This window comes from Actinomadura napierensis, assembly GCF_039529375.1.
In the GTDB taxonomy this organism is placed as follows: Bacteria; Actinomycetota; Actinomycetes; order Streptosporangiales; family Streptosporangiaceae; genus Spirillospora; species Spirillospora napierensis.
Genome location: NZ_BAAAMR010000081.1, coordinates 1 through 44385, shown reverse-complemented (window position 1 = coordinate 44385; position 44385 = coordinate 1). Strand labels below are relative to the sequence as shown.

Here is a 44385-nt window from a genome sequence, read left to right as displayed (position 1 = left end):
ACTGTGTGGGAGAGTAGGACACCGCCGGACATTTTTTAGGAAGGCCCCGCCGTTTCGGCGGGGCCTTCCGCATTTCCGGGCCTTTGGTGGCGGCTACGACCGGGCCTGCTACCAGGCCTGGCGGACGTCCTGAGGTGGCTCGCGGTCACGGGGTGTCCAGTGCCAAGAGGCCGGCGAGGTCGGGGTGGGTGCGGCCGGGGACGATCGTCGTGATGGTGTAGCGGCCGACGTCTGCGTGCACGAACGGGTCCTCGGCGGCGATCTTCTCGGCGGTGGCGCGGTCGACGCCCGCGGCGATGATGAGGCCGCCCTGCTCGGACGGGACCGTCTGCCCGGAGACCAGGAAGGTGCCGGCGGCGTGATGCCGGTCGAGAAATGCCACGTGATCCTTGATGTGGGGCTCGGCCGCCTGCTCCGACTTCGTGTACTCCAACCTCAGCAGATGCAGCATTCCCGTCCTTTCGGTGGCCGTCCGGCGTAGGGGCCAGTCTTTCAGCGAGTTGACCGCGGGGAGGAGGGCGCGAGCCGTGGTGGCCAGCGGCAGGCTGTGCGGCGGACCGCTGCTGTGCTGGCGCCGGGAGGTCGGGTCTTCGTCGACGGAGGGGACCCGTTGCGGGAGCTGGCCTTGTGATCTCGGATCAGCGGGCGGCCAGGGCCATGTCGAGGGTCGTCGCCCACTGGCGGAGCAGGCGGGTGCGTCGGGCGGAGTCGTCGGTGAGCAGGTCGGCGAGGCCGAGGCCGCGGACGAGGTCGAGGGTGGCCTGGACGGTCTCGCGGACGCCGGGGACTGACTCGTCCGCGCCGAGCGCCTCGACGGTGAGGCGGTGGGCCTCGCGGCCGACGCGGGCCTCGAGCGGGAGGACCTGGGCGCGCAGCTGCTCGTCGGAGCTGGCGGCGACCCAGAGCTGGAGGGCGGCCCGGAACAGCGGGGTGGTGTACATCTCGCCGAGCAGCGTCACGACCTCCAGGGTGGACGGGCGGTGGTCGGCGAGCGCGTCCAGCCGGTCGCGCATCTGGTCCATGCGCACCTCGGCGCCGTACTCGACGGCGGCCGTGACGAGTTCTTCCCGGGTCCTGAAGTGGTGCTGCGCGGCGCCGCGGGAGACGCCGGCGCGCTCGGCGACGACGGCGACGGTGGTGCGGGCCCATCCCATGGACGCCAGGCAGTCGACGGCCGCCTCCAGGAGCCGCCGCCGGGTCGCCCGGCTGCGGTCCTGCTGCGGTTCGCGGGGAACGGCCTGCGTCGTCATCGTGTCCTCGGGTCGGGTGAGACGTCCAGTCAACCAAACCGGCTCAGGAACAATCAAGCACGATTGATTTTTTCAGGACGGGCTGGCAGGGTTCAGCCATGAGCCAACCGCTGCGGGTCGGCAACGCCTCCGGCTTCTACGGCGACCGCTTCTCGGCCGTCCGCGAGATGCTGGAGGGCGGGCCGCTCGACGTCCTCACCGGTGACTATCTCGCCGAGCTGACGATGCTGATCCTGGGCCGGAGCAGGCTGAAGGACCCCGGCGCCGGGTACGCCGCCACGTTCCTGCGGCAGATGGAGGAGTCCCTGGGACTCGCCGCCGAGCGGGGCGTCAAGATCGTCACCAATGCCGGCGGGCTGAACCCGCGCGGGCTGGCCGAGCGGCTGCGCGAGCTGGCCGGAAGGCTCGGCGTCGAGGTGCGGATCGCCCATGTCGAGGGCGACGACCTGCTGTCCCGGGCCGGTGAGCTGGGGCTCTCGGATGCGCGGTACGGCGACCCGCTGACCGCGAACGCCTATCTGGGCGCGTGGGGCATCGCCGAGTGCCTGCGGGCCGGCGCGGACGTCGTGGTCACCGGCCGGGTGACGGACGCATCGCTGGTCGTCGGCCCGGCGGCGGCGCACTTCGGCTGGGCGCGCGACGACTGGGACGCGCTGGCCGGCGCGACGGCCGCCGGGCACGTCCTGGAGTGCGGTGCGCAGGCGACCGGCGGCAACTACGCCTTCTTCGAAGAAATCTACAATGTAAAGCCGCTGGGCTTTCCGCTCGCCGAGATCCATCCCGACGGCTCGAGCGTGATCACCAAGCATCCCGGGACGGGCGGTGCCGTGACCGTCGAGACCGTCACCGCGCAGCTGCTCTACGAGATCGGCGGGCCCGCCTACGCCGGCCCGGACGTGATCACCCGCTTCGACACCGTCCACCTGACGGAGGAGGGGCCCGACCGGGTGCGGATCAGCGGGGTCGAGGGCTCGCCGCCGCCCGCCACGACGAAGGTGTGCCTGAACCACCTCGGCGGCCACCGCAACGAGATGACGTTCGTCCTCACCGGGCTCGGGATCGAGGCCAAGGCCGCGTTCGCGCGTGCCCAGATGGAGGCGGCGTTCGGCGACGCGCCGCCCGCCCGCGTCGAATGGACGCTCGTCGGCGGCGCCAAGCCCGATCCCGCTACGCAGGGCGAGGCGACGGCGCTGCTGCGGTGCGCCGTGCTCGACCCGGACCCGGAGAAGGTCGGCCGCGCCTTCAGCGGTGCGGTCGTGGAGCTGGCGCTGGCCGGATACCCCGGGTTCACGATGACGTCGCCGCCCGGCAAGGGCAGCCCGTACGGGGTGTACAAGCCGGCGTTCGTACCCAACGGGGAAGTCGAACACGTCGCCGTTCTGCCGGATGGGAAGCGGGTGCCGATCCCCGCCGTTTCGGTCCCCGCCGCGCCGGGCGTCGATGTTCCATCGCCTGCGCGGCAGCCCTCGCCCGCCGGCGAGGTCGGGGAGACGGTGCGGGTTCCGTTGGGGAGCGTCGCGGGGGCGCGGAGCGGGGACAAGGGCGGGGACGCCAACATCGGCGTCTGGGCCCGGACGGACGCGCAATGGCGGTGGTTGGAGCCCTTCCTCACCGTCGAGCGGCTGAACGAGCTGCTGCCCGAGACCCGCGATCATCGCGTCCACCGCCATCCCCTGCCGAACCTGAGGGCCGTCAACTTCGTCATCGAAGGGCTGCTGCAGGAGGGCGTGTCCGCGTCGACCCGGTTCGACCCGCAGGGCAAGGCGCTGGGGGAGTGGCTGCGGTCCCGCCTCGTCGACGTCCCCGCGTCCGTTCTCGGCCCGCAAGACCAGGCCCAAGCCCAGGACCAGGAGAGCACCCAGAAACCGGAGGGAGTCCGTTGACGCTCAAGAGCACGCTCGATACCGGCGGCCCGGAGTACCGGGAGCGGCGCGCGGCCATGCTGGAGAAGCTGGCGGGGCTGGACGCCGAGCACGCCAGGGCGCTGGAGGGAGGCGGCGAGAAGTACGTCACCCGGCACCGCAAGCGCGGCAAGCTGCTCGCCCGTGAACGCATCGAGCTGCTGCTCGACCCCGACTCGCCGTTCCTGGAGCTGAGTCCCCTCGCCGCCTGGGGCAGCGACTTCCCGGTCGGCGCGAGCGTCGTCACCGGCATCGGCGTCGTCGAGGGCGTCGAATGCATGATCGTCGCGAACGACCCCACGGTGCGCGGCGGGTCCAGCAACCCGTGGACGGTGAAGAAGAGCTTCCGCGCGTCCGACATCGCGCTGGAGAACCGGCTGCCCGTCATCAACCTGGTCGAGTCGGGCGGCGCGGACCTGCCGACGCAGAAGGAGATCTTCATTCCGGGCGGCCGGATGTTCCGCGACCTCACCCGGCTGTCGGCCGCGGGCATCCCGACGATCGCGCTGGTGTTCGGCAACTCCACCGCCGGCGGCGCGTACATCCCGGGGATGTGCGACCACGTCGTCATGGTCAAGGAGCGCGCGAAGGTGTTCCTGGGCGGTCCGCCGCTGGTGAAGATGGCGACGGGCGAGGAGGCCGACGACGAGGAGCTCGGCGGCGCGGAGATGCACGCCCGCACCTCCGGCCTCGCCGACTACATGGCGGCGGACGAGGTGGACGCGCTGCGCATCGGCCGTCAGATCGTCAAGAACCTCAACCACCGCAAGCTCGGCCCGGCGCCCGGCCCGGTCCGCGAGCCGCTGTTCGACGCGGAGGAGCTGGCCGGGATCGTCCCCGAGGATCTGAAGGTCCCGTTCGACCCCCGCGAGGTCATCGCCCGGATCGCCGACGGTTCGGAGTTCGACGAGTTCAAGCCGCTGTACGGGACGAGCCTGGTGACCGGCTGGACCCGTGTCCACGGCTACCCGATCGGGATCCTCGCCAACGCGCAGGGCGTGCTGTTCGGCGCGGAGGCGCAGAAGGCCGCGCAGTTCATCCAGCTCGCGAACCAGGCGGACACGCCGCTGCTGTTCCTGCACAACACCACCGGCTACATGGTCGGCAAGGAGTACGAGCAGGCCGGCATCATCAAGCACGGCGCCCTGATGATCAACGCGGTGGCGAACAGCAGGGTCCCGCACATCACCATCGTGATGGGCGCCTCGTACGGGGCGGGCAACTATGGCATGTGCGGCCGCGCGTACGACCCGCGGTTCCTGTTCACCTGGCCGAGCGCGAAGTCGGCGGTGATGGGGCCGCAGCAGCTCGCGGGCGTGCTGTCGATCGTGGCGAGGCAGGCCGCCGAAGCCCGCGGCCAGGCCTACGACGAGGAGCAGGACCGCGCGATGCGCGAGCTGGTCGAGGCGCAGATCGAGGCGGAGTCGCTGCCGTTCTTCCTGTCCGGACGGCTCTACGACGACGGGGTGATCGACCCGCGCGACACCCGCACCGTCCTCGGCCTGTGCCTGTCCGTTGTCCACAACGCGCCCGTGCGCGGAGCCGACGGCTTCGGCGTCTTCCGGATGTGAGCTGATGATCAAGACAGTGCTGGTCGCCAATCGCGGCGAGATCGCCCGCCGGGTCTTCCGGGCCTGCCGGGACCTCGGCATCGGGACCGTGGCCGTCCACTCCGACCCCGACGCCGGCGCGCCCTACGTCCGGGAGGCGGACGCGGCGGTGCGGCTGCCCGGCGCGTCCCCCGCCGAGACCTACCTCGCGGCGGGGAAGGTGGTGGACGCGGCGCGCAGCGCCGGCGCCGACGCGATCCACCCCGGCTACGGGTTCCTGTCGGAGAACGCCGCGTTCGCGGAGGCCGTCATCGACGCGGGCCTGACCTGGATCGGGCCGCCGCCCGCCGTGATCGCCGCGATGGGCTCGAAGATCGAGGCGAAGAAGCTGATGGCGGCGGCCGGGGTCCCGGTCCTGCCCGAGCTGGACCCGGTGCGGGTCACGGCCGCGGACCTGCCGCTGCTGGTGAAGGCGTCCGCGGGCGGCGGCGGGCGCGGCATGCGGATCGTCCGGACCCTGGACGAGCTGCCGGACGCCGTCGCCGCCGCCCGCCGCGAGGCCGAGTCGGCGTTCGGCGACCCCACCGTGTTCTGCGAGCCGCTGCTGGAGCACGCCCGCCACATCGAGGTGCAGGTCATCGCGGACGCGCACGGCGCCGTACGGGCGCTCGGCGAACGCGAATGCTCCATCCAGCGCCGCCACCAGAAGATCGTCGAGGAGGCGCCCTCGCCCGCCGTCGACGACGAGCTGAGCGACGAGCTGTGCATGGCTGCGGAGCACGCGGCTCGCGCCATCGAGTACGTCGGCGCCGGAACGGTCGAGTTCATGCTCGCGCCGGACGGCCGGTTCTTCTTCCTGGAGGTCAACACCCGCCTCCAGGTCGAGCACCCGGTCACCGAGTGCGTGTACGGGATGGACCTCGTCCGCATGCAGATCGAGTGCGCCGAAGGCGCCCCGCTCGCCCGCAACGACCTGGTTCCGAACGGCCACGCCATCGAGGTCCGCCTGTACGCCGAGGACCCGGCCAACGACTGGCGTCCGGCGAGCGGCACCCTGCACACCTTCGAGGTGCCGGGTGTGGACGCGGAGTTCGCCGTCCCCGCCGCCTATGGGAGGTCGGACCAGGTCGTCCCCGCCCTCTACGGGCTGCGGCTCGACAGCGGTGTGGAGAGCGGAAGCGAGGTCGGCGTCCACTACGACCCGATGCTCGCCAAGGTGATCGCGTGGGGCCCGACCCGCGCGGCCACCGCCCGCCGCCTGGCGGCGGCGCTGCGCGGCGCCCGCGTCCACGGCCTGACCACCAACCGCGACCTGCTGGTGCGGATCCTGGAGGAGCCGGCGTTCCTGGCCGGCGACACCGACACCGGCTACCTCGACCGGATCGGCCTGGACGTGCTCGCCGCGCCGCTCGCCGGCGAGGAGGCCGTCGCGCTGTCCGCGCTGGCCGCCGCGCTCGCCGCCGCCACGCGGGAGCGGGCGTCCGCGGGGGTGCTCGGCGGGCTGCCGTCCGGGTGGCGCAACGTCCGCTCGCAGCCGCAGCGCCGGTCGTTCGACGGCCCGCACGGCACGATCGACGTCGACTACCGCCTGGGCCGCGACGGCCTGGTCAGCGAGCTCTGCCCGGGCACGGCGGTGGTGAGCGCCGAGCCGGGCCGGGTCGTCCTCGACCGGAACGGGCTGCGCGAGACGTTCACGGTCACGACCGCCGGAGACGCGGTGTTCGTCGACTCGCGGCTCGGTCCCGTCGCACTGCGGGCCGTGCCGCGCTTCACCGACCCGAGCGCGCAGGTCGCCCCCGGTTCGCTGCTCGCCCCCATGCCCGGGACGGTCGTGCGGGTCGAGACCGAGGCCGGCGCGGCCGTCGCCGAGGGGCAGACCCTCGTCGTCCTGGAGGCGATGAAGATGGAGCACCGCATCGCCGCCCCGGCCGCCGGGACCGTCGCCGAGCTGAACGTGGAGGCCGGGCGGCAGGTCGAGTCCGGCGCCGTCCTCGCCGTCATCTCCGTGGAAGGAACCCCCGAATGAGCTTCGTCGAGACCGAGGAACGGCAGGCCCTGCGCGCCGCCGTCGCCGAACTGGGCGCCAAGTACGGCGCCTCCTACTACGTCGAGAAGGCCAAGGCGGGCCAGAAGACCGACGAGCTGTGGGCCGAGGCCGGGCGGCTCGGCTACCTCGGCGTCAACGTGCCCGAGGAGTACGGCGGCGGAGGCGGCGGCATCGGCGACCTCGCCGCCGTGTGCGAGGAGCTGGCCGCGGCCGGCTGCCCGCTGCTGCTGATGGTGGTCTCCCCGGCGATCTGCGCGACGATCATCGCCCGGTCGGGCACCGAGGCGCAGAAGAAGCACTGGCTGCCGCGGTTCGCCGACGGCTCGGTGAAGATGGCGTTCGCGATCACCGAGCCGGACGCCGGGTCCAACGCGCACCGCATCACCACCACCGCGCGCCGCGACGGCGACGGCTGGGTCCTGAACGGGCAGAAGACGTTCATCTCCGGCGTGGACGAGGCCGACGCGGTCCTGTTCGTCAGCCGCACCGAGGACCAGAAGGGCAACCTGCGGCCGTCGCTGTTCATCGTCCCGACCGGCACCGACGGCTTCACCTTCACCCCCATCGACATGGAGATCGTGTCGCCGGAGAAGCAGTTCATCTGCCATCTCGACGACGTCCGGCTGCCCTACGACGCGCTCGTCGGCGACGAGGACGGCGGCCTGCTGCAACTGTTCGCCGGCCTCAATCCCGAGCGGATCATGGCGGCGGCGATGGGCGCCGGGATCGGCCGGCTCGCGCTCGGCAAGGCCACCTCCTACGCCAAGGACCGGCAGGTGTTCAAGACGCCGATCGGCGCGCACCAGGGCCTCGCGCACCCGCTCGCCGCCGCGAAGATCGAGCTGGAGCTGGCCCGGCTGATGGGGCAGAAGGCCGCCTGGCTGTACGACGAGGGCGACGACATGGGCGCCGGCGAGGCCGCGAACATGGCGAAGTACGCGACCGCCGAGGCCGCGATCCACTGCGTCGACCAGGCCATCCAGACCCACGGCGGCAACGGCCTCACCACCGAGTACGGCGTCGGGATGCTAGCCGGGGTCGTCCGGCTGATGCGGATCGCCCCGGTCAGCCGGGAGATGATCCTCAACTTCGTCGCGCAGCACTCGCTCGGCCTGCCCAAGTCGTACTGACCCGGCGGCAGGCCGCGCCACACTTTGCCCACTTATGGTGATAAGCAAGTTACAGGGTGTCACGATACGGGGACCAACGCGAGGCGACCGCCGCATAACGAACGAAAGGGATGATCATGCGGAAGCTTCTCTCGGCTCTGATCCTGACCGCCGCCGCGTTCCTCGCCGGCTTCTTCGGCCTCACCTCGGCCGCGTCGGCCACCACCGCGTCCGCCACGTCCGCCGCCGCGCCGATGACGGTCGCCGGGGGCTGCCACCACTGCTGCGGTGACAACGACAACACCAACATCAATATCAACGTGAACGACTGAGGCCGGGCCGCGTCCGCCCGCCCGCCCGTCCAGGGCGCGGCGGTCACGGCCGGACCTCCCGGCGGGGGCCGCGCGGTCCCCGCCGGACCGGCCCGTCAGGCGACCGGCCGGTCACGCGAGCAGCGCGTCAGGTGAGCAGCGCGTCCAGTTGCGACTCCAGGGGCCGCGGAGCCGTCAGGCGGTTGTCGACCTCCGTGTGCGGCACGGGCGGCGGCTCCTCCGGGCGCATCCGGGCGAGGAACGCCTCGAACCCGGCGAGCTTCCCGGTGTCGCGGGGCAGGCCGCGCTTCTCCAGGCGATGCCGGAGCGTGGCGGCGTCGGTGCGGATCCACAGCAGCCGCACCTGCGGGCCGCCGAGCGCGTCCACCCATTCCGCCCAGCGGGCGGGGGAGCGGATCTGCCCGGTGAACGGCGCGCTCAGCAGCACCGGGCAGCCGTGGCCGCGGACCTCCCGCGCCGCCGCGGTGAGCCCGGCGTACTCGTGCCGCTTGACGTGCTCGTCGTACCAGGGGCCCTCGCGTTCGCCCGGGTCGCGGCCGTGCGCCGCGAGCGTCGCCGCGACGAACGAGCCGAACAGCGTGTCCTTGTCCAGCAGTGCCGGGACGGGCCGCAGCCGCGCCAGCAGCAGGTCGCACACCGTCGACTTGCCGCCGCCCGGCGGGCCCGCCACGATCCAGACGGTCGCGGGCATCAGGCCGGCAGCCGCATCCGCCGGGTCGCCAGCCGCTCGATGCGCGCCTCGTCGATCTCGTGGCCGAGGCCCGGCTGGGTCAGCGGCACCCCGACGACCCCGCCGGACGAGCGGACCGGCGGCGTCACGAAGACCGGGCCGCCTGCCGGGTCCGACACGTCGCTCGGCAGCGTGCAGCCGGGCAGCGCCGCCAGCGCCACCGCCGCCGCCTGGCCGATGCCGAACGCGCCTGCGCCGCTGCACCACACGTCCCAGCCCGCCGCGTATGCCAGGTCGTGGGCGCTGCGCGCCGCCGTCAGCCCGCCGAGCGTGTCCAGCCGCAGGTGCAGGGCGCGGCCCGCCTCCAGCGTGATCGCCGCGTCCAGGGTCTCCAGGTCGCCGACCGCCGGCGCGACCGCCGCGCCGACCCGCAGCTGGAGCCGGGCGTGCGCGGCGAGGTCGGCCGCGGCGAACGGCCGCTCGATCGCCACCGGCCCGTAGGCGTCCAGCGCCGCCAGCACCGTCAGGTGCTCCGGTGAATCGGTGTAGGCGTGGCCGGCGTCCGCGACGAGCGCCAGCGCCGGGTAGGCCTCCCGCAGCGCCCGCACGGGCTCGATGTCCCAGCCCGGCCGGATCGGCAGGGTGACGCGGGTGTGGCCCGCGCCGACCGCCTGGTTGACGCGGCCCGGGACCGTGTCCAGGACCGGTTCGGGGGTGAGGCGCGCGCCGGTGACGATGGACGTCCGCGTCCCGCCGAGCGCGTGCGCCAGCGGCAGGCCCCTCTCCCGGCACCACAGATCCCAGCACGCGACGTCGATCGCCGCGGCCGCCTCGTTCGCGCCGAGGTCGGCGGCGGCGGACACGTCCTCGGGACGGTCCCAGTCCAGCCCGATCAGCGCCGGCGCCATCCGCGTCTCGATGTCGGCCCAGCCGGGGCCGGGGTTCGCGGTCCCGGTCGGGACGGCCATCTCGCCCCAGCCGGCCGCGCCGTCGCCGCCGTGCAGCCGGACGAGAATGCTCTCCGGCCGCCGCCCGCGCGGCATCGCGACACGGAAGGCGTCGCAGCCAAGGATCCGGGGCACCCGCATCCGCCCTCTCGTGGTCGGAAGTGTTCTCCCCTCAATGATCCCCCCTCCCGGGACCTGCCAGAACACCGGCGGGCCGGAAGGGTCATCGGCGGCCCCACCGGAACGGGTGCAGGGGACGGCGGTCGTAGCCGCCGTCCGCGAGGCCCGCGAGCCGCTCGAACGGGTTGAAGGACGCCCAGTCGCCGCACAACGCCATCGACACGCCGGCGCAGGCCAGGTACAGCGGGATCATGACGACGCCGAGGCACCACGCGTACTGCGTGGAATGCCGGGCCTCGTGCCGCAGCAGCCGCGGCCGGGCCGGTAGATCCGCCGCGTCGCCGCGGAGGATGATCACATTGCCCACCGTGAAGGCCGACGCCACCGGCACCGGCGGCCGGTAACCGCCCGCCACCAGCAGGCCGTCCCCGGCGCTGTGCAGCCGCGGGCCGCCGGAGCGGCGCGTCGCCGTCACCGCCAGCAGCAGGCCGAGTGCCGTCGACAGGTTCAGCGCGTTGACGACCAGGCGGACACGGTACGCGGGCTTCACCTCGCCAGTGTCCCGCCACGGGCCCCCGCCCCGCGACCCCCGCGCTATCGGAACCAGCAGGAGATCAGGACGGGCAGGTCGCCGCGAGGGACGTCGGCTTGCTCTCCGCCGACGGGGAGCTCGACGGGCTCGGCGAGTCGCCGGGAGACGCGCCGGGGCTCGGCGCCGCGGTCGCCGAGCCGTTCGCGGCGAGGCTGGACGAGCCGCTCGGGCTGGGCGAGGCGGACGGGTTCGGCGAGGTCGTCGCGTGCGCCTGCTCCGGGCTGACGGCCTTGGCCGCGAGCCTGCGGATCAGCGCGAAGTCCGGGTTCCCGCTGTTGATCAGCGGCGGGACGAACTGCAGGCTGTTGATCTGCGCGCCGTCCTTGACCTTGCCGGACAGTTTGATCAGCGCCGGCAGCAGCTCCTGCGGCAGGTCGGTGGACAGCGTCCGCTTCGCCGCCGCGGCGAGCTTGTCGAAGCTGGTGAGCACGGTCTGCGGGTCGGCCTGCTGCGCGATCGCCCGCATCAGGCACTTCTGCCGGCCCATCCGCACGTAGTCGTCGCTGTCGGTGCGCGAGCGCCCGTACCAGAGCGCCTCCTTGCCCTTCAGCGTCCGGTAGCCGGGCTGCAGCACCTGGCCCTCCAGCCCGTACGGGATGGGCTGGGTGACCTTGATCTTCACGCCGCCCATCGCGTCCACGATGTCGGCGAAGCCGAACATGTCGACCAGGATGTAGTAGTCGACGCGCAGCCCGAGGATCCCGGCGATGGTGGCCTTCAGCAGCTCGGGGCCGCGGCGGTTCTTGGGCACGCCCGGGACCACGTCCGGGTGGTTCTCGGCGTACTCGTACACCTCGTTCAGCAGCCCGGGGTTCTCCGGGCCGTCGCCGGTGAAGCCGTAGGGGAAGCGGTCGCGGGCCGGGCCGGGCGGCATCTGGAACCTCTCCAGGTTGCGCGGCAGGCTGAGCAGCACCGTGTCGCCGGTCTTGGTGTCGACGCTGGCGAGGGTCATGCTGTCGGTGCGCACGCCGGTCCGGTCGGCGGCCGCGTCGCCGCCGAGCAGCAGGACGTTCACCCGGGGCTGCCCGTCCCACGGGTCCGAGGTGTCGATGTGCCGGCCGTTCTGGCTGCCGGTGCGGAAGATGCTCGTCAGCGCGTCGCGGTACACGTAGGTACTGTGCGCGCCCCACGCGACGGGCACGGCGACGGCGAAGCACATCACCGCGACCGCGGCGGCGCCGACCGTCCGCGCGCTGATCGACTGGCGGACGGGGCGCAGCACCAGGTAGGAGCGGATCACCACGGCGACCCACACGACGCCCAGCACGATGATGCCGCCCGCCAGGCCCTGCAGCTCGTCCGGCCGGACGGCGAGGTGGACGAGGCTGGAGCGGTACACGGTGACGGTGACCAGCACGGTCGCCGCGACCACGACCCACAGGCCGAGCAGCAGCCCGCCGGCCAGCCGGCGGCCCGCGGCCAGGTGCGCGACGCCCCAGACGAGCGCCGACGCCAGCGTCAGCGCGAGCGTGCGGAGCAGGCCCCCCGCGCCGCCCGGGGAACGGTCCGCTTCCGGGGCGCGCCGGCCCGCCGATGGACTCGACATGTAACGCTCCGTCCCCCACCCATGGTGAATTAAGCCCGTGGCTCACATTATGGACGCGCAGAACCGGGCAAAGGTTGCGTGGGAGTCGACCGCATGCGAGCTGGAGTCGATCAGTTGCAGCTCACGCTCAGGATAGGCAATCCGGCCGGGGCGCGTGCGGCCGGGACCGGGCGGCCGGGCGCGACGGCGGCCAGGGCGCGCAGCGCGGGGTGGTCGGCGCGGCCCGCGAACGCCCTGCCCGCAGCGGGTCGCAGGCTCGTGATCTCGGCTTTCTCGATCTTGGCGGCGAGCCCGGCGAGCGGCGGGAGCAGCCGGCGGGGCAGGTCGGTGTTTACCGAATTGATGAGAACCCGGGCGAGCCGCTGGTAACGCTTCAGCATCGCCAATGGCTCAGCTTCCCGAATATTTGCCCAAAAAGGGCATCCTTTCTTGGCAGTAGCGGCTCCGGAAGGCGTTCCGGCGAGTTCGCCGGCTCCCCGCGCGTCCACCTTCACGTAGTAGGGGACGTCCTGGCCGATCATGTGGGCGACCGTCCGCTTGAGCAGCTCGGCACCCGGATCGGGGACGCGCGCGCCGTCTCCGAGCAGCTCCGGGTGCGCGGTGCCCTCCCGGTAGACGGCGGCCAGGGGGCGCCCCGGCGGGAACGGCACCGGCCCCGCGCCCGACCACGCCGGGACGTGCCGCAGGTCGCCCGGCAGGGTGAGCAGCGTCGTGCCGCCGGTCCGGGTGTCGACCGCGGCCAGGGTGATGCCGGCGACGCGGGCCGGTTCCCGCGGGGGGCGGGGGGCGAAGCTGACGAGGAGCACGTTGAGGCGCGCCGTGCCCGGCCAGCCGTCCGCGTCCCCCGTCCGCGCGGCGGCCTGGACGGCGGCGGACGCCACCGGCGCGTCCTTGAAGACCGTCCGGATCAGGTCGCGCTGCACGTAGCCGTACTGGGCCAGGCTCAGCGGCGGCACGATCACCAGCAGGCACAGCACCGAGACGGTCGTGCCCCCGGCGAGCCGCCACAGCGGGGCGAGCCCCTCCGGCGCCAGCACCGCGTACGAATGGGCGATCAGCAGCGCCCACAGCCCCGCCAGGACGACGCAGGCCGCCACCAGCACCAGCAGCCAGGACGGCCGCACCGACAGCTCGAGGAACAGGGCCCGGTAACGCCCGCTGACGAGCGCCGCCGCGGTCAGCGCCGCCGCCTGCGTGCCGAGCAGCGCCCCGCCCAGCCGGACCCGCCCGGCGCGCAGGTGCGCGATCCCCGGCAGGACAGGGGAGACGGCCGCGATCAGCAGGGCCTGCGCCATCCGCAGGGGCGCCGCCGCCCCGCCGATCGGCCGCGCGCGCCCGGCCCGCGCGCCCCCGCCGGGCCCGTCGGACCCGCCCGACCCGTCGAATCCGCCTCGTGCGGCGGCCGGATCGTCCACGACCATGCTGCGCCCCCTCGGGGACGGCAGACCCCGCATCTCCCGTCCCGGGACAAGAGCGTGCAGGTCACGGCCGTGATCGTGAGGCGGATCCGGGGTCGTGTCCCGTAAATCCGGCACCCTGTCCCGGTCAGTATTGCCTCAGGAGAGGGCCCCGGAGCACTCAGGGACGCGGGACGGAGCTCAGCGGCGGCCGGTCACCAGCTGGTGGACAGCGGCATCCCCTCGGCGTAGCCGGACGAGCTCTGGATCCCGACCGTCGCACGCTCGTGGAACTCCTCCAGCGTGCGCGCGCCCGCGTAGGTGCACGAGCTGCGCAGCCCCGCCACGATCGAGTCGATGAGGTCCTCGACGCCGGGCCGCCGCGGGTCCAGGAACATCCGCGAGGTGGAGATGCCCTCCTCGAACAGCGCCTTGCGGGCCCGGTCGAACGGCGAGTCCTCTGCGGTGCGCAGCCGGACGGCCCGCGCCGAGGCCATGCCGAAGCTCTCCTTGTACATCCGGCCGTCGGCGGCGTGCTGCAGGTCGCCCGGCGACTCGAAGGTGCCGGCGAACCAGGAGCCCACCATCACGTTCGCCGCGCCGGCCGCGAGCGCGAGCGCGACGTCGCGCGGGTGCCGGACGCCGCCGTCCGCCCACACGTGCCGGCCGAGCCGGCGGGCCTCGGCGGCGCACTCCAGCACGGCGGAGAACTGCGGCCGCCCGACCCCGGTCATCATCCGGGTGGTGCACATCGCGCCCGGGCCGACGCCGACCTTGACGATGTCGGCGCCCGCCTCGATCAGGTCGCGGGTGCCCTCGGCGGTCACCACGTTGCCCGCCACCACCGGCACCGACGGGTCCAGGCCCCGCACCGCGGCCAGCGCGCTGATCATCTTCTCCTGGTGGCCGTGCGCGGTGTCCACCACGAGCAGGTCGGCGCCCGCCTCCAGCAGCGCCTTCGCCTTGCCCGCGACGTCCCCGTTCACGCCGACGGCGGCGCCGATGCGCAGCCGCCCCGACGCGTCGACGGCGGGCTTGTAGAGCGTGGCGCGCAGCGCGCCGGTCCGGGTGAGCACGCCGGTGAGCCGGCCCTCGCCGTCCACCACGGGCGCGAGCCGGTGCCCGCGCTCGTGCAGCCGGTTGAACGCCTCGCGCGGGTCGACGCCGTGCGGCAGCGTCACCAGGTCGCGCGACATGATGTCGCGCAGCTGCGCGAACCGGTCGACGCTCTGGCAGTCGGCCTCGGTGACGACGCCGACCGGCCGGTCGTCCTCCACCACGATCACCGCGCCGTGCGCGCGCTTGGGCAGCAGCGCCAGTGCATCGCCCGCGGTGCTGCCCGGGTCCAGCCGGATGGCGGTGTCCACCACCAGGTCGCGGCCCTTCACCCAGCCGATGACCTCGGCGACGACCTCGACCGGGATGTCCTGCGGGATCACCGCGACGCCGCCGCGCCGGGCGACGGTCTCGGCCATCCGGCGGCCGGACACCGCCGTCATGTTCGCCACGACCAGCGGCACGGTCGTCCCGCTGCCGTCGACCGTGGACAGGTCCACCTCCAGGCGCGACCCGACCGCGGAGCGGCGCGGGACCATGAAGACGTCGTTGTAGGTGAGGTCGTGAGCGGAGCGCTCACCGTTCAGCAGGTGCACGGCTGTACTACACACCAATCGCGGATCAGAGTGGCTGGGCCACCGTACATTGTGATCCATACCCGCGGGTGCTCCGGCCAAGCGCTCGCCCAAGGCCCTCCGGCGCCATGCCCGAGGCCGCCCCGGCCCCGTGACCGGGGGTGATGATGGTGTGTCCCCGGGGATCGCCCGGGTGATCTCCGGCGCTGCGTCCGCCCTCTTCCAGGCGCAACGGAAGTGTCTTACCGGACGAGGCTGAAAAGCGTGCAACGTGGGGCTTGGCTCTCTGTAAAGTTACCTCTTGACGTAACTGCGCCCTCGATGCACTTTTCTTACATGTGCGTCATGCGGACGGCCGACCCGCCCTAGGGCGCGCACATCAGAACACCGGGAGAAGGCGCAATGCAGGTCACGCACTCGAGCCCGGTCTGCCGCACCCGTCCGCGCCGCGGGCCGCCCCGTCCGCGCCGTCCCCCCGGGAGTGACCATCGCCACCCCGCGCGCCCGCCGCCCCGTCCCGGGACGCGCCCGCGCGCGGACCGGCCCCGGCCGCGTTGCGCTCCCGGACCGGCTCGCGCGGCGTCGGAAACGGCGCCGCCCGCAACCCGGCGCCGACGCTTCCACGGTCATCGGGCGGGACGAACACGAGCAAGATCAATATTTGACGTCATACCGTCCTGAAATGGAATGATCTTGCAGTTGCCAGCAGAACGATTCATCACATGTCGAGGAGGACAGCCGTGCTGGATGCGGTCGACGCCGTGCTCGTCCGCGAGCTCCAGCGGGATGGCAGGGCGACCTTCCAGGCGCTCGCCGACCGCGTCGGGCTTTCCCGCACGGCCGTGCGGGCACGGGTGCAGAACCTTCTCGAGACCGGCGTCGTGCGCGTCGTCGGCATCGTGCACGCCGCCGTCGTCGGGGCGGAGGCGATCGGGCACGTCTCGATCACCGTGGACGGATCGGCCCGGGAGGTCGCGGACGCGATCGCCGGCCACCCGGCGGTCAGCTTCACCGCACTGACCGCCGGCCCGCACGACCTGGTCGCGCAGGTGCGCACCCGCGACGACGCCGCGCTCGCGGCCGAGGTGGACCAGCTGCGGTCCGTCCCCGGCGTGCGCTCGGCGGAGGTCTTCCGCTCGGTCTCCACCGTCCGCGACACCCACGCGGTGGTGCGGGAGCTCGGCGAGGTCACCCTCGACGACATCGACTGGCGGCTGCTCCAGGAGCTGCAGCGCGACGGGCGCGCCCCCTACACCCGGCTCGCCCACATCATCGGGCTGTCCCAGGCCGCCACCCGGGCCCGGGTGGTCCGGCTGATGCGCACCGGCGTCATCCAGGTCACCGGGCTCGCCGACCCCCTCGCCCTCGGCGCCGCCGAGCTCGGCGGGTTCGGGCTCGTGGTGACCGGCGGGCTCCGCAAGATCGCCGAGGCGGTGGCCGCGCAGGACGGCGTCCGCTACCTGGCGACGGGCTTCGGCCGCTACGACATCGTCGGCCAGGCCGAGGCCGCCTCCCGCGCGGAGCTGGTCGCCGTCCTGGACGCGATCCGGTCCGTGCCCGGCGTGACGGTGCGGGAGTCCTGGCACCACCTGGACGTGGTGAAGGAGTCCTACGCCGTCGAACTCCCGGACCGCCCCCTGAACGGGGCGTGAGGGAGAGCCGCCGAGGGCGCCGGGGAACGGCGCCCCGGCGGCGTCAGTCGCGGCTGAGGGCGACCTCCTCCAGGTCCAGCTCGTGCAGGACCCGGTTCAGCACCTCGTCGTCGATCCGGCGGTCGTCGCGCATCTGCACGAACACCCGCCGCTCCGCCGCCAGCATCTCCCGCCGCAGCCGCCGGTAGGTGGCGGTCGGCACCTCCTCGCCCTGCGGGCCCGTCCCGCCGCCGAGCCGCTCCCACGCCCGCAGCTGCCGGTGCTCGGCCAGCTGCCGCAGCCGCTGCACGACGGCCTCGTCCAGGTCCTCGGCGGCGGTCAGCTCCTCCAGCCGCTCCAGCGCCGCGTTCGCCGCCGCGTGCTGGGCGCCCGCCTCGGCGACCGTGTCGGTGTAGCGCTCCCGGTCGCTCGCGACGCCGAGCAGCCGGATCAGCGCCGGGAACGTCAGCCCCTGCACCAGCAGCGTCCCGAGGACGGTCGTGAAGGTGAAGAAGATGATCAGATCCCGGCCGGGGAACGGAGCGTCGCCGGACGCGCCGAACGGCACCGCGAACGCCGCCGCGAGCGACACCACCCCGCGCATCCCCGCCCACGAGACCACGGTCGCGCCGCGCCATCCGACGGGCTCCCGCGCGCGCTCGCGCCGCGACAGCAGCCGCGGCAGGCGGGACGCGGGGAACACCCAGACGAACCGGGCCGCGACCGTCACCGCGAAGATCGCCAGGGCCCACCAGGCCAGCTCCGGCCAGCCGTGCCCGGACAGCCCGTCCACCACCGGCGGCAGCTGCAGCCCGATCAGCAGGAACACCACCGACTCCAGGACGAAGACGACGACCTTCCAGAACGAGTGCCCGATCAGCCGGGTGACCGGCGCCGAGTCGGTGAACCGGTGGCCGAGGTACAGCCCGCTGACCACCACCGCGATCACCCCGGAGGCGTGCACGCTCTCGGCGATCAGGTACGCGGCGAACGGTGCCAGCACCGCCACCCCGTTCTCCACCAGCGGGTCGTCCAGCCGGGTCCGCAGCCAGTGCAGCGGCGGCCCGAGCAGCAGCCCCACCACCGCGCCCGCGCCCGCCGCGAACAGGAACCGCCACACCCCGTCCGCCAGCGTCAACCCCGCGCCCGTCGCCGCGATCACCGCGACCCGGAACGCCGTCAGCGCGGTCGCGTCGTTGAACAGGCTCTCCCCGACCAGCACCGTCACCGTCCGGCGCGGCAGCCCGAGCCGCTGCGCCACGCTGACCGCGGCGACCGCGTCCGGCGGCGCCACGATCGCGCCGAGCACGAACGCGGCCGCCAGCGGCAGACCCGGGACGAGCAGGTGCGCCGCGTACCCGACGGCGAACGTGCTGAACAGCACCAGCCCGACCGACAGCAGCCCGATCGACCAGGCGTTCTCCCGCAGGCCCGCGTAGGAACTCTGCCACGCCGCCGAGAACAGCAGCGGCGGCAGGAAGACGTACAGGACGAACTCGGGATCCAGCTCGAACTCCGGCACGCCCGGCACGAACGAGAACACCAGCCCCGCGATCACCAGGACCAGCGGCGCGGGCGCCCCGCCGCGGCGCGCCGCCGCGGCCACCGCCAGCGCCACGACCGGCACGGCCAGCAGCCAGAGTGCGTGCGTCGTCTCCACGCGCAGATCATGGCACGGCCGGGGCGGCGGCCCCGAACCGAGCGGCCGGACGGCCTCAGCGGTGCTCGCGCCCCCGCGGGTCCCCCCCGGCGTCCTTGGCGAAGGCCAGGAAGTCGCGGGCGGACGAGGGGAGCCGGCGGTGCGCGTGCACCAGCCCGATCAGCCGGGTGATCGGCGGCAGGAACGACCGGACGGCCACGCCCTCGGTGTCGTCCAGCTGGTTGCGGTACCACAGCAGCGAGCCCATCCCGGCGCGCACCCAGCCCAGCCAGGCGCCGCGCTCGTCGGTCTCCACCACCGGCACCGGCTTCGCGCCGACCCGCCGCAGCACGGTGTCGATCTCCGCGCGCCGGGCGCCGCCCCGGGCCGGCAGCACCAGCCGCATGCCGTCCAGCGCGGCGGGCGGCACCGGTTCGCGCACCTTCAGCGCGAGCGGGGAGATCAGCACCAGCTCGCGCTGCTCGAACGGGTGCGCCGTCAGGTCGCCGGGCACCGGCAGGTCGGTGAGCGCGAGGTCGGCCCGCCCGGCCCGCAGCACGGCGGCGACCTCGTCGCGGCCCCCGCAGCGCACCACCCGGACCCGCACCGCCGGCTGGTCGCGGGCGAACCGCGGGATCAGCCGGCCGGTCAGCTCCGGCTCCAGCGACGGGGTGGTCGCCACCCGCAGCTCGGCGCCCCGGCCGTCGGAGCGGGCCGCCGACATCCCCTCGATCGCGTCGACGGCGTCCAGCGCGGCCCGCGCCTGCCGGACCACCTGCTCGCCGACCGGGGTGAGGACCACGCCGCGCCCCGACCGGGCGAACAGCTCCACGCCCAGCTCGCGCTCCAGCTCGCGGACGGCGCGCGACAGCGCGGGCTGCGCGACATAGAGAGCCTGGGCCGCCGACGTCATCGTGCCGTGGTCGGCGGTCGCCACGACATAGCGCAGCTGCCGCAGATTCATGTCACGACCGTATGACAACGAACCGCTCCGGTCCTGGACATAGCCGGAATCGGCCCGAGAACGGGTCCGCGGTCAGGACGGCGGCGGGGACGCCCTCGTCCCGTCCGGCGCCGGCCGGGCGGCGGGGACGGTGTCGCGTTCGGGCTGCAGCTGGGGAGCGCCGACCGAGCAGTGGCTGCGGCACTCCGGTTCGACCGGCTCGCCGGACGGGGCGCGCAGCGCGTCGCCGGACACGGTGACGAAGGTCAGCACGGCGCCCGCGGCCAGCAGCGCCGCGCAGGCCGTCATGGCGACGTGGAAGCCGTCCGAGAAGCGGCTCGGATCGTTGTAGGCATTGCCCGTGAGCCCGGCCAGCGGCGGGATCGCCGCGACCGCCAGCAGCCCGGCCGCCCGCGCGACCGCGTTGTTCACGCCGCTCGCCACGCCCGCGTGCCGGACGTCCGCCGTCGCCAGCACCGTGGCCGTCAGCGGCGCGACGACCGCCGCCAGCCCGAGCCCGAACACCACCACGGCGGGCAGCACCTCCCGCAGATAGGAGGAGTCCTTGCCGATCCGGCCGACCAGCAGCATCCCGGCCGCGGCGACCAGCAGCCCGGCCGTCATCGGCAGCCGCGGGCCGATCTTCTGCGCGAGCGCACCCGCCCGCGCCGACAGCAGCAGCATCAGGACCGTGACCGGCAGCAGCGCGGTGCCCGCGGCGATCGGCGAGAACCCGCCGACGACCTGCAGGTTGAGGACGAACAGGAAGAACATCACGCCCATCCCGCCGTACATGATGAAGGTGACGGCGTTGACGGCGGAGAACTGCCGGGAGGCGAACACCTCCAGCGGCAGCATCGGCTGAGGCACCTCCCGCCCGGCCCGTCCGCCGAACAGCCGCCGGCCCCGCCCGCGGGCCCGCTCCACCAGGACGAAGCCGACCGCGGCGGCGACGCCCACCACGGCGGCGGCCCCGATGACGGCCGGGGCCGTGCGCCCGCCCGGCGCCTCGGTGAGCGCGTAGGTCGTCCCCGCCAGCGCGAGCGCGGCCAGCACGGCGCCGGGCACGTCGAAGCGGCCGTGGGCGCGCGGGTCGACGCTCTCGGGGACGTGCCGGGCGGCGACCAGCACCACCACCGCGGCGAGCGGCACGTTCAGCAGGAACACCCACCGCCAGCCCGCCGCCTCCACCAGCCAGCCGCCCGCGAACGGCCCGACGGCCCCGGCGACGCCGCCGAGCCCGGACCAGGCGCCGACCGCGCGCGGCCGGTCGTCGGAGGCGAACGACGCCTGGATGATCGCCAGCGAGCCCGGGGTCAGCAGCGCGCCGCCCATGCCCTGCAGCGCCCGCGACAGCACGAGCATCTCGACGTTGAGCGCCATCCCGCACAGCACCGAGGCCACCGCGAACCAGACCACGCCGATGAGGAAGATCCGGCGGCGGCCGTACCGGTCGCCCAGCGACCCGCCGAGCAGGATGAACCCGGCGAGCGTCAGCGTGTAGGCGTTGACCGTCCACTGCAGGCCCGCCATGTCGGCGTGCAGGTCCCGCGCGAGCCTCGGCAGGGCGACGTTCACCACGGTGGAGTCGAGCATCGCCACGCTCGACCCGAGGACGGTCGCCAGCATGATCCAGCGGCCCGGCGCCGTGCCCAGCCGGACGTCCGGCATCAGTGCCTCCCGGTGGGGGACGACGCCCCGGGCCTCCCCGCCGGCATCAGACGATCAGTTCGTCGGCGAAGCACCAGCGCCAGTCCTCGCCCTGCTCGAACGACCGGACGATCGGGTGCCCTTCCTTCTGGTAATGCGCGGTCGCGTGCCGCATGGGGGAGGAGTCGCAGCAGCCGACGTGCCCGCAGCTCAGGCAGAGCCGCAGGTGGACCCACCGGGTGCCCTGCTCCAGGCACTCCTGGCAGCCCTGCGGCGTGTTCGGGGCCGGATCCTCCACCGGGACGGACTGCACATGCTCACAAATGGCCATATGGGCATCGTGCCACGCCCGCGGTCAAGGGATCACCAGTGGTCGGGGCTGAACGGCTCGTCCTCGGGGCGGGCCGACTCGGCCAGCAGCCGCAGGTCGGACTCGACCATCATCGTCACCAGGCCCTCGAAGGTCACGTCGGGCTCCCAGCCGAGCTGCTCGCGGGCCCGCTTCGGGTCGGCGCACAGCAGGTCGACCTCCGCCGGCCGGGTGTACTTCGCGTCGAGAACGACGTGGTCCTCCCAGTTCAGCCCGGCGGTGCGGAACGCGAACTCGACCAGCTCGCGCACCGACTGCGTCTGGCCGGTCCCGATCACGTAGTCCTCGGGGGCGTCCTGGGCCAGCATCATCCGCATCGCGCGGGCGTAGTCGCCGGCGTAGCCCCAGTCGCGCCGGGCGTCCAGGTTACCGAGGCGCAGCTCCTTGGCCAGGCCGAGCTTGATCCGGGCCGCGCCGAGCGACACCTTCCGGGTGACGAACTCGGCGCCGCGGCGCGGCGACTCGTGGTTGAACAGGATCCCGCTGACCGCGAACATCCCGTACGACTCGCGGTAGTTCTGCGTGATGTAGTGCCCGTAGCTCTTGGCGACGCCGTACGGGCTGCGCGGGTGGAACGGCGTCTTCTCGTTCTGCGGCGTCTCCCGCACCATCCCGAACATCTCCGAGGACGACGCCTGGTAGAAGCGGATCTGCTCGCGCCCGGGCGTGCGGGACGGGCTGATGCCCGACACCACCCGGATCGCCTCCAGCATCCGCAGCACGCCCATGCCGGTCACCTCGGCGGTGAGCTCGGCCTGCTGCCACGACATCGGGACATAGGAGATCGCGCCGAGGTTGTAGACCTCGTCGGGCTGGACCCGCTCCACCGCCGAGATCAGGCTGCCCTGGTCGAGCAGGTCCCCGGCGGTGATCTGGACGTCGCCGATGTGCTTGCGCAGCCGCGACACGTGCGGATTCGCCTGCCCCCGGACCAGGCCCCACACCTCGTACCCCAGCTCAAGCAGATGCTCGGCCAGGTACGAGCCGTCCTGTCCGGTGATGCCGGTGATGAGTGCTCGCCTGGACAGCGGATCCTCCATGGGCTGATCGGTGCGACGCGGGACCCACCGCGGGACGAACCCAGGGCGAGCGTGAAATATGAGGTTAGCGACCTCGCGGGGATGCTGACGAGGGAGGGCGCCGTTTGAACCGAATTTGCTTCTGGTTCAGCCCGCCGGCCCGACGCCGCCGCTCGGCCCGCCGTCCGGGGGGCCCGCGGGCGCCGTGCCGCGTGGCGCGCGGGGCCCCGCGTGTGCCACGGTGTGGGGCATCATGACCACTCCCGACGCCGCGCCGCTGCGGCTGAACGGGCGCGATCTCGGCCGCCACGCGATCATGGCCGTGGTGAACCGGACGCCCGACTCGTTCTTCGACAGGGGCGCGACCTACGGCTTCGGCGCCGCGCTGGACGCGGTGGACCGCGCCGTCGCGGAGGGCGCCGACATCATCGACATCGGCGGCGTGAAGGCCGGCCCCGGCGAGGACGTCGGCGTCGCCGAGGAGCTGCGCCGGGTGGTGGACCTGGTCGCCGCCGTCCGGGAGCGGCACCCCGGCGTGGTGATCAGCGTCGACACCTGGCGGGCGGAGGTCGGGGAGGCCGTCGCCGCGGCGGGCGCGGACCTGCTGAACGACACCTGGGGCGGCCCGGACCCCGCGCTGGCCGAGGTCGCCGCCGCGCACGGCGTCGGGCTGGTCTGCGCGCACGCGGGCGGCCTGGACCCGCGCACCCGGCCGCACCGGATCGGGTACGGCGACGTGGTCGCGGACGTGGTCGCCCATGTCACCGCGGAGGCGGAACGCGCGCTCGCGCTGGGCGTGGCGCGGGAGTCGATCCTGATCGACCCCGCGCACGACTTCGGCAAGAGCACCCGGCACTCGCTGGAGATCACCCGGCGGCTCGGCGAGATGACCGCCACCGGCTGGCCGGTACTGGTCGCGGTGTCCAACAAGGACTTCATCGGGGAGACCCTCGGCCGGCCCGTCGACAGGCGCGGCGTCGGCACGATGGCGGTGCTGGGCGTCTCGGCGCTGCTGGGCGCCCGCGTGTTCCGCGTCCACGACGCCGCCGCCGCCCGCCGCGCCCTGGACGCCGTCGCCGCGATCGCCTGATCAGAGCGCGGCCTCGCGCCGGCGGGCGCGGTAGGCGGCGACGTGCATGCGGTTGCCGCAGGTGCGGCTGTCGCAGTAGCGGCGGCAGCGGTTGCGCGACAGGTCCACCAGCACCCGCGAGCAGTCGGGCGCCTCGCAGGTGCGCAGCCGGTCCAGCTCGCCCGCCGCCACCACGTACGCCAGCGCCATCCCGCAGTCGGCCGCCAGGTGCTCGCCCACCGGGGCGCCCGGCGCGAAGAAGTGCACGTGCCAGTCGTAGCCGTCGTGGTCGGTCAGGTGCGGGGTCGCGCGGACCTCGCCGACGATCTCGTTGATCAGCCGGACCGCGGTGGGCACGTCCGCGGTGCGGAACACCGTGTGGAACCGGTCGCGCAGCGCCAGCACCCGGGCCAGGTCGGCCTCGGTCAGCGCCCCGACGTCGCTGAACGCGCTGCGCCCGACGAACGCGCGCAGCTGCGGCAGCCCGGCGAGCCCCTCGGTGCCGGACGCGGCGCCGCCGGTGTTGATGAGGTCGACGACGACGGCGAGCGCGTGCTCGGTGTCATGAGTGAAGATCACAATCGCTCCAGTCTCGGGGGACCGGGGTCGTACTGCTCCTGGGGGGCGACCCCCAGACCGCCCCGACGAGGTCAGGACGGCCGAGCGCCCGGCAGCGCCGCCGGGGCCGGAACGCGGCCCGGCCCCCACCCTACGACGCCGGACGGCCCCGTCCGCGCCGACCCTGCCGGCGCGGCCCGCCCGGTTCCGGCCCCACTGCCTGCGGGAACGTTCCACGATCGGTTCCCGGCGCGCGCCGGGCGCGTACCGCGCCGCGATCCGGAGAGGATCACGGCGTGGAGGGGGACCGGCTGTTCATCGTGTTCCTGGTCGTCGCCGTGGTGGTCCTGGCGGCCCGGGCGCTGGCCGGGCGGCTGCGGCTGCCGGACGCGATCGTGCTCGTGCTGCTCGGCATGGCCGCCGGCTTCGTACCGGGGCTGCCCGCCGTGGTCGCCCCGCCCGACCTGGTGCTGATGGGGTTCCTGCCGCCGCTGGTCTACCACGCCGCCTTCTTCACCGCGCCGCGCGAGGCCCGCGCCGACGCGGTGCCCATCGTCACGCTGGCGTTCGGGCTGACCGCCGTCACCACCGCGGCCGTCGCCGCCACCGTGCACGCGCTCCTGCCCGGCCTCGGCTGGGCCGCCGCGCTGGCGTTCGGCGCCGCGGTCGCGCCCACCGACGCGGTCGCCGCCACCGCGGTGCTGCAGCGGCTCGGCGCGCCCGCCCGGCTCGTCACCATCCTGGAGGGCGAGAGCCTGATCAACGACGGCGTCGCCCTGACGATCTTCGGGCTCGCCATCGAGGCGGTCGACGTCGGGTTCGCGCCCGCGCACGGGGCCGTCCGGCTCGTCCAGGTGGTGCTCGGCGGCGTCGCCTACGGGGTGGTGCTCGGCGTGGTGATCCGCCGGATCCGGCGCCGCATCCAGGACCCCATCAGCCAGGTGATCGTGTCGCTGGTCACCCCGTACCTGGCGTTCATCCCCGCGGAGAACTTCGGTGCGTCCGGGGTGCTGGCGACCGTCGTGGCGGGCTTCTCCATCGGCACCCACGGCGAGGGCGTGCTGCAGCCCGCGTCCCGGCTGGCCGGCACCACGTTCTGGCGGATCCTGACGTTCCTGCTGGAGTCGGCGCTGTTCGTGCTGCTCGGCCTGGAGATCCGCGAGATCATCCGCGCGCCCGGCGGGCACACCTGGCACGCGGTGCTGCTGACCACGCTCGCGGTGTCGGCCGTCGTCATCGGCGTCCGGCTGCTCTGGGAGCTCGGCAACGGCCCGCTCGCCGGGCTGGTGCCGGGCGGCCGGCGCAGCCAGCAGGGCCTCGGCTGGCGGCAGCGGCTGGTGATCGGCCTGGGCGGGATGCGCGGGGCCATCTCGCTGGCGATCGCGCTGTCGCTGCCCGCCGCCGTCGGCCCCGACCGGGGCGTGCTGGTGCTGCTCACCGCCCTGGTCGTGCTGATCACGCTGATCGGGCAGGCCCCGCTGCTCCCGCCGCTGCTGCGGACGCTCGGCTTGATCGAATCCGACAAGCACCGGCTGGAGGTGATGACGGCGCGCAAGGCCGGGCTGCAGGCCGCACTGGCCAAGCTGGACGAGCTGGCCGAGGACGAGGAGGTCGACGACCAGACCGCCGAGGCGTTCCGGCAGATGCTCGAGCTGCGGCTGGAGCGCGTCCGCTACTTCCTGGACGAGGAGGAGGACGAGACCGGCGCCCCGCCGCCCAACAGCCGCAAGGTCCGCGGCGAGCTGGTCAAGGCGCAGCGCGCGAAGCTGACCGCGCTGTACCGCAAGGGCCGGATCGGCGCCGGCACCCTGCGCCAGATCAGCCGCGAACTCGACTTCGAGGACCCGATCGTCATCCGCCGGACCCGCTCCTGAACCGCCCGGGTGAACCGGCCGGGCGTCCTCAGCGGGCGTAGTGGGGGTCGGCCACGACGGGGTAATAGGCGTCCGCGTGCTGCACCCGCATCGTGACGACCGACCCCTCCAGCGTGTAGTCCGCCTTCACCTGGCGGAACATCGAGTCGCTGGCCCAGGGGTTGTAGAGCCGCCCGACGGTCGCGCCGTAGCGCAGGTGGACGACGTCGTAGCCGCCGGACGGCATCGCCTCCAGGGCGAGCCCGTCGGCGAGGGACACGGGGAAGCGGAACTCCGAGGGGGCGTCCGGGCCGTGCACGACCGTGAGCAGCCGCACGCCGTTGTCGGTCGTCTGCGCGACGATGTCGGTGTCGACGTCCACGCCGACGAACACCCGCAGGCTGGGCCGCAGCACCTGCGCGACCGTGTCGGCCGCCGCCACGTCGATGCCGAGATGGATGCGCTGCCCGTCCTTGGTGGGCACCCACACGCCGTCACGCGCGCGCTGCCCCCAGGCGACGTCGGGGTTCTCCATCTCCTGGGGCTCGTTCTTGCCCCGGGCGACGAGAATCCTCGAGGCGGCGCCCATCGCCGCGGCAGCCCCGTCCCGTGCGTGCCTCATGGCGGGCCCCCTCGCCTTCTTCTTCCATCACGTACGTGACACCAAGCTCGTCCTGGGTTCACCACGGGTCCGCCCGCCAGGAAGTCCCTCGACCTGCCTGCCACTGCCAACGGGCGTGTTCGCGGTGTTCGCCCCGTGCGTCGTTGGACCTTACACCACGCTTATACGTGCCGTACGGGCGCATATTGATCGTTTCTCTCCGTGCCCGGACCGTCGCATACCGCGCCCGGCGGAGGGGCGCTCCGGCGGGCCGCCCGCCGCCCGATAAATGCTTTGCGGCGGTGCCGCGAAAAGGCCCATCATCGAAACACGTCGAACGGACGGCACGAAGGGGCGAGCCACCGGATAGGCGGCCGGTCTCCAAAACCGGCGGAACGTGGGTTCGACTCCTACCGCCCCTGCTGAGCACGCTCGATGGGCCTGTGGTGCAACGGCAGCACACTTCCCTTGCAAGGAAGCGATCAGGGTTCGACTCCCTGCCGGTCCACGCGGTTCCGGCCGCCGCCGGGCGCTCTCCCGCCCGCGCGAGGAGGGTTGGCCGAACGGTAAGGCAGCAGTTTCGAAAACTGACGTCGAGGTGAAACTCGAAGGGGTTCGACTCCCTTACCCTCCGCCATTCACGGCGAAGGCCCGCGGGTGGGGTGGCCGGGCCCGGCCACCCCACCCGCGGGCGTTCCCGCCGCGGCCGCCTCTCGCGCGGTCGCGGCCTCGCGTCAGGCGAACGCGGCCCGTCCCGCCCGCGCGGTCTCCTTCAGGTCGGCGAGCACCTCGGAGAGGCGGTCCAGGCCGCCGGCGATCCAGGGCAGCGACGCCGGGTCGGGGGAGGCGAGCGCGGTGAGGCGCTGCTCGTCGGTCTCCCCGTACAGCAGGCTGGGCGCGACCCGCAGGCGCAGCGCCCCGGGCGGCTCGCCGAACGAGCTGCCGGGCAGCACGCCCACCCCGTAGCGCTCCAGGAGCAGTCCGGACAGGTCGGCGGACGTCCGCACGCCGTTCCCGCGGCGCAACTCGTCCCGCAGCGGGGCCAGGTCGGGATAGACGTAGAAGGCGCCCTGCGGGCGCGGCACCCGGGCGCCCGCCTCGGCGAACCGGGCGGCGACCGCCCGGGTGACCGCCGCGTGCAGCCGGCGGCTGCGGTCGATGTGCTCGACCAGTTCCGGCGGCTCGGCGAACGCGTACGCGGCGGCGTGCTGCATCGGGGCGGGCGCGCTGGACCAGATCTCGCTGGCGGTCCCGAGCACGCCGGCGCGCAGCGCCGCGCCGAACGGGCCGTCCGGCAGCCGCGCCACCCCCAGGCGCCAGCCGCCGGCCGCCAGGCTCTTGCTCAGCGCCGTCGTCACCACGGTCCGCTCCGGCGCGTACCGGGCGGGGGACGGCACCGCGCGGGCGGGGTCGTGCACGAGGTCGCGGTAGATCTCGTCCGAAATGATCACCAGGTCGAGGTCGCGGGCCACCGCGCACAGCCGCCGGACGGTCTCCGCGGAGGCGAGCGTGCCGGTCGGGTTGTCCGGCAGCGTGACGATCACCGTGCGGACGGTCCGCCCGGCGGCCCGCGCGCGCACGACCGCGTCGGCGAGCAGCGCCTCCCTCGGCACCCCGCCCTCGCCCGGCGGCGTGGCCACCCGGACCGGCCGCACCCCGGCGAGCGGCGCCTGCGCGGCGTAGCTGACCCAGCTCGGCGTTGGCACCACCACGTCCCCGCCGAGCGCCATCAGCAACGCGAACAGCAGCGGCTTGCTGCCCGGCCCGCACACCACGGTGGACGGGTCGGTCGGCAGCCCGCGCCGCGCCCAGTACCCGGCCGCGGCGGCGCGGAGGGCCGCCGACCCGGCGACGGGGCCGTACCCGCCGCGCCCCGCGGCGGCGGCGAGCTCCCGCGTCAACGCGGGATGGATCGGGATGCCGGCCTCGCCGAAGCCGAGCGGCAGGACCCGCACGCCTTCCCGGCGCTTGCGGGCGAGGGCCTCGTTCACCGCGAGCGTCGGCGACAACGGGACGGGACGGGGCGCGAAGGAGACCGGCCGGGCGGGCCCGCAGGGCGCGGACGAGCCGGAGTGGCCGGACGGTCTGGAAGGCGCGGCGGGTTCGGAGGAACCGGCGGGTTCGGAGAGGCTGGACGAGGCGCCGGCCGGGCGATCGTGCGCGGGCAGGTTGTGGGCAGCCATCAACGCTCCAAAGGGCATGACGAAACAACGGTGTGCGGCGGAAGAATCCCCCTGTGCGACCCGGCCGGGTTCGATCAATGCTTTCCCGCATTCAGCATCATCACAAGCGAGTCTCGGCGATGGTGACCGTAAGCTGGAGTGATGCTGGAGCTGCGCCGCCTGCGGCTGCTCGCCGAGTTCGCCCGCCGCGGCAGCATCGCCGCGACCGCCGCCGCCCTCGGGTACACCCCGTCGGCGGTCTCCCAGCAGCTGGCCGCGCTGGAACGGCAGGCGCGCGTCCCGCTGCTGGACCGGACGGCGCGCAGCGCGGAGCTGACCGACGCCGGGCGGCGCCTCGCCGCGCGCGCCGAGGAGATCCTGAGCCTGGTGGAGACCGCGGAGGCGGAGCTGTCCGCGCAGGCCGACACGCCGACGGGGCGCGTGGTGGTCACCGCGTTCCCGACCGCCGCCGTCGCGTTCGCGCCCGCGCTGGCGCGCAGCCTCGGCGAGCATCCCGGGCTGGCCTTCGTGCTCCGCCAGACCCGTCCGGGCGACGGCGTCCGCCAGGTGCAGAACGGCGAGGTCGACATCGCGCTGATCGACGACTGGACGGGAAAGGTCCCCGACCAGTCCCCGGCGGTGCTGGAGTTCTTCCATCTGCGCCGCGACCCGCTGGTGCTGGTCGTCCCGGCCGCGCACCCGATGTCGGACCCGGGCCGCCCCGTGGAGTTGCAGCGGCTGCGGGAGGAGCCGTGGATGGCGGCGCCGCCGGGCGAGCCGTCCCGGCAGGCCGTCGAGCGGCTGCTGGACACCGTCGGCGGCGCCCGGCCCGTCCCGTGGGAGTTCGAGGGCCTGCACACCATCCTCAGCCTGGTGGCGCGGGGGATCGGGATCACCGCGGTGCCCGCGCTGGCGCTGGCGGCCGGCGACCGGGGCGTGGCGGTGCGGCGGATCCCGGAATGCACGCTGGCCAGGGAGGTGTACGCGGTGACGCGGCGGGCCAGCGTGCGGCGGCCGTCGGTGGCGGTGACGCTGCGCGCGATCTACGCCGCCGCCCGCGACGTCCAGCCCGTGCCGCCCGAGTCCTGACCGCTTCCGGCCGCGGCCCGCACCAAGAGAGGGATAAATCCGAACTAAGAGACAAAACGCCTCAATAGATCCCTCTGTGGAGGGAAGTCGCAGGATGAGAGAACAATCCGACGGACGGTCGGAACACGGACGCCCCCAGGTTCGTCAAAACGGGAAGATGCTCGCGGATCATCACGTACGGTGGTGCGAATCGTGACGGCATCCCAGGCCATGCATCAGTCCATGCACACCGATCGGGGAGCGCAGCACTCGATGGAACGACCAGCGACGACGCCGGCCGCGACGGCGGCCGGGCCCTCCGGCGCGACGGCGGTGGCCGCGGTCGCCGAGGGCGGCGGGCACCACTTCGAGCTGCCGCGGATCCGGGCGCTGCTGCTGCACGCGCTCCCGCGCTTCGCCGAGGGGGTGATCGCGCCCGTGGCGGTCTTCTACGCCGCGCTGGCGCTGCTGGGGCTGAACGGCGCGCTGGCCGCCGCGGTCGCGTGGGTGTACGGCGGCATCATCTTCCGCTACCTGCGCGGGCACCCCGTCTCCGGCATGCTGCTGCTGGCAGCGGTCGGCGTGACCGTGCGGGCGGTCCTGGCGGCGGCCACGCACAGCGCCGTCGTCTACTTCCTGCAGCCGACCCTCGGCACGCTGATGGTGAGCATGGCCTTCCTCGCCTCCGTCCCGCTCGGCCGGCCGCTGGCGATGAAGCTCGCCCGCGACATGGTGCCGATCCCCGAGGCGTTCTTCCGCCACGACAAGGTGCACCAGTTCTTCCTGCGCATTTCGCTGCTGTGGTCGATGGTGCTGTTCGTCAACGTCGGGCTCAGCCTGTGGATGCTGTTCAACGAGTCGATCGGCACCTACCTGTGGCTGCGCACCAGCATGGTCGCCGGCCTCGGCGCCCTGGGCGTCGGCGTCTCGGTGATGGGGTTCAAGCGGCTCCTGCGGCACGTGAACCGCGATCCCTCCCCGGCGGCCTGACCCCGGGCCCGGCAGGCCACCGGACGTCCTGAGCTGCGATTCCCCGGCGTCCGCGCGAACTTTTCGGGCTCGGGGCTCATCTCCCTTTTCACAGGCATTCACCGAAGACGGGTGAGTCTTGGGGCTTGGGGGAGTTTCGTGACGATCAACGGGCGGCCGGCAATGGCGGCGACCGGAATCGCGGGCGCCGTCGCGGTGCTCGCGGCGGGCTGCGGCATCGGCGGCACGGGCGTGCTGTCGGCGGGCGAGTCCGACACCACCGTGACGATCACACCGGCGACCGGGACGCGCGCGGTCAAGCCGGACGCGGTGATCGAGGTGAAGGCGTCCGGCGGGAAGCTGGCGAAGGTCACCGTCCAGGGGAGCAAGGGCTCGGCCGTCACCGGGCGGCTCACCGGCGGCCACAAGACCTGGCGTTCGACCCGCACGATGACGCCCGGCGCGTCCTACACCGTGACCGCGCAGGCCAAGAGCGGCGGCAAGCTGCGGACGGTCACCAGCGCGTTCACCACGCTGGCCCCGGCGCAGACCCTGTCCATCACCGACGTCACGCCGAACCTGCCCGGGGAGAAAGTCGGCGTCGGCATGCCGATCATCCTTCAGTTCAACCGCCCGGTCGCCGACAAGGCCGCGGTGGAGAGGGTCCTGCACGTGACCCCGGACAAGCCGGTCGAGGGCGCCTGGCGCTGGGTCGGGTCCCAGGAGGTCGTCTACCGCACGAAGACCTACTGGCAGCCGCACCAGACCGTCCGGTTCCGGGCCGACCTGGCCGGCGTGAACGCCGGAGGCGGCGTCTACGGGGCCGCGGACGCCGCCTCGACGATCAGTGTCGGCGCCGCGCAGATCACCACCGGCGACATCGGCGGCCATCACATGACGGTGACGCGCGACGGCCGCAAGCTGCGGACCGTCCCGTTCAGCGCGGGCAACGGCGAGACCCGGGAGTTCACCACCACCAGCGGCGTCCACCTGCTCATGGACAAGGGCAACCCCGTGACGATGACGTCGCCGGGCCGGCAGCCCGGCGACCCGGGCTACTACCAGCAGGTCGTCGACTACGCGGTGCGCTTCTCCAACAGCGGCGAGTACGTCCACTCGGCGCCCTGGTCGGTCGGCTCGCAGGGGTCGGCGAACGTCAGCCACGGCTGCCTGAACGTCAGCCCCGCGAACGCCGAATGGTTCTACGGCATCGCCCAGCGCGGCGATGTGCTCAAGCTCACCGGCACCGGCCGCCAGGTCGAGTGGGACAACGGCTGGAGCTTCTGGCAGCTGCCGTTCGCCAAGTGGAAGGAGGGCGGCGCCCTTGACTGAGCGCAGCGGGCCCGCCCGCGGTGGCGCGCGATCCGCGCTACCGACCGTTGTCCGGTTGCAACGCTTTGATCTCGGACTACGGCCAAAACCCCGGGTCGTGGCCTCATCACGGGATTTTGTCGCTAATGTCGCTGAGATAGACGGCGGGGTTCTGGAGGTTTGACGTGCAGCGGAGGGTGTCCGCGGGTGTACGGGCCGGTGCGGGGATGGCGGGGGCCGTACTGCTCCTCACGACCGCCTGCTCGGGCGGCGAGAAGGAGCACGGCGTCCCGGTCGGCGAGAAGGGCGACGCCGCCGTGCCGCAGGTGACGATCGATCCGGGCAACGGCAACGGCAAGGCGGCGCCGGAGGACGGCGTGACCGTCACGGCCGCGGGCGGCACGCTGCAGCAGGTCACCGTGACCCGCAAGGGCAAGCCGGTGGACGGCGCGATGGCGGCCGACAAGAAGTCGTGGAAGTCGCGCACGCTGCGTCCCGGCTCCCAGTACCAGGTGTCCGCGGTCGCGACCAGCCCCAAGGGCAAGTCGACCACGATCAACTCCACCTTCAAGACGCTCAAGGCGGCCAACGAGCTCGACATCGCGGACGTCTCCCCGACCTCGGGCGAGAAGGTCGGCGTCGGCATGCCGATCATCGTCACCTTCAACCGTGCCGTCGGCGACAAGAAGGCCGTCGAGCAGGCCCTGGAGGTCAAGTCCACCAAGCCCGCGACCGGTGCCTGGCACTGGGTCGGCGACACCCAGGCGATCTTCCGGACGCAGAACGGGCACTACTGGCAGCCCAACCAGAAGGTCACCTTCAGCGCCAAGCTGGCGGGCGTGAAGTCGGGCAAGAAGACCTACGGGATGAGCGACTTCAGCCGCAAGTTCAGCATCGGCGACTCCCACATCATCACCGCCAGCACCAAGACCCATCACCTGACCGTCAAGAAGAACGGCAAGAAGGTGAAGAGCTGGCCGATCAGCGCCGGCCGCGGCGGCCGCGTGGTCAACGGGGTGGACACCTACGCCACGACCAGCGGCGTTCACCTGACCATGGGCAAGGAGAATCCGGCGATCATGACGTCGGAGTGGATGGGCGTGAAGCCGGACGAGCCGGGCGGTTACAAGGAGGTCATCCCGTACGCGGTGCGGATCTCCAACAGCGGCGAGTACATCCACTCGATGGCCTCGACGGTCTGGGCGCAGGGCCACCAGAACGTCAGCCACGGCTGCGTCAACTCCCCGCCCTCCGCGGCGCGCTGGTTCTACAGGTTCTCCTACCGCGGCGACCCGGTGGTCATCACCGGCACCGACCGCGACCTGGGCTGGGACAACGGCTGGGGCTACTACCAGATGTCCTGGAAGAAGTGGGTCAAGGGCAGCGCCCTCGACCGCACCGTGACCACCGGCTGAACCCCCGCCCGGCAGGCGGCGCGCCGCGGGCGCGCCGCCCTGTGGGTGTCAGGTGCGTTGGAGGAGGCCTCGGACGTAGGCGGCCTGGCCGGCGTGCTGGAGGTCGTCGGAGATCACGCTGATCAGGCGGACCGCGAGGGTGACGGGCGGGTCCCAGGCCGTGTCGACGACGCGTTCGAGGTCCTTGTCGGTCAGCGCGCCGACGTACTCGAGGGTCCGGTCGTGCACGGCGTCGTGGTAGCCGGTGAGCAGCTCCGCCGACTCGACCCGGACGGCCGCGACCTGGTCCGGGTCGTGGCCGTAGCCGGTCTCGGACGGGTCGAGCGGCAGCTTGAACCGGTCCGCCCAGCCGTCGGACGTCCAGACCTGGGCCGTGCCGGCGGCGTCGGCGATGTGGTCGTCCTGGACGCGGGTCAGGTGCCAGACGAGCCAGGCGATGGAGTTGGCCTCGGCGTCGGCGCGGTAGGCGAGCTGGTCCGGGCCGAGCCCGTCGGCGGCCGCGTGGACCACCTCCTGGATCCGGTCGAAGGCGTCGGTGAGCAATTGCGCACTGGTCATCTTCCCGACGCTACCCCGCTGGCGTCCGCTCATAGCGCAGTGCCGGGCGCGGTGCGGGAGGCCGCGCCAGGATGGGGTGATGGTCACCACACGCCTTGAGGGCGCCATCGAACTGCCCGGGGAACTCCTCGTCCGCGGCCGGGGCCTGCGGCGGCCCGCGCCGGGAGGCGCTGCGCCCGATCGCGGCCTTTACCTCGGCTCTGAGCGGCTGCGCCGCCGCCACGATGAGGCGCTGGCCTGGCCGCACGACTGGATCGACTGGCCGGACTTCCTGCTGCCCCGCGACAAGGAGCGCGCCCTCGCGCTCATCCGCGACCTCCATGCGCGGGCCGGGGCCGGGGAGCGGGTCGAGGTCGCCTGCGGCGGCGGCGTCGGCCGCACCGGCACCGTGATCGCCTGCCTGGCCGTGCTGTCCGGGGTGCCGGCGGAGCGCGCCGTCGCCTGGACGCGGGAGAACTATCACCGCAAGGCGGTCGAAACGCCCTGGCAGCGCCGCTGGGTGCTGCGCTTCCCCCGCGAGTAGCGGCCGCGGAGCGGGTACGTCAGCGCCATGAGCACACCCGCGACCGGCCCGCCCGCGCCGCGCGACCGCGGCTTCGCCGGGGAACTGCGCGACGCCGTGACGGTGCGCTCATTCGCCCTGGTCGTGGGCGTGCTGATCCTGCAATTGGCGTTCATCCTGTCCTACATCGGCGCGTTCCACTCGCCGTCCCCGCACCGCATCCCGGTCGCCGTCGTCGCCCCCGGACGGACGGCGGCGCAGGTCGCCGCGCAGCTGAACGCGCTGAAGGACGCGCCGCTCAAGGCGCGGACGGCACCGAGCGAGCCGCGGGCCCGGCGGCTGATCCTGGCCCGGACGGTGGACGCGGCGATCGTCGTGGACCCGCGCGGCGGCACCGACACGCTGCTGGTGGCGTCCGCGAGCGGCCCCGCCGTCTCCAGCACGACCCAGCAGATCGCGGCCGGGATCGAGCGGTCGCGCCACCGGCAGGTGCGGACGGTCGACATCCGGCCGCCGGCCGCCGGGGACGGCCGGGGCCTGTCGTCGTTCTACCTGGTCATCGGCTGGATCGTGGGCGGCTACCTGGCGGCGGCGATCCTCGGCCTCGCCGGCGGCGCGCGCCCGGCGAACCTGCGCCGCACGGTCATCCGGCTGGGTGCGCTCGCGCTGTACTCGATCGTGTCCGGGTTGGGCGGCGCGATCATCGCCGGGCCCGTCCTGGGCGCGCTGAACGGGCACTTCTGGGCTCTGTGGGGCATCGGCGCGCTGGTCGTCATGGCCGCCGCCGCCACGACCGTCGCGTTCCAGATCCTGCTCGGGATGCTCGGCGTCGGGCTGGCGATCCTGGTGTTCGTCGTGCTCGGCAACCCGAGCGCCGGCGGCGCCTACCCGATGACCCTGCTGCCGGCGTTCTGGCGGGCCATCGGGGAATGGCTGCCCACGGGCGCGGGGACGACCGCCGTCCGCAACACCGTCTACTTCTCCGGCCATGCGACGGCGCACGCCCTGGGCGTGCTGGCGGGCTACGCCGTCATCGGATCGGCGGTCGCCGTCGCCGCGTCGGCTGCGCACCTGCGATATATGAGGCTCGTCCCGGAGAGCCCGGCGACGAGCAGCAGCGCGCAGAGCCAGGCGAACCAGTCGCCGAAGCGGGAGTAGACGGTCCGGACGCCGCGCACGGGGAGCGCCGCGGTGACGGAGGTGAATCCGGGTCCGCCGGTGGCGCGGCCGGCGAGCACCCGGCCGTACGGGTCGCTGACCACGAGCGTCCCCGCGCGGGCCGCCCGCGCGACGCTCAGCCCGCTCTCGACGCCGCGGACGAGCGCCATCCGCCCGTGCAGCCGGCCGTCGCCGGTGAAGTCCCAGGCGGGCGCGTACAGGACCGTCGCGCCGCGGGCCCGGTAGGCCCGGACGAGGCCCGGGAAGTCCAGGTCCTTGCAGATGACGAGGCCGCGGCCGGGGGAGAGGAACGCGAGATCGGAGCCCGGCGCCAGGCCGTCCTCCAACCCGGGGATCATGTGGTGCTTGAAGTACAGGACGGGCGGGCCGCCGTCCGCGCGGATCCCGAGCGCGGCGTTACGCGCCGTCCCCGCCGTCGTGAGGACGAGCCCGGCGACGATGTCCTCGTGGCGTTCGGCGGCCAGCCGCGCCACCGGCCCGGTGAGCGCGGGAAGGGTCGTCTCGTCGGCCGCGAACGTCTTCTCCGGCAGGACGACCGCGCGGGCGGGCGCCGTCGCGCGGATCGCGGTGAGATAGCGGTGCAGCAGGTCGCGGCCCTGCGGCGTCGCGAGGTCGATCGTGTCGTCGGGACGGTCGGTGTCGAGCAGCGTGACGGTCGCCCGCGAAGGGTCGTGGGGCTGTCGGAGCCGCCAGCCGCCGTAGGCCAGCGGCAGGACGAGGACGAGCGCGGCGGCGAGCAGCACCCGCCACCGCCGCGCGGCGCCGGGCGCGGCGGGCGCCGCCACGGCCGCGGGGACGCCCATGACGAGGAACGTGATCCCCCACGGGCCGGTCAGCGACGCGGTCTGCACGACCGGCGGGACGTCCGCCTGCGTGTAGGCCAGGCTCAGCCATGCGCCGTGCGGCGCCGTCAGGGACAGCGCGTACTCCAGCGCCGCCCAGCCCGCGGGGACGGTCAGCGCCGCGACGAGCGGGAACCCGCGCAGCAGTAGCCGCCGGAAGGCCAGCGCGAGCACTCCGAACACCAGCGCGGTGCCGACGATGATCCCGGCCGCCGCAGGCGGCGGCATCTTCAGGGTGCCGAGGTAGTAGGGCCACATCCGGCTCTGCCCGGCGAGCCAGGCGAGGGACGCGGCGGCGAAGGCGGCCCGTCCGCCGACCCGCGGTGCGAGCCACAGGACGGGCAGCGGGCCGAGCCAGGTGAGCCAGGCCACGGGATGCAGCCCGGTGCCGAGCAGCAGCAGGACGGACGACAGCAGCGTCGAGACGATGACGGTCATGGAGCGAGCGTCGGCCGCGCGGGCCCTCCGCCGCGTCGCCGGGACGAGGGAATCCACGCCTCCCTCCCGCGGGTATCACTCCGCGGGGTCGCCCGGGACGACCAGCCCGGACTCGTAGGCGAACACGACCGCCTGCACCCGGTCCCGCAGCCCGAGCTTGCCCAGGACGTGGCTGACGTGCGTCTTGACGGTGTGCTCGCTGACGACCATCGCCTCGGCGATCTCCGCGTTGGACCGGCCCCGCGCCACCTGCCGCAGCGTCGCGGCCTCCCGCCCGGTCAGCCCGGCGAGCCGCGCCGCGAGCCGCGGGACGACGCCGTGGCCGGGCCGCCGCACCAGGTCCTCGACCAGCCGCCGCGTCACCGCCGGCGCGAGCAGGGCGTCGCCGGCGGCGACGACCCGGACGGCGTCCGCCAGCTCGTGGCGCCGGATGTCCTTCAGCAGGAAGCCGCCCGCGCCCGCCCGCAGCGCGTCGTAGACGTGCTCGTCGGAGTCGAACATCGTCAGCACGAGGACCTTGGCGGGCAGGGTCGCGCAGATCCGCTCCGTCGCCTCGATCCCGTTCATCACGGGCATCCGCACGTCCATCACGACGACGTCGGGCCGCAGTTCCCCGGCGGCGCGGACGGCGGCGGCGCCGTCCGCCGCCTCCCCGACGACGGTCATGTCCGGCTGCGCGTCCAGGATCATCGTGAACGCGGCGCGGAAGAGGTCCTGGTCGTCGGCGACGAGGACGCGCAGCGCCGGGTCGTCCGTCACGGGCTCATTCAACCGGAAGCCGGGCCAGGACGGTGAATCCGCGCGGACCCGGCCCGGCCCGCACGGCGCCGCCGCAGGCGGCCGCGCGCTCGCGCATACCGGCGAGCCCGTGCCCGGACGCGGCGGGCACGCCGCCCCCGCCGTCGTCGGTGACCTCGATCTCCAGCGCGTCCCGCCAGCGCACCGCCACGGTCACCGCGGCCACCGGTCCGGCGTGCTTGCGGACGTTGGTGAGCGCCTCCTGCACGATCCGGTACGCGGCGACGCCGGCATCCGGCGCGACCGGGCGCGGCTCACCGTCCACGGTCAGCGCGGCCGGCAGCCCGCAGTCGCGCACGAGGTCGGGCAGCGTCGCCAGACCCGGCTGCGCGCCGCCGGGCGCCGCGCCGTCGCGCAGCGCGTCCAGGATGGCGCGCAGCTGGGCCAGCGCGCCGCGTCCGGTGTCGGCGATCCGCCCGAACGCCTCGTCCGCCCGGTCCGGGCCGGCGAGCGGCGCCGCCTCGGCCTGCACCACCATCAGCCCGACGGAATGGGTGAGGACGTCGTGCATGTCGCGGGCGATGCGGGCCCGCTCGCTGGCCGCGGCCGCCGCCCGCTCCTGCTCCAGCCGGCGCGTCCGCTCGGCGTGCTCGGCGGCCTGCGCGCGGCGGGCCTGCTCGACCGCCCCGAGTGCGAACGCGGCGGTGAAGGCGGTGCCCAGCAGCGGGTAGACGTCGGAGTCCTCGCCCGGCAGCACGATCGAGACGTAGACGGCGGCGGCCAGCAGGGGGACCGACAGCAGCCGCAGCAGCGGCCGGCTCAGCGCGGCGACCGTGTAGACGGCCACGAGCGGTCCCCACGGCAGCAGCAGCGGCTTCTGCCACACGACCAGCGCGGTCATCGCGAGACCCACGACGATGCCGACGCGCAGCGGGGCGCGGCGCCGCCACAGAACCGGGACGGACGCGAGCAGCGCCAGCGCCACGACCCACCACGGCCGCGCCGCCCACAGCGCCGGCGCCACGGTCGCGGCGGTGACGGCGGCGGCCACCGCCCGGTCGGCGGTCCTCGCGTCGCGCATGCCGCCAGTGTCGGGGACAGGGGCCGCCGCGCACCTCACTCGCGCGAGTGAGACACCGCCTCGTCCCCGCGGACGGCACGGACGCCCTGGGCCGGCGGAGGGCCGGGTATGCGGGACGGCAGGCGGACGGTGACGACGAGGCCGCCGCCGGAGCGCGGCTCGGCGGTCACCGTCCCGCCGTGCGCGGTCGCGATCGCGCGGACGATCGACAGGCCGAGCCCGGAGCCGCGGTCCGAGCGCACCCGGTCGTTGCCGAGCCGGCGGAACGGCTCGAAGATCGTCTCGATCTCGTAGCGCGGCACGGCGGGCCCGGTGTTGGCGACCTCCACCTCGGCCCAGCCGTCCCGGCCGCGCGTCGACACCCGCAGCTCGCCGCCCTCGTGGTTGTGCCGGACCGCGTTCTCCACGAGGTTCTGCACGAGCCGCTCCACCAGCATGGGGTCGCCGGAGGTCGGCGCGGGGCCGAGCCGCCGGTCCGGGGTGACGCCGCGCCCGCGGGCCTCGGCCGCGACCTGCTCCAGGACGTGCCCGGCGACGTCCGCCAGGTCCAGCGGACCGGTGTCCTGGACGGTGTTCTCGGTCCCGGCGAGCGTGAGCAGCCCGTCGATCAGCCGCTCGTGCCGGTTGTTGACGACCAGCAGCGACTCGCCGAGCCGCTTGACGTCGTCGGTCGCGTCCGGGCGCCGGACCGCCACGTCCACCAGCGTCCGGTTGATGGCGAGCGGGGTGCGCAGCTCGTGCGAGGCGTTCGCCACGAACCGCCGCTGCCCGTCGAACGCCCTGGACAGCCGGCCGAGCATGGTGTCGAAGGCGTCCGCCAGCTCCTTGACGTCGTCGCGCGGCCCCTCGTAGCCGATCCGCTCGGTGAGGTCGTGGCTGCGCGCCACCCGCCCCGCCGTCTCGGTGATCTTGTGGACGGGGCGCAGCGCGCGGTCGGCCAGCAGCCACCCGAACCCGAGCCCGGCCGCGCCGACCAGCCCGAGCGCGATCCCGCCCTGCCTCAGCAGCGCGTTCAGCGTGTCGTCCTTGTAGTCGCGCTTGGCCTTCACCAGCACGCCCTCCAGCTGCCCCTTCGTCATCGTCGTGCCGGACGGAGGGGCGGCGGCGCCGGCGGGCGCCTGCGCGAACACCTGGTCGGTGGGCGCGCCCTCCCGGGAGCCGCTGATCTCCATGGGGCCGGTCCGCTGCGCGAGGTTGTTCTGCACCAGCAGGTACGTCAGCCCGAGCAGGACGATGCCGGCGCCGAGGAACAGGCCGGTGTAGAGCAGGGTGAGGCGCATCCGGATGGTCGGGCGGACGCGTTCGGCGAGGCGCTTCACGGGATCCGGTACCCCGCTCCCGGCACGGTCTCGATGACCTGCGGTTCGCCGAGCTTGCGGCGCAGCTTCATCAGCGTCACCCGGACCGTGTTGGTGAACGGGTCGGTGTTCTCGTCCCACACCTTCTCCAGCAGCCGCTCCGCCGACACGATCGTCCCGTCGGCGCGCATCAGCTCGGCGAGCAGCCCGAACTCCTTGCGCGCCAGCCGCACGTACCGGCCGTCCCGCACGACCTCCTGGCGGGACGGGTCCAGCCGGATGCCCGCGCGCTCCAGCGCGGGCGGCGCCGCCGGGCGGGCCCGCCGGCCGAGCGCCAGGATCCGGGCGACCAGCTCCTCGAACGCGAACGGCTTCGTCAGGTAGTCGTCCGCGCCGATCCGCAGGCCGTCGACGCGCGCCGGGACGGCCGCGGCGGCGGTGAGCATCAGCACCCGCACCAGCGCGCCCGAGTCCACCACCGCGCGGCACACGTCGTCGCCGTGCACCACCGGCAGGTCCCGGTCCAGCACCAGGACGTCGTAGTCGTTGACGCCGAGCCGCTCCAGCGCCGCGTCCCCGTCGTACACCACGTCCACCGCCAGCGCCTCGGCCCGCAGGCCCTCGGCGATCGAGTCGGCGAGCATCCGCTCGTCCTCGGCGACCAATACGCGCACCTCTGCCGTCCTCAACCTCGCCCGGACCGTCGGCGCCCAGCCTCCGGCACCGGGCGTAACGCCGGCATAACGAGTTCCGGTTACGGCGGGGTTACCGGCCGCCCGCTGGACTTGCGCACGCCGCCGGCGCCCGTCCGGCGGCGACCATGAGGTGACCGACCGATGAGACGGAACAAGCTCGCGATGCTGGCCCTGCTGCCCGCCCTCGCCCTGGGGCTCCAGGGGTGCGGAGGCGGGGACGGCGGCGGGACCGGCGCGTCCAAGACCGCGAGCGACGAGGCCAAGATGCGCAAGTTCGCCCAGTGCATGCGCGACAACGGCGTCGACATGCAGGACCCGAAGGACGGCCGGGTCGAGATCAGGGCGAGCGCGCAGCCCTCGGCGCGCGGCGGCCCGGAGCACACCGACCCGAAGATCGAGGCGGCGCAGAAGAAGTGCGCGCACCTCATGCCGAACGGCGGCAAACCGCCGAAGCCCTCCACGGCGGAGATGGCCAGGATGCGCGCCTACTCCAAGTGCATGCGCGACCACGGCGTCACCGCGTTCCCGGACCCGAAGCCCGACGGCGGCATGCAGATCCAGGCCGGCCGGGGGACGGGGATCGACCCGCAGAGCCAGACCTTCAAGGCCGCCGACAAGGCGTGCCAGAAGTACCAGCCGGGCGGCCGCAAGGCCGCCCCGGGGCTCCCCGGCGGAGGCGGGAAGTGAGTCGGAGGCGCACGGCCGTGCTCGGCGCGGCCGGCGTCGTGGTGGTCGGCGGCGCCGTCCTCGCCGCCGCCGGGCGGGGCGGCGGCGACGGCCCCTCGGCCGCGCACAGCACGCTGCCGCCCGCGACCGCGGCGGTCGAGCGGACGACCCTCGTCGAGACCCAGAAGGTGGACGGGACGCTCGGCTACGGCACGTCCCGCACCATGTCCGCCACGGGCCGCGGAACGCTGACCTGGCTGGCCGGCGAAGGGGCCGTGGTCACGCGCGGGCAGCCGGTGTACCGCGTCGACAACAAGCCCGTGCCGCTGCTGTACGGGAAGCTGCCCCTCTACCGCACCCTCTCCGACGGGACGAAGGGCGCCGACGTCCTGCAGTTCGAGAAGAACCTCGCCGCGCTCGGCTACACCGGGTTCACCGTCGACAAGACCTTCAGCTCCGCGACCGCGGCGGCCGTGAAGCAGTGGCAGGACGACCTCGGGGTGGACGAGACGGGGACGATCGCGCCCGGGGCCGCGGTCGTCGCGTCCGGCCGGATCCGCGTCGCCGACCACAAGGCGCAGGTCGGAGACAAGCTCGGCGGGCCGGTGCTGACCTACACCGGCACCGACCGGGTGGTGGGCGTCGAACTGGATGTGCAGTACCAGCGGCTGGTCAAGAAGGGCGCCCAAGTCGAGGTGGTGCTGCCCGACGACAGTACGACGAAGGGCACGATCACCTCGGTCGGGAAGGTCGCCACCCAGGGGCAGGGCGACAACCCGTCCACCGTCCACCTCACCGTCGCCCTCCACAGCCGGCACTCGCTCGGCTCCTACGACAAGGCGCCCGTGAGCGTGAACCTCATCGCCGGCAGGCGTCCGAACGTGCTGGCCGTGCCGATCGCCGCGCTCCTCGCGCAGGGCGACGGCGGGTACGGGGTGCAGGTCGTCCAGAACGGGACGGTCCGCACCGTCGCGGTGGAGACCGGCGTGTTCACCGACGGCAAGGTCGAGGTCTCCGGATCCGGCCTGTCCGAGGGCATGAAGGTCGGGGTGCCCTCATGACGCCGGTCGTGGAGCTGCGGGAGGTCACCAAGACCTACCCGGGCGGCGTCACCGCGCTCGACGCGGTGTCGGTCACCGTCGAGGCGGGCGAGCTCATGGCGATCGTGGGCCCGTCCGGCTCCGGCAAGTCGACGATGCTGCACCTGCTCGGCACCCTCGACCGGCCGAGCACCGGGACCGTGCTCGTCGAAGGACGGGACGCGTCCGCGATGAGCGACCGCCGCCTGTCCGCGCTGCGCGCCCGCCGCATCGGGTTCGTGTTCCAGCAGTTCCATCTCGCGGCCGGGGTCAGCGCGCTCGACAACGTTGCCGACGGCCTGCTCTACGGGGGCGTGCCGCTCGCGCAGCGGCGCCGCAGGGCGCGCCGGGCGCTGGAAAGCGTCGGCCTCGGGCACCGCCTGGGCCACCGGCCGCACCAGCTGTCCGGGGGCGAGAAGCAGCGGGTCGCGATCGCCCGCGCCGTCGTCGGGGAGCCGGCGCTCCTGCTGGCCGACGAGCCGACCGGCGCGCTGGACTCCGCGTCCGGCGCCGGCGTGCTCGGCCTGCTGCACGAGCTGGCGGGCGGCGGCACCACCGTCGTCCTCATCACCCACGACCGCGACATCGCCGCGTCGCTGCCCCGGCAGGTCCGGATGCGCGACGGGCGGATCGTCCACGACGACGCCGGACTGGAGGCGGCGCGATGACCCTCACCGCACCGCCGCCGCGAGGCGGCGACGTCCCCGCGCGCCTCGGCCCGGCCGACGTCGTACGCGTCGGCGCCGCCGGGCTCCGCGCCCGCCCCATGCGGGTGTTCCTGTCCGCCCTCGGCATCGCGATCGGCATCGCCGCCATGATCGCCGTGGTCGGCATCTCCACCTCCAGCCGCGCCCAGCTCCAGGCCACCCTGGACAAGCTCGGCACCAACCTGCTGACCGTCGCGCCCGGCAAGGACCTGTTCGGCGCGGACAGCGAGCTCCCCGAGGAGGCGACCGGCATGGTCGGGCGGATGCGCGACGTCGAGTCGGCGTCCGCCACCGGCAGGCTGGAGGACACCGACGTCTTCCGCAACGACCACATCCCGCAGGGCCAGACCGGCGGCATCTCCGTGCTCGCCGCCCGCCTCGACCTGCCCCGCACCGTCGGCCTCACCATGGCCGCCGGGACCTGGCTCAACGCCGGCACGGCCCGCTACCCGGCGGTCGTCCTCGGCTCGGACGCCGCCGCGGCGCTCGGGATCTCCACACCGAACCTCCAGGTCTGGCTCGGCTCGCAGTGGTTCACCGTCGTCGGGATCCTGGACCCCGACCCGCTCGCCCCCGAGCTGGACAGCGCCGCGCTCGTCGGCTGGGACGCCGCCGCGGCCCACCTCGGCTTCGACGGGCACCCCACCACCCTCTATGCCCGCGCCCGCAAGGACGCGGTGGAGCGGGCCCGGAACCTGCTGGCCGCCACCGCCGACCCCGAGTCGCCCACCGAGGTCGAGGTCGCCCGCCCGTCCGACGCGCTCGCCGCCGAGAACGCCACGGACAAGACGTTCACCGCGCTGCTCCTCGGACTCGGCGGCGTCGCGCTGCTGGTCGGCGGCGTCGGCGTCGCCAACACCATGGTGATCTCCGTGCTGGAGCGCCGCGCCGAGATCGGGCTGCGCCGCTCCCTCGGCGCCACCCGCGGCCAGATCCGGCTCCAGTTCCTCACCGAGTCGCAGCTGCTCGCCGGCCTCGGCGGCGTCGGCGGCGTCGCCCTCGGCATCGCCGTCACCGCCGTGTTCGCGGCGACGCAGGGATGGCCGACGGTCGTCCCGGTCTGGGCGATGGCGGGCGGCGTGCTCGCCACCCTCCTGATCGGCGCCGTGGCCGGCCTCTACCCGGCGATCCGTGCGGCCCGCCTCGCCCCCACCGAGGCGCTGGCGTCGGTTTGACCCAGGGGGGCGACCCCCTGGAACCCCCGTTGCGACCAACAGGCCGTTTCCCGCTCCGCTGGCGCTCCGCGGTGAAA

Annotated in this window: 39 protein-coding genes and 3 tRNA genes; 20 read left to right on the top strand and 22 right to left on the bottom strand. The window is 73.9% G+C overall.

Annotated features, from left to right (window positions below):
- Window positions 1-145 precede the first annotated feature (145 nt).
- Together ABD296_RS35005 and ABD296_RS35000 are read right to left on the bottom strand one after the other, a co-directional pair.
- A complete protein-coding gene (locus ABD296_RS35005) occupies window positions 146-451 on the bottom strand; it encodes a YciI family protein (RefSeq protein WP_344277391.1) in 306 nt (101 codons plus the stop codon).
- A 187-nt stretch (window positions 452-638) separates the two neighbouring features.
- A complete protein-coding gene (locus tag ABD296_RS35000; RefSeq protein ID WP_344277390.1) occupies window positions 639-1250 on the bottom strand; it encodes a TetR/AcrR family transcriptional regulator in 612 nt (203 codons plus the stop codon).
- Between the two features lie 98 nt (window positions 1251-1348).
- Between ABD296_RS35000 and ABD296_RS34995 the strand changes: the two genes are divergently transcribed.
- The 5 genes from ABD296_RS34995 (at window position 1349) to ABD296_RS34975 (ending at window position 8189) form a co-directional block, all read left to right on the top strand.
- Complete coding sequence (locus ABD296_RS34995; RefSeq protein WP_344277387.1) at window positions 1349-3133, top strand: acyclic terpene utilization AtuA family protein; 1785 nt, start codon at window positions 1349-1351, stop codon at window positions 3131-3133.
- A 56-nt stretch (window positions 3134-3189) separates the two neighbouring features.
- Window positions 3190-4722, top strand: a complete 1533-nt coding sequence (locus tag ABD296_RS34990) for an acyl-CoA carboxylase subunit beta (RefSeq protein ID WP_344277397.1) — start codon at window positions 3190-3192, stop codon at window positions 4720-4722.
- Between the two features lie 4 nt (window positions 4723-4726).
- Window positions 4727-6727, top strand: a complete 2001-nt coding sequence (locus tag ABD296_RS34985) for an acetyl/propionyl/methylcrotonyl-CoA carboxylase subunit alpha (RefSeq protein ID WP_344277384.1) — start codon at window positions 4727-4729, stop codon at window positions 6725-6727.
- The gene (locus tag ABD296_RS34980; protein ID WP_344277381.1) at window positions 6724-7878 is read left to right on the top strand and encodes an acyl-CoA dehydrogenase family protein; all 1155 of its coding nucleotides are present in this window, start codon (window positions 6724-6726) and stop codon (window positions 7876-7878) included. The genes ABD296_RS34985 and ABD296_RS34980 overlap by 4 nt, the downstream gene beginning before the upstream one ends.
- 116 nt (window positions 7879-7994) lie before the next feature.
- Window positions 7995-8189 (top strand): hypothetical protein, encoded by a 195-nt coding sequence (locus ABD296_RS34975; RefSeq protein WP_344277373.1) that lies wholly within the window; start codon window positions 7995-7997, stop codon window positions 8187-8189.
- A gap of 127 nt (window positions 8190-8316) precedes the next feature.
- Here ABD296_RS34975 and ABD296_RS34970 read toward each other — a convergent pair whose 3' ends face one another.
- From ABD296_RS34970 to ABD296_RS34945, 6 genes are all read right to left on the bottom strand, one after another.
- Entirely contained in the window at window positions 8317-8880 is a 564-nt protein-coding gene (locus ABD296_RS34970; RefSeq protein WP_344277370.1) for an AAA family ATPase, read from the bottom strand.
- Complete coding sequence (locus ABD296_RS34965) at window positions 8880-9947, bottom strand: enolase C-terminal domain-like protein (RefSeq protein ID WP_344277368.1); 1068 nt, start codon at window positions 9945-9947, stop codon at window positions 8880-8882. The genes ABD296_RS34970 and ABD296_RS34965 overlap by 1 nt, the downstream gene beginning before the upstream one ends.
- Window positions 9948-10029: 82 nt before the next feature.
- The gene (locus tag ABD296_RS34960) at window positions 10030-10476 is read right to left on the bottom strand and encodes a hypothetical protein (RefSeq protein ID WP_344277365.1); all 447 of its coding nucleotides are present in this window, start codon (window positions 10474-10476) and stop codon (window positions 10030-10032) included.
- A 64-nt stretch (window positions 10477-10540) separates the two neighbouring features.
- Window positions 10541-12064: an LCP family protein gene (locus tag ABD296_RS34955; RefSeq protein ID WP_344277362.1), complete on the bottom strand. Its 1524-nt coding sequence runs from the start codon at window positions 12062-12064 to the stop codon at window positions 10541-10543.
- A gap of 110 nt (window positions 12065-12174) precedes the next feature.
- Window positions 12175-13485 (bottom strand): LCP family protein, encoded by a 1311-nt coding sequence (locus ABD296_RS34950; protein ID WP_344277359.1) that lies wholly within the window; start codon window positions 13483-13485, stop codon window positions 12175-12177.
- Window positions 13486-13676: 191 nt separating this feature from the next.
- Window positions 13677-15113, bottom strand: a complete 1437-nt coding sequence (locus ABD296_RS34945; protein ID WP_344277357.1) for a GuaB1 family IMP dehydrogenase-related protein — start codon at window positions 15111-15113, stop codon at window positions 13677-13679.
- A gap of 719 nt (window positions 15114-15832) precedes the next feature.
- Between ABD296_RS34945 and ABD296_RS34940 the strand changes: the two genes are divergently transcribed.
- Window positions 15833-16744, top strand: coding sequence for an Lrp/AsnC family transcriptional regulator (locus ABD296_RS34940; RefSeq protein WP_344277355.1), 912 nt, complete (start codon window positions 15833-15835; stop codon window positions 16742-16744).
- A gap of 43 nt (window positions 16745-16787) precedes the next feature.
- On the opposite strand, the gene ABD296_RS34935 is transcribed toward ABD296_RS34940, so the two are convergent.
- From ABD296_RS34935 to ABD296_RS34915, 5 genes are all read right to left on the bottom strand, one after another.
- Window positions 16788-18383 (bottom strand): Na+/H+ antiporter, encoded by a 1596-nt coding sequence (locus ABD296_RS34935; protein WP_344277353.1) that lies wholly within the window; start codon window positions 18381-18383, stop codon window positions 16788-16790.
- A gap of 55 nt (window positions 18384-18438) precedes the next feature.
- Window positions 18439-19326, bottom strand: coding sequence for a LysR family transcriptional regulator (locus ABD296_RS34930; RefSeq protein ID WP_344277350.1), 888 nt, complete (start codon window positions 19324-19326; stop codon window positions 18439-18441).
- Between the two features lie 72 nt (window positions 19327-19398).
- Window positions 19399-20976, bottom strand: a complete 1578-nt coding sequence (locus tag ABD296_RS34925) for an MFS transporter (RefSeq protein ID WP_344277344.1) — start codon at window positions 20974-20976, stop codon at window positions 19399-19401.
- Window positions 20977-21022: 46 nt separating this feature from the next.
- Window positions 21023-21286, bottom strand: coding sequence for a ubiquitin carboxyl-terminal hydrolase 14 (locus tag ABD296_RS34920; RefSeq protein ID WP_344277341.1), 264 nt, complete (start codon window positions 21284-21286; stop codon window positions 21023-21025).
- A 32-nt stretch (window positions 21287-21318) separates the two neighbouring features.
- A complete protein-coding gene (locus ABD296_RS34915; RefSeq protein WP_344277394.1) occupies window positions 21319-22353 on the bottom strand; it encodes a GDP-mannose 4,6-dehydratase in 1035 nt (344 codons plus the stop codon).
- A 244-nt stretch (window positions 22354-22597) separates the two neighbouring features.
- On the opposite strand from ABD296_RS34915, the gene folP reads away from it, so the two are divergent.
- Complete coding sequence (folP, locus tag ABD296_RS34910) at window positions 22598-23434, top strand: dihydropteroate synthase (RefSeq protein WP_344277338.1); 837 nt, start codon at window positions 22598-22600, stop codon at window positions 23432-23434.
- Here folP and ABD296_RS34905 read toward each other — a convergent pair whose 3' ends face one another.
- The gene (locus ABD296_RS34905) at window positions 23435-23992 is read right to left on the bottom strand and encodes a CGNR zinc finger domain-containing protein (protein WP_344277335.1); all 558 of its coding nucleotides are present in this window, start codon (window positions 23990-23992) and stop codon (window positions 23435-23437) included. It lies immediately after the preceding gene.
- 275 nt (window positions 23993-24267) lie between these two features.
- Here ABD296_RS34905 and ABD296_RS34900 point away from each other — a divergent pair, with 275 nt between their 5' ends.
- Window positions 24268-25845 carry a Na+/H+ antiporter gene (locus ABD296_RS34900; RefSeq protein ID WP_344277332.1) on the top strand — a complete coding sequence of 526 codons (1578 nt, stop codon included), beginning with the start codon at window positions 24268-24270 and terminating at the stop codon, window positions 25843-25845.
- 28 nt (window positions 25846-25873) lie between these two features.
- Here ABD296_RS34900 and ABD296_RS34895 read toward each other — a convergent pair whose 3' ends face one another.
- Complete coding sequence (locus tag ABD296_RS34895; protein ID WP_344277329.1) at window positions 25874-26446, bottom strand: hypothetical protein; 573 nt, start codon at window positions 26444-26446, stop codon at window positions 25874-25876.
- 329 nt (window positions 26447-26775) lie between these two features.
- Between ABD296_RS34895 and ABD296_RS34890 the strand changes: the two genes are divergently transcribed.
- The 3 genes from ABD296_RS34890 to ABD296_RS34880 all read left to right on the top strand — a co-directional run bounded on the left by ABD296_RS34890 (window position 26776) and on the right by ABD296_RS34880 (window position 27062).
- Window positions 26776-26847: transfer RNA gene (locus ABD296_RS34890), tRNA-Trp, on the top strand.
- A 15-nt stretch (window positions 26848-26862) separates the two neighbouring features.
- Window positions 26863-26933: transfer RNA gene (locus ABD296_RS34885), tRNA-Ala, on the top strand.
- 41 nt (window positions 26934-26974) lie between these two features.
- A tRNA-Ser gene (locus ABD296_RS34880) sits at window positions 26975-27062 on the top strand.
- A gap of 97 nt (window positions 27063-27159) precedes the next feature.
- On the opposite strand, the gene ABD296_RS34875 is transcribed toward ABD296_RS34880, so the two are convergent.
- Window positions 27160-28434 carry a pyridoxal phosphate-dependent aminotransferase gene (locus tag ABD296_RS34875; protein WP_407061548.1) on the bottom strand — a complete coding sequence of 425 codons (1275 nt, stop codon included), beginning with the start codon at window positions 28432-28434 and terminating at the stop codon, window positions 27160-27162.
- Between the two features lie 315 nt (window positions 28435-28749).
- Here ABD296_RS34875 and ABD296_RS34870 point away from each other — a divergent pair, with 315 nt between their 5' ends.
- The 4 genes from ABD296_RS34870 (at window position 28750) to ABD296_RS34855 (ending at window position 33350) form a co-directional block, all read left to right on the top strand.
- Window positions 28750-29676 (top strand): LysR family transcriptional regulator, encoded by a 927-nt coding sequence (locus ABD296_RS34870; protein WP_344277323.1) that lies wholly within the window; start codon window positions 28750-28752, stop codon window positions 29674-29676.
- A 252-nt stretch (window positions 29677-29928) separates the two neighbouring features.
- Window positions 29929-30645, top strand: a complete 717-nt coding sequence (locus tag ABD296_RS34865; protein ID WP_344277320.1) for a VC0807 family protein — start codon at window positions 29929-29931, stop codon at window positions 30643-30645.
- 138 nt (window positions 30646-30783) lie between these two features.
- Window positions 30784-31956, top strand: a complete 1173-nt coding sequence (locus ABD296_RS34860) for a L,D-transpeptidase (RefSeq protein WP_344277317.1) — start codon at window positions 30784-30786, stop codon at window positions 31954-31956.
- A 206-nt stretch (window positions 31957-32162) separates the two neighbouring features.
- The gene (locus tag ABD296_RS34855) at window positions 32163-33350 is read left to right on the top strand and encodes a L,D-transpeptidase (RefSeq protein WP_344277314.1); all 1188 of its coding nucleotides are present in this window, start codon (window positions 32163-32165) and stop codon (window positions 33348-33350) included.
- A 48-nt stretch (window positions 33351-33398) separates the two neighbouring features.
- On the opposite strand, the gene ABD296_RS34850 is transcribed toward ABD296_RS34855, so the two are convergent.
- Window positions 33399-33908, bottom strand: coding sequence for a mycothiol transferase (locus tag ABD296_RS34850; protein WP_344277311.1), 510 nt, complete (start codon window positions 33906-33908; stop codon window positions 33399-33401).
- A 79-nt stretch (window positions 33909-33987) separates the two neighbouring features.
- On the opposite strand from ABD296_RS34850, the gene ABD296_RS34845 reads away from it, so the two are divergent.
- Window positions 33988-34431 (top strand): protein-tyrosine phosphatase family protein, encoded by a 444-nt coding sequence (locus ABD296_RS34845; protein WP_344277308.1) that lies wholly within the window; start codon window positions 33988-33990, stop codon window positions 34429-34431.
- Window positions 34432-35432: 1001 nt separating this feature from the next.
- On the opposite strand, the gene ABD296_RS34840 is transcribed toward ABD296_RS34845, so the two are convergent.
- The 5 genes from ABD296_RS34840 to ABD296_RS34820 all read right to left on the bottom strand — a co-directional run bounded on the left by ABD296_RS34840 (window position 35433) and on the right by ABD296_RS34820 (window position 40660).
- Window positions 35433-36869, bottom strand: a complete 1437-nt coding sequence (locus ABD296_RS34840; RefSeq protein ID WP_344277305.1) for a nitrilase-related carbon-nitrogen hydrolase — start codon at window positions 36867-36869, stop codon at window positions 35433-35435.
- Window positions 36870-36944: 75 nt separating this feature from the next.
- The gene (locus ABD296_RS34835) at window positions 36945-37628 is read right to left on the bottom strand and encodes a response regulator transcription factor (protein WP_344277302.1); all 684 of its coding nucleotides are present in this window, start codon (window positions 37626-37628) and stop codon (window positions 36945-36947) included.
- A gap of 4 nt (window positions 37629-37632) precedes the next feature.
- Window positions 37633-38688: a sensor histidine kinase gene (locus ABD296_RS34830; protein WP_344277299.1), complete on the bottom strand. Its 1056-nt coding sequence runs from the start codon at window positions 38686-38688 to the stop codon at window positions 37633-37635.
- A 35-nt stretch (window positions 38689-38723) separates the two neighbouring features.
- Window positions 38724-40007: a sensor histidine kinase gene (locus ABD296_RS34825; RefSeq protein ID WP_344277296.1), complete on the bottom strand. Its 1284-nt coding sequence runs from the start codon at window positions 40005-40007 to the stop codon at window positions 38724-38726.
- Entirely contained in the window at window positions 40004-40660 is a 657-nt protein-coding gene (locus ABD296_RS34820) for a response regulator transcription factor (RefSeq protein ID WP_344277293.1), read from the bottom strand. Before ABD296_RS34820 ends, ABD296_RS34825 begins: the two co-directional genes overlap by 4 nt.
- Window positions 40661-40822: 162 nt before the next feature.
- Between ABD296_RS34820 and ABD296_RS34815 the strand changes: the two genes are divergently transcribed.
- The 4 genes from ABD296_RS34815 to ABD296_RS34800 are packed head-to-tail and all read left to right on the top strand — an operon-like array spanning window position 40823 to window position 44308.
- Window positions 40823-41368 (top strand): hypothetical protein, encoded by a 546-nt coding sequence (locus tag ABD296_RS34815; RefSeq protein WP_344277290.1) that lies wholly within the window; start codon window positions 40823-40825, stop codon window positions 41366-41368.
- Window positions 41365-42408 (top strand): peptidoglycan-binding protein, encoded by a 1044-nt coding sequence (locus ABD296_RS34810; protein ID WP_344277287.1) that lies wholly within the window; start codon window positions 41365-41367, stop codon window positions 42406-42408. Before ABD296_RS34815 ends, ABD296_RS34810 begins: the two co-directional genes overlap by 4 nt.
- Window positions 42405-43094: an ABC transporter ATP-binding protein gene (locus ABD296_RS34805; RefSeq protein ID WP_344277284.1), complete on the top strand. Its 690-nt coding sequence runs from the start codon at window positions 42405-42407 to the stop codon at window positions 43092-43094. The genes ABD296_RS34810 and ABD296_RS34805 overlap by 4 nt, the downstream gene beginning before the upstream one ends.
- Window positions 43091-44308, top strand: a complete 1218-nt coding sequence (locus ABD296_RS34800) for an ABC transporter permease (protein WP_344277281.1) — start codon at window positions 43091-43093, stop codon at window positions 44306-44308. The genes ABD296_RS34805 and ABD296_RS34800 overlap by 4 nt, the downstream gene beginning before the upstream one ends.
- The last annotated feature ends 77 nt before the right edge of the window (window positions 44309-44385 follow it).

Excerpts from the sequence above, each read along its gene's own strand:
- ABD296_RS35005 (WP_344277391.1), bottom strand. The coding sequence starts at position 451 with ATGCTGCATCTGCTGAGGTTGGAGTACACGAAGTCGGAGCAGGCGGCC.
- ABD296_RS35000 (WP_344277390.1), bottom strand. The coding sequence starts at position 1,250 with ATGACGACGCAGGCCGTTCCCCGCGAACCGCAGCAGGACCGCAGCCGG.
- ABD296_RS34995 (WP_344277387.1), top strand. The coding sequence starts at position 1,349 with ATGAGCCAACCGCTGCGGGTCGGCAACGCCTCCGGCTTCTACGGCGAC.
- ABD296_RS34990 (WP_344277397.1), top strand. The coding sequence starts at position 3,190 with ATGCTGGAGAAGCTGGCGGGGCTGGACGCCGAGCACGCCAGGGCGCTG.
- ABD296_RS34985 (WP_344277384.1), top strand. The coding sequence starts at position 4,727 with ATGATCAAGACAGTGCTGGTCGCCAATCGCGGCGAGATCGCCCGCCGG.
- ABD296_RS34980 (WP_344277381.1), top strand. The coding sequence starts at position 6,724 with ATGAGCTTCGTCGAGACCGAGGAACGGCAGGCCCTGCGCGCCGCCGTC.
- ABD296_RS34975 (WP_344277373.1), top strand. The coding sequence starts at position 7,995 with ATGCGGAAGCTTCTCTCGGCTCTGATCCTGACCGCCGCCGCGTTCCTC.
- ABD296_RS34970 (WP_344277370.1), bottom strand. The coding sequence starts at position 8,880 with ATGCCCGCGACCGTCTGGATCGTGGCGGGCCCGCCGGGCGGCGGCAAG.
- ABD296_RS34965 (WP_344277368.1), bottom strand. The coding sequence starts at position 9,947 with ATGCGGGTGCCCCGGATCCTTGGCTGCGACGCCTTCCGTGTCGCGATG.
- ABD296_RS34955 (WP_344277362.1), bottom strand. The coding sequence starts at position 12,064 with ATGTCGAGTCCATCGGCGGGCCGGCGCGCCCCGGAAGCGGACCGTTCC.
- ABD296_RS34950 (WP_344277359.1), bottom strand. The coding sequence starts at position 13,485 with ATGGTCGTGGACGATCCGGCCGCCGCACGAGGCGGATTCGACGGGTCG.
- ABD296_RS34930 (WP_344277350.1), bottom strand. The coding sequence starts at position 19,326 with ATGAATCTGCGGCAGCTGCGCTATGTCGTGGCGACCGCCGACCACGGC.
- ABD296_RS34925 (WP_344277344.1), bottom strand. The coding sequence starts at position 20,976 with ATGCCGGACGTCCGGCTGGGCACGGCGCCGGGCCGCTGGATCATGCTG.
- ABD296_RS34920 (WP_344277341.1), bottom strand. The coding sequence starts at position 21,286 with ATGGCCATTTGTGAGCATGTGCAGTCCGTCCCGGTGGAGGATCCGGCC.
- folP (WP_344277338.1), top strand. The coding sequence starts at position 22,598 with ATGACCACTCCCGACGCCGCGCCGCTGCGGCTGAACGGGCGCGATCTC.
- ABD296_RS34895 (WP_344277329.1), bottom strand. The coding sequence starts at position 26,446 with ATGAGGCACGCACGGGACGGGGCTGCCGCGGCGATGGGCGCCGCCTCG.
- ABD296_RS34870 (WP_344277323.1), top strand. The coding sequence starts at position 28,750 with ATGCTGGAGCTGCGCCGCCTGCGGCTGCTCGCCGAGTTCGCCCGCCGC.
- ABD296_RS34865 (WP_344277320.1), top strand. The coding sequence starts at position 29,929 with ATGGAACGACCAGCGACGACGCCGGCCGCGACGGCGGCCGGGCCCTCC.
- ABD296_RS34855 (WP_344277314.1), top strand. The coding sequence starts at position 32,163 with ATGGCGGGGGCCGTACTGCTCCTCACGACCGCCTGCTCGGGCGGCGAG.
- ABD296_RS34850 (WP_344277311.1), bottom strand. The coding sequence starts at position 33,908 with ATGACCAGTGCGCAATTGCTCACCGACGCCTTCGACCGGATCCAGGAG.
- ABD296_RS34845 (WP_344277308.1), top strand. The coding sequence starts at position 33,988 with ATGGTCACCACACGCCTTGAGGGCGCCATCGAACTGCCCGGGGAACTC.
- ABD296_RS34840 (WP_344277305.1), bottom strand. The coding sequence starts at position 36,869 with ATGACCGTCATCGTCTCGACGCTGCTGTCGTCCGTCCTGCTGCTGCTC.
- ABD296_RS34830 (WP_344277299.1), bottom strand. The coding sequence starts at position 38,688 with ATGCGCGACGCGAGGACCGCCGACCGGGCGGTGGCCGCCGCCGTCACC.
- ABD296_RS34815 (WP_344277290.1), top strand. The coding sequence starts at position 40,823 with ATGAGACGGAACAAGCTCGCGATGCTGGCCCTGCTGCCCGCCCTCGCC.
- ABD296_RS34805 (WP_344277284.1), top strand. The coding sequence starts at position 42,405 with ATGACGCCGGTCGTGGAGCTGCGGGAGGTCACCAAGACCTACCCGGGC.
- ABD296_RS34800 (WP_344277281.1), top strand. The coding sequence starts at position 43,091 with ATGACCCTCACCGCACCGCCGCCGCGAGGCGGCGACGTCCCCGCGCGC.